The organism is Corallococcus sp. AB032C (assembly GCF_003668935.1).
Classification (GTDB): domain Bacteria; phylum Myxococcota; class Myxococcia; order Myxococcales; family Myxococcaceae; genus Corallococcus; species Corallococcus exiguus.
Genome location: NZ_RAWP01000070.1, coordinates 1 through 53275, shown reverse-complemented (window position 1 = coordinate 53275; position 53275 = coordinate 1). Strand labels below are relative to the sequence as shown.

General features: G+C 69.8%; 45 protein-coding genes. 17 read left to right on the top strand and 28 right to left on the bottom strand.

The window, feature by feature from the left end:
* Positions 1–145 precede the first annotated feature (145 nt).
* The 4 genes from D7X99_RS27055 to rplU all read right to left on the bottom strand — a co-directional run bounded on the left by D7X99_RS27055 (position 146) and on the right by rplU (position 2936).
* Positions 146–826: an RNA methyltransferase gene (locus D7X99_RS27055; protein ID WP_121780308.1), complete on the bottom strand. Its 681-nt coding sequence runs from the start codon at positions 824–826 to the stop codon at positions 146–148.
* A 4-nt stretch (positions 827–830) separates the two neighbouring features.
* Positions 831–2177, bottom strand: coding sequence for a GTPase ObgE (gene obgE, locus D7X99_RS27050; RefSeq protein ID WP_121780307.1), 1347 nt, complete (start codon positions 2175–2177; stop codon positions 831–833).
* A gap of 128 nt (positions 2178–2305) precedes the next feature.
* On the bottom strand, positions 2306–2581 hold the full coding sequence (gene rpmA, locus D7X99_RS27045; protein ID WP_120536731.1) for a 50S ribosomal protein L27: 276 nt from the start codon (positions 2579–2581) through the stop codon (positions 2306–2308).
* 46 nt (positions 2582–2627) lie between these two features.
* Positions 2628–2936: a 50S ribosomal protein L21 gene (gene rplU, locus D7X99_RS27040; protein ID WP_120580525.1), complete on the bottom strand. Its 309-nt coding sequence runs from the start codon at positions 2934–2936 to the stop codon at positions 2628–2630.
* A gap of 279 nt (positions 2937–3215) precedes the next feature.
* On the opposite strand from rplU, the gene D7X99_RS27035 reads away from it, so the two are divergent.
* On the top strand, positions 3216–3590 hold the full coding sequence (locus D7X99_RS27035; RefSeq protein WP_121780306.1) for a hypothetical protein: 375 nt from the start codon (positions 3216–3218) through the stop codon (positions 3588–3590).
* Between the two features lie 31 nt (positions 3591–3621).
* Here the strand turns inward: D7X99_RS27035 and D7X99_RS27030 are convergent, their stop codons facing one another.
* Positions 3622–5661, bottom strand: a complete 2040-nt coding sequence (locus D7X99_RS27030) for a serine/threonine-protein kinase (protein ID WP_121780305.1) — start codon at positions 5659–5661, stop codon at positions 3622–3624.
* 176 nt (positions 5662–5837) lie between these two features.
* On the opposite strand from D7X99_RS27030, the gene D7X99_RS27025 reads away from it, so the two are divergent.
* Positions 5838–6800 carry an isopenicillin N synthase family oxygenase gene (locus D7X99_RS27025; RefSeq protein WP_121780304.1) on the top strand — a complete coding sequence of 321 codons (963 nt, stop codon included), beginning with the start codon at positions 5838–5840 and terminating at the stop codon, positions 6798–6800.
* Here D7X99_RS27025 and D7X99_RS27020 read toward each other — a convergent pair.
* Entirely contained in the window at positions 6793–7731 is a 939-nt protein-coding gene (locus D7X99_RS27020) for a hypothetical protein (protein ID WP_147476278.1), read from the bottom strand. The two genes, D7X99_RS27025 and D7X99_RS27020, sit on opposite strands and share 8 nt — an antisense overlap.
* 109 nt (positions 7732–7840) lie before the next feature.
* On the opposite strand from D7X99_RS27020, the gene D7X99_RS27015 reads away from it, so the two are divergent.
* Positions 7841–8878 (top strand): carbon-nitrogen hydrolase family protein, encoded by a 1038-nt coding sequence (locus D7X99_RS27015; RefSeq protein WP_121780302.1) that lies wholly within the window; start codon positions 7841–7843, stop codon positions 8876–8878.
* Here the strand turns inward: D7X99_RS27015 and D7X99_RS27010 are convergent.
* The 5 genes from D7X99_RS27010 to D7X99_RS26990 are packed head-to-tail and all read right to left on the bottom strand — an operon-like array spanning position 8862 to position 12822.
* Positions 8862–9206 carry a hypothetical protein gene (locus D7X99_RS27010; RefSeq protein WP_121780301.1) on the bottom strand — a complete coding sequence of 115 codons (345 nt, stop codon included), beginning with the start codon at positions 9204–9206 and terminating at the stop codon, positions 8862–8864. The two genes, D7X99_RS27015 and D7X99_RS27010, sit on opposite strands and share 17 nt — an antisense overlap.
* A gap of 7 nt (positions 9207–9213) precedes the next feature.
* Entirely contained in the window at positions 9214–10659 is a 1446-nt protein-coding gene (gatB, locus tag D7X99_RS27005) for an Asp-tRNA(Asn)/Glu-tRNA(Gln) amidotransferase subunit GatB (protein ID WP_121780300.1), read from the bottom strand.
* A 27-nt stretch (positions 10660–10686) separates the two neighbouring features.
* Entirely contained in the window at positions 10687–12150 is a 1464-nt protein-coding gene (gatA, locus tag D7X99_RS27000) for an Asp-tRNA(Asn)/Glu-tRNA(Gln) amidotransferase subunit GatA (protein ID WP_121780299.1), read from the bottom strand.
* Between the two features lie 6 nt (positions 12151–12156).
* Positions 12157–12444, bottom strand: a complete 288-nt coding sequence (gatC, locus tag D7X99_RS26995; RefSeq protein ID WP_120523770.1) for an Asp-tRNA(Asn)/Glu-tRNA(Gln) amidotransferase subunit GatC — start codon at positions 12442–12444, stop codon at positions 12157–12159.
* A 30-nt stretch (positions 12445–12474) separates the two neighbouring features.
* A complete protein-coding gene (locus D7X99_RS26990) occupies positions 12475–12822 on the bottom strand; it encodes a zf-TFIIB domain-containing protein (protein WP_120580517.1) in 348 nt (115 codons plus the stop codon).
* A 201-nt stretch (positions 12823–13023) separates the two neighbouring features.
* Between D7X99_RS26990 and D7X99_RS26985 the strand changes: the two genes are divergently transcribed.
* The 3 genes from D7X99_RS26985 (at position 13024) to D7X99_RS26975 (ending at position 17763) form a co-directional block, all read left to right on the top strand.
* Entirely contained in the window at positions 13024–16110 is a 3087-nt protein-coding gene (locus tag D7X99_RS26985; RefSeq protein WP_169826794.1) for a DNA translocase FtsK 4TM domain-containing protein, read from the top strand.
* Positions 16111–16206: 96 nt separating this feature from the next.
* On the top strand, positions 16207–16491 hold the full coding sequence (locus D7X99_RS26980) for an antibiotic biosynthesis monooxygenase (RefSeq protein ID WP_121780298.1): 285 nt from the start codon (positions 16207–16209) through the stop codon (positions 16489–16491).
* Positions 16492–16533: 42 nt separating this feature from the next.
* On the top strand, positions 16534–17763 hold the full coding sequence (locus D7X99_RS26975; RefSeq protein ID WP_121780297.1) for a class I SAM-dependent RNA methyltransferase: 1230 nt from the start codon (positions 16534–16536) through the stop codon (positions 17761–17763).
* On the opposite strand, the gene plsY is transcribed toward D7X99_RS26975, so the two are convergent.
* On the bottom strand, positions 17689–18267 hold the full coding sequence (gene plsY / locus D7X99_RS26970; RefSeq protein WP_121780296.1) for a glycerol-3-phosphate 1-O-acyltransferase PlsY: 579 nt from the start codon (positions 18265–18267) through the stop codon (positions 17689–17691). The two genes, D7X99_RS26975 and plsY, sit on opposite strands and share 75 nt — an antisense overlap.
* Before the next feature lie 23 nt (positions 18268–18290).
* On the bottom strand, positions 18291–18722 hold the full coding sequence (locus D7X99_RS26965; protein ID WP_121780295.1) for a DUF2752 domain-containing protein: 432 nt from the start codon (positions 18720–18722) through the stop codon (positions 18291–18293).
* 89 nt (positions 18723–18811) lie between these two features.
* Between D7X99_RS26965 and D7X99_RS26960 the strand changes: the two genes are divergently transcribed.
* Together D7X99_RS26960 and D7X99_RS26955 are read left to right on the top strand one after the other, a co-directional pair.
* Positions 18812–19384, top strand: a complete 573-nt coding sequence (locus D7X99_RS26960; RefSeq protein ID WP_169826793.1) for a DUF4920 domain-containing protein — start codon at positions 18812–18814, stop codon at positions 19382–19384.
* Positions 19385–19410: 26 nt separating this feature from the next.
* The gene (locus D7X99_RS26955) at positions 19411–20025 is read left to right on the top strand and encodes a hypothetical protein (protein ID WP_233597393.1); all 615 of its coding nucleotides are present in this window, start codon (positions 19411–19413) and stop codon (positions 20023–20025) included.
* A gap of 11 nt (positions 20026–20036) precedes the next feature.
* Here D7X99_RS26955 and D7X99_RS26950 read toward each other — a convergent pair whose 3' ends face one another.
* The 4 genes from D7X99_RS26950 to D7X99_RS26935 all read right to left on the bottom strand — a co-directional run bounded on the left by D7X99_RS26950 (position 20037) and on the right by D7X99_RS26935 (position 26730).
* A complete protein-coding gene (locus D7X99_RS26950; protein ID WP_169849393.1) occupies positions 20037–20975 on the bottom strand; it encodes a hypothetical protein in 939 nt (312 codons plus the stop codon).
* 98 nt (positions 20976–21073) lie between these two features.
* A complete protein-coding gene (locus tag D7X99_RS26945; RefSeq protein WP_121780292.1) occupies positions 21074–22618 on the bottom strand; it encodes a radical SAM protein in 1545 nt (514 codons plus the stop codon).
* Positions 22619–22734: 116 nt separating this feature from the next.
* A complete protein-coding gene (locus tag D7X99_RS26940) occupies positions 22735–23502 on the bottom strand; it encodes a hypothetical protein (protein ID WP_121780291.1) in 768 nt (255 codons plus the stop codon).
* Positions 23503–23532: 30 nt separating this feature from the next.
* Positions 23533–26730, bottom strand: a complete 3198-nt coding sequence (locus D7X99_RS26935; RefSeq protein WP_121780290.1) for a TonB-dependent receptor — start codon at positions 26728–26730, stop codon at positions 23533–23535.
* Positions 26731–26960: 230 nt separating this feature from the next.
* Here D7X99_RS26935 and D7X99_RS26930 point away from each other — a divergent pair, with 230 nt between their 5' ends.
* The 5 genes from D7X99_RS26930 to D7X99_RS26910 all read left to right on the top strand — a co-directional run bounded on the left by D7X99_RS26930 (position 26961) and on the right by D7X99_RS26910 (position 31352).
* On the top strand, positions 26961–27707 hold the full coding sequence (locus D7X99_RS26930) for an energy transducer TonB (protein ID WP_121780289.1): 747 nt from the start codon (positions 26961–26963) through the stop codon (positions 27705–27707).
* Positions 27708–27782: 75 nt separating this feature from the next.
* On the top strand, positions 27783–28460 hold the full coding sequence (locus D7X99_RS26925) for a MotA/TolQ/ExbB proton channel family protein (RefSeq protein WP_120575935.1): 678 nt from the start codon (positions 27783–27785) through the stop codon (positions 28458–28460).
* Between the two features lie 100 nt (positions 28461–28560).
* Positions 28561–28974, top strand: coding sequence for a biopolymer transporter ExbD (locus D7X99_RS26920; protein ID WP_014394198.1), 414 nt, complete (start codon positions 28561–28563; stop codon positions 28972–28974).
* Positions 28974–29489 (top strand): biopolymer transporter ExbD, encoded by a 516-nt coding sequence (locus tag D7X99_RS26915; RefSeq protein ID WP_120575934.1) that lies wholly within the window; start codon positions 28974–28976, stop codon positions 29487–29489. Before D7X99_RS26920 ends, D7X99_RS26915 begins: the two co-directional genes overlap by 1 nt.
* A 225-nt stretch (positions 29490–29714) precedes the next feature.
* Entirely contained in the window at positions 29715–31352 is a 1638-nt protein-coding gene (locus tag D7X99_RS26910) for a YifB family Mg chelatase-like AAA ATPase (protein ID WP_121780288.1), read from the top strand.
* Here the strand turns inward: D7X99_RS26910 and D7X99_RS26905 are convergent.
* Positions 31275–32654: an NAD(P)/FAD-dependent oxidoreductase gene (locus D7X99_RS26905; protein WP_121780287.1), complete on the bottom strand. Its 1380-nt coding sequence runs from the start codon at positions 32652–32654 to the stop codon at positions 31275–31277. The two genes, D7X99_RS26910 and D7X99_RS26905, sit on opposite strands and share 78 nt — an antisense overlap.
* Positions 32655–32936: 282 nt before the next feature.
* Here D7X99_RS26905 and recA point away from each other — a divergent pair, with 282 nt between their 5' ends.
* Complete coding sequence (gene recA, locus D7X99_RS26900; protein ID WP_121780286.1) at positions 32937–33962, top strand: recombinase RecA; 1026 nt, start codon at positions 32937–32939, stop codon at positions 33960–33962.
* On the opposite strand, the gene D7X99_RS26895 is transcribed toward recA, so the two are convergent.
* From D7X99_RS26895 to pssA, 4 genes are read right to left on the bottom strand one after another with little or no spacing between them, the layout of a single operon-like run.
* Complete coding sequence (locus tag D7X99_RS26895) at positions 33959–34468, bottom strand: DUF1285 domain-containing protein (RefSeq protein WP_121780285.1); 510 nt, start codon at positions 34466–34468, stop codon at positions 33959–33961. The genes recA and D7X99_RS26895 overlap by 4 nt on opposite strands.
* A gap of 57 nt (positions 34469–34525) precedes the next feature.
* Positions 34526–36025 (bottom strand): hypothetical protein, encoded by a 1500-nt coding sequence (locus D7X99_RS26890; protein ID WP_121780284.1) that lies wholly within the window; start codon positions 36023–36025, stop codon positions 34526–34528.
* The gene (locus tag D7X99_RS26885; protein ID WP_121780283.1) at positions 36022–37287 is read right to left on the bottom strand and encodes a CinA family nicotinamide mononucleotide deamidase-related protein; all 1266 of its coding nucleotides are present in this window, start codon (positions 37285–37287) and stop codon (positions 36022–36024) included. The genes D7X99_RS26890 and D7X99_RS26885 overlap by 4 nt, the downstream gene beginning before the upstream one ends.
* Before the next feature lie 57 nt (positions 37288–37344).
* On the bottom strand, positions 37345–38199 hold the full coding sequence (gene pssA / locus D7X99_RS26880) for a CDP-diacylglycerol--serine O-phosphatidyltransferase (RefSeq protein WP_121780282.1): 855 nt from the start codon (positions 38197–38199) through the stop codon (positions 37345–37347).
* Positions 38200–38315: 116 nt separating this feature from the next.
* On the opposite strand from pssA, the gene D7X99_RS26875 reads away from it, so the two are divergent.
* Entirely contained in the window at positions 38316–39434 is a 1119-nt protein-coding gene (locus tag D7X99_RS26875; RefSeq protein WP_121780281.1) for an alpha/beta fold hydrolase, read from the top strand.
* Here D7X99_RS26875 and D7X99_RS26870 read toward each other — a convergent pair.
* The gene (locus tag D7X99_RS26870) at positions 39425–40879 is read right to left on the bottom strand and encodes a hypothetical protein (protein WP_121780280.1); all 1455 of its coding nucleotides are present in this window, start codon (positions 40877–40879) and stop codon (positions 39425–39427) included. The genes D7X99_RS26875 and D7X99_RS26870 overlap by 10 nt on opposite strands.
* A 324-nt stretch (positions 40880–41203) precedes the next feature.
* On the opposite strand from D7X99_RS26870, the gene D7X99_RS26865 reads away from it, so the two are divergent.
* The gene (locus D7X99_RS26865) at positions 41204–41473 is read left to right on the top strand and encodes an HU family DNA-binding protein (protein ID WP_014394187.1); all 270 of its coding nucleotides are present in this window, start codon (positions 41204–41206) and stop codon (positions 41471–41473) included.
* A gap of 30 nt (positions 41474–41503) precedes the next feature.
* Here D7X99_RS26865 and D7X99_RS26860 read toward each other — a convergent pair whose 3' ends face one another.
* On the bottom strand, positions 41504–42523 hold the full coding sequence (locus tag D7X99_RS26860) for a M23 family metallopeptidase (RefSeq protein ID WP_120575924.1): 1020 nt from the start codon (positions 42521–42523) through the stop codon (positions 41504–41506).
* A 239-nt stretch (positions 42524–42762) separates the two neighbouring features.
* Positions 42763–43788 carry a low-specificity L-threonine aldolase gene (gene ltaE, locus D7X99_RS26855; RefSeq protein WP_120575923.1) on the bottom strand — a complete coding sequence of 342 codons (1026 nt, stop codon included), beginning with the start codon at positions 43786–43788 and terminating at the stop codon, positions 42763–42765.
* 35 nt (positions 43789–43823) lie between these two features.
* Between ltaE and nth the strand changes: the two genes are divergently transcribed.
* Positions 43824–44534, top strand: a complete 711-nt coding sequence (nth, locus tag D7X99_RS26850) for an endonuclease III (RefSeq protein WP_121780279.1) — start codon at positions 43824–43826, stop codon at positions 44532–44534.
* On the opposite strand, the gene def is transcribed toward nth, so the two are convergent.
* The 3 genes from def to priA are packed head-to-tail and all read right to left on the bottom strand — an operon-like array spanning position 44531 to position 53128.
* Positions 44531–45058, bottom strand: a complete 528-nt coding sequence (gene def, locus D7X99_RS26845) for a peptide deformylase (protein ID WP_120575921.1) — start codon at positions 45056–45058, stop codon at positions 44531–44533. The two genes, nth and def, sit on opposite strands and share 4 nt — an antisense overlap.
* A 53-nt stretch (positions 45059–45111) precedes the next feature.
* Positions 45112–50718 carry a response regulator gene (locus D7X99_RS26840; RefSeq protein ID WP_121780278.1) on the bottom strand — a complete coding sequence of 1869 codons (5607 nt, stop codon included), beginning with the start codon at positions 50716–50718 and terminating at the stop codon, positions 45112–45114.
* A 16-nt stretch (positions 50719–50734) separates the two neighbouring features.
* Positions 50735–53128 (bottom strand): primosomal protein N', encoded by a 2394-nt coding sequence (gene priA / locus D7X99_RS26835; protein ID WP_121754343.1) that lies wholly within the window; start codon positions 53126–53128, stop codon positions 50735–50737.
* Positions 53129–53275 lie beyond the last annotated feature (147 nt).

Here is a 53275-nt window from a genome sequence, read left to right as displayed (position 1 = left end):
CGGTGGGGGCGGCGGTGGTGGGGGCCTGCGAGAGGAGCGTGAAGAGCAGGGATTCCAGCAACATGGCGTGCGCCTCCGGAGCGGGCACCCGGGGCGCCCGCAGGGTCCATCTATCGCATCCGGACGGACCCCGGGGGACCGGCATTCACCGCTGTGTGGCTTTGACCAGACGCTTCCGCTGCTTCACTCCCAGCAGGTAGAAGCGCTCGCGCAGCTCCTGGGCCTCCTCGGGGGACAGGTCCCCGGAGCTCCCCAGGTGCTCGTCCCGCCAGGCGATCGCCCGGGTGATGCTGGCGGACGCCGCCGCGGAGATGTTCAGGCTCTGGCTGAAGCCCTTCATGGGCACCCAGAAGGTGCCGTCCACGCCGTTGAGCACGTCGTCGCTCACACCGTAGCGCTCGTTGCCGAACACCATGGCGAACTTCGTGTCGAAGCGCAGGCTGTAGAGGTTGGTGGCCCCCTCGCGCAGCGCCGACGCGTAGAGGCTGAAGCCCCGCCCCTTCAGGTGCTCGCGGCACTCCGCGAACGTCTTGTAGAGGTGCACGTCCAACCACTTGTCGCAGCCCTGGGCCACCCGCAGGTTGGGGATGAAGGGCGCTTCCGGGTTGATGACGACGTGCACCTCCTGCACGCCCATGGACTCGCAGGTGCGCAGCACCGCGGCCATGTTGAAGTTGTCCTCCAGCCGGTCGAGCACCACCACGAAGTTGCGCGTGCGCTGGCTGACGACGCGGTCGATCTTCTCCTTCCGCACGTCGAGCAGGAACTGCTCCGGCTCGACGACGTCGCGCTCGAACTTCTCGTAGCGGGGGCCTCCACCAGCCATCGGCTCAGCGCCTCCCGCCGGACTTCTTCGCCGGGGCCTTCCGGGCGGACTTCTTCGCCGGGGCCTTTCTCGCAGGAGCCTTCTTCGCGGCGGCCTTCTTCACCGGCGCCTTGCGCGCGGACTTCTTCGCCACGGGCTTGCGCGAGGACTTCTTGGCCGGAGCCTTCTTCGCGGCGGCCTTCTTGGCCGGGGCCTTCTTCGCGGCGGCCTTCTTGGCCGGGGCCTTCTTGGCCGGGGCCTTCTTCGCGGCGGCCTTCTTCGCGGCGGCCTTCTTGGCCGGAGCCTTCTTCGCCGGAGCCTTGGAGGCGGACCTCGTCGTCGGCATCTCGACGTGGATCTTGTCGGTGCGGCCGGTGAAGAGCACCTCCGCCACCGCGTCCATCAGCGACTGCATGCCCTCGCCCGTGGCGCAGGACACCGGGTATACGCGGATGCCCCGGCGGCGCAGCGCCTCCGTGAAGGGCCCCAGGCGGTCGCGGCCCTCCGTCAGGTCCTGCTTGTTGGCGGCCACCACCTGCGGCTTGCCGGCCAGCTCCGCGCTGTACTTCTTCAACTCCGCGTTGAGGATGTTGAAGTCGGCCAGCGGCTTGCGGCCCTCGCCCTCTGCGCCCATGTCGATGAGGTGCACCAGCACCTTGCAGCGCTCCACGTGGCGCAGGAACTGGTGACCCAGGCCCACGCCCTCGCTGGCGCCCTCGATGATGCCGGGGATGTCCGCCATCACGAAGGACAGGCTGTCCTTGTACTGGACCATGCCCAGGTTCGGCACCAGCGTGGTGAACGGGTAGTCCGCCACCTTCGGCCGAGCCCGGCTCACCCGCGAGATGAACGTGCTCTTGCCCGCGTTGGGGAAGCCCAGCAGGCCCACGTCCGCCAGCAGCTTCAGCTCCAGCCGCAGGGTGATCTCCTCACCCTTTCCGCCGTCCTGCGCGAAGCGCGGCGTCTGGCGCGTGGAGGTGGCGAAGTTCATGTTGCCCAGGCCGCCCCGGCCGCCCTTGGCCGCCACGAACTGCTGGCCCGGGTCGCTCAGGTCCACCAGCAGCTCGCCCGTCTGCTCGTTGCGGATCAGCGTGCCCACCGGCACCTGGAGCACCATGTCCTCGGCGCCATGGCCGTTGCAGTCGCTGCCCATGCCGTGCTCGCCGTTCTTGGCACGGTGGTGCTGCTGGTAGCGGTAGTCCAGGAGCGTGGTCAGCTGCGGGTTCGACACGAACACCACGGAGCCGCCATTGCCGCCGTCCCCGCCGTTGGGGCCGCCGCGCTCGATGAACTTCTCACGCCGGAAGGCCACCGCTCCGTTCCCGCCGTCTCCCGCCTTCACGTAGATGCGTACTTCGTCGACGAACTTCATGGGGCGAACGCCCTCCTGGAAAAACACAAAGCGGGCCGTCCTCGCATCCACCCGTTCCCAACGGGAACAGAAGGACCGGGAACGACCCGCTCGGTAAGCCGTGCCCTGGGTCGCCCCAGGGCCACTGACTAGGCGCTCGCCTGCTCGGCGGCGGCCGGGTACACGGACACCTTCTTCTTGTCGCGGCCGAGGCGCTCGTACTTCACCACGCCGTCCACCGTCGAGAAGAGGGTGAAGTCGCGACCGAGCTTCACGTTCGTGCCCGGGTGGATGACCGTACCGACCTGGCGCACGAGGATGCTGCCCGCCGAGATCGTCTCACCGCCGTACACCTTCACGCCACGGTACTGCGGGTTGGAATCACGCCCGTTGCGCGAAGAACCCTGACCTTTTTTATGGGCCATGACACCTGCTCCTTGAAGTTCGTGTGGGGAATGCCCGGAAAGGCGATTAGCCGGAGATCGAGGTGACCTTCACCTCGGTGTACGACTGGCGGTGACCACGGCGACGGGTCCAGCCTTCCTTCTCCTTCCGGAAGTGCAGGACGCGGCGGTGCTTGTCCTGCGCCAGCACCTTGCCCACGACCTTCGCGCCCGCCACCGTCGGCTGGCCCACCTTCGGGCTCTCAGAGCCGCCCAGCAGGAGGACCTCGGTGAACGAGACCTCAGCGCCGATATCACCGGAGATCTTCTCGATCCGGACAACGTCGCCCTCGGCGACGCGGTACTGCTTTCCGCCCGTGCGAATGACTGCGTACATCGTCGAACCCCTGTCAGCTTCGGGTTGGTTCAACCCATGGAATCCAACGCGCATTTCGGACGGAGGACCGGCCGGCGCGCTAAAAGACGGCGGGACTTACGAGAATCCTGGGGGGTAGTCAAGGCAGTTGGCGGATCAGCCCGCCTCCAGCCCCCCTATTTGCTTTTGAATAGAATTCCCGGAATAAAGTCCACTGGACCGCAACGGAGCGCTCGCTAGGATGCGCGCCGCTTGCTTTCCACCTGTGCCTGTACCTCATCCCTGAGGGGGAGAACCATCATGAAGAAGATCCTGTTCGGTCTGGCCGCCATGGCTTCGCTCACGCTCACCGCCTGCGGTAGCGACTACTGCGATCGCAACGAGGACCTCGCCAAGGACCTGTCCTCCAAGTTCGAGGAGTGTGGCTTCGACACCAGCGCCACCCCGGACGAGCCGACGGACGCGGAGCGCGACGCCTGTAAGGAGGCCCTCGCGGACTGCTCCGACGACGACAAGGACAAGCTGGACGCGGTCCTGGACTGCATCGACAGCGTCAAGAGCTGCTCCGACAAGTCCACCACCGAGCAGACCCGCATCCTCTCGGACCTCGTGGCCTGCTCCACGAAGGGCGGCACCGTGAGCGCGGCCTGCGCGGCCTCCATCAGCGCCGACTGATCGCCTCATCCCGCGGCGCTCGCCGCGGGCTTCAGGGCCCGGTTCCCTCCCCAGGGAATCGGGCTCTTTCATTTCGAGCACCCGGCAGGCGAGCACCCAGCGCCCGGTCCACCACCCGGCGGCGCTGCTGGTACTCCCACTCCAGGGGGTCCAGCTCCAGTCCCCGCTCGTAGGACTCCAGGGCCCGCTGGAGCTGGCCATCGCGCTCCAGCGCGTTGCCGGTGAGGAAGTGCACCCGCGCGGTGCCCACCGCCCGGGGCTGCTCGGCCAGGTACTCCCGGTGAAGCGCGTCCGTCTGGACCGCGGTGAGGCCCGCCTCCAGGCACCGCGCCACGCCCCGGGCATTGCCCAGCCGGGCGTCGTAGCGGGCCCGGCGCAACGGCATGCCCAGGGTGTCGCCCGCGTCCCTCACGCGGATCAGCATGGACTCCAGGCGCGAGCGCTGCCCGCGCGACAGGGGCCGCTGCCGCAGCGCGGACAGGGCGGCCCACAGCTCCCGCGCGCGCTCCCGCGCGGACTCCAGCTCCGCGTCCGGTGAGAGCCCCAGCACCGTGTAGTGGGTGCCCTCCCCCGCCAGCTGTCCGCGCCACATGGCCAGGACGCGCTCGGCCTCTGCGTCGTCCGGGAGCTCCCGGGGCGCGGGGAGCGGAGAGGCCGTGGCGCCCGCGAGGTGCTGCTCCACGCGGGCCTTCAGCGCGGCGGACGGCGCGACGAACTGCACGCCGAAGCCCGGGCGCATGCTCCAGGCCTGGGCCTGCTCGGGCGAGACGTGGCGCACCACCTCGCAGGTGACGGACAGCGGCCCCGTGGACAGCGGCAGCACCACCTGGACCTGGGCGAACAGCGGGGGCAGCTCCCCCGTCGCGTGCAGGAACACGCCACCGCGCGACAGGTCCGACCCCGTGAATGCCCGGGGCTGCGCGCCCGGCTGCAGCACCACCTGCACGGGCACCGGGAGCGTCTTCCCCCCGGACGCGCCCGGCGGGGCCAGCGGAGGGGTGCGCCGGGGGCCGGTGACGGGAGTTCCCGGGGAGGCCCCTCCCTGCACGGGACGGGGACCGCCCACGGCCGCGCGCGGCGACGGGGGCCGCGTGGCGAGGGCCTGCTCCAACGCGGCCCGCAGCGCGAGCGCGTGGGGGAAGCGCTCCTCCGGCGTCTTCGCCAGCGCGCGCAGCACCACCGCCTCCAGCGCGGGTGGCACCGAAGGGCAGATGGAGCGAAGGGCCGGGGGCGTGCGCGTCTGGTGCGCCACGAGCTGGGCGGTGAGCCCCTCGTCGGGGAAGGGCAGCCGCCCGGTGAGCAGCTGGTAGGCGATGACGCCCACCGCGTACAGGTCCGCGCGGCCGTCCAGGCGCCGGCTCAGGGACTGCTCCGGGGCCATGTACTCCGGCGTGCCCACGATGATGCCCGCCACCGTCTCCGGCATGCTCGCGTCCACCAGCTTCGCGATGCCGAAGTCGAGCACCTTCACGAACGGCATCCCCCGCCCGCGCTTCACCAGGAAGATGTTGTCCGGCTTCAGGTCGCGGTGGACGATGCCCCGCGCGTGCGCCGCATGCAGCGCGTCACACACCTGCATCAGCATGGGCACCACCGCCCCGGCCGACAGGGGCGTCCCCACCCACGCCGACAGGGGCGCCCCCTCCAGGAACTCCATGATGAGGTACGGCCGGGGCGCCGAGGCGTTGAGGTCGAAGATGCTGACGATGTTCTCGTGCCCGATGAGGTTCACCGCCCGGGCCTCGGCGTGGAAGCGCTGCACCAGCTCCGGGTAGCGCGTCAGGTGTTCGTGCAGCACCTTCACCGCCACGCGGCTGCCAATGGACACGTGCTCCGCCAGGTAGACGGACCCCATGCCGCCCCGGCCCACCCGGCGCACCAGCCGGAAGCTGCCCATCTGGGTCCCCACCAGCGGGTCCACCTCGTCCGCCGCTGCCACGGCGGCCGGCGGCTCCACGGCCTTGCCCTGGCCGCCCCCCGCCTCCCGGACGAGCGTGTCGCACGACGTCCCCTCGCCATGTCCCCGCCCGCACGCTGAGCACGTGCGCTCGTTCCTCGCGACTTCGGCCATACCGCGCCCCCCTGGCCAATTCCCTGCCCAATCTGCACATCCCGGAAGCCCGGCATCCACTGCCGCCAAGGGTGGGTGTCGCAAAGTGAGGAGGGTCCCCCGCCCTTGGGCCGGGGTGACGGTTGGGCGGCGGACTGCGACGTGTCAGGAAGGTGTCACGCGGATAGGATGCGCGCATGTCCCGCTCGGCCCGACGCATCCCCACCGTGAACCTGTCCCACTACCGCTCCGGCACTCCCGAGGAGCGGGCCCGCTTCGTCCAGGTGTTTGGCGACGCGCTCAAGGAGTTCGGCTTCGTGACCGTGGAGGGCCACGGCGTCGAGGACGCGCTCATCCGCCGCACGTACACGGACGTGGAGCGCTTCTTCCAGCTGCCGGAGTCCACCAAGACGCGCTACGCGGTGCCGGAGCGTCCGGGGCAGCGGGGCTTCATGGCGTTCGGCCAGGAGCACGCGAAGAACCGCAAGGTGGGAGACCTGAAGGAGTTCTGGCACGTGGGCCGCGAGCTGCCCGTGGACCACCCGTACCGCGATGACTACGGCGCCAACGTCTGGCCGGAAGAGGTGCCCAGCTTCCGTGAGCACACGCTGACGCTCTACCGGGAGCTGGACGACGCGGCGACGGTGATGCTCCAAGCGTTGGCGGACTACCTGGGCATCGCGCGCAACACGTTCAGCGACATGACGGTGGACGGCAACTCCGTGCTGCGGCTCATCCACTACCCGCCGCTGAAGGACCGCTTCATCCCGGGCGCGGTGCGCGCCGCGGAGCACGAGGACATCAACTTCATCACGCTCCTGTGCGAGGGCACGGCCGGCGGCCTGGAGCTGCTGACGCGCGACGGCGAGTGGATTCCGGTGGACACGCTGCGCGGACAGATTGTCGTGGACTCGGGCGACATGCTCAGCCGGGTGATGAACGGCGTCATCCCGTCCACGACGCACCGGGTGGTGAACCCGCCCAGCACGGAGCAGGACACCGTGCGCTACTCGCTGCCCTTCTTCGTACACCCGTTCTCTGACTGCATCCTGAAGCCGCTGCCGCAGACGGAGACGCCGGACAACCCCGCGCGCCACCCGCCCATCACCGCGGACGCGTTCCTCAAGCAGCGCCTGCGCGAGCTGGGTTTCCTCAAGTAGCCCCCGCGCGGGCGAGCAGCTCCTCCATGGGCACGCGGAAGTGGCGAGTCCCTTCCGCGCCGTGGAGCCAGGGCCCCCGGCCCTTGAGCCACGACGGCTGCCACGCACGGCCCGTCTCGTCCGTGAGGATGACACGGGTCAGCGGAGCCAGGCGCTGTTCGCCCCGGGAGTACAGCCGGTAGAGCTGGAGCAGCGCCTTGTCGTCGTAACACCCGCCGAACAGCACGTGCGTGTCGTTGACGGCGATGGCGCGCGCGCCATGCACCGGGGAGTCCCAGACCGTGGAGGGCTGTCCGGGCCTCATGCGCACGAGCGGGAAGTGCGTGTAGCTGTAGAACCAGGTCTCCCGCTCCGAAGCGACGTTGAGCGCGTAGCACTCCAAGATGCTCTGCCCCAGGCCGAGCGCCCTCGACACACCGCTCTCCTGCCGCTGCCCCAGCGCATCGAAGCGCTCCAGGCCCTCGGAGCCCAGGGCTCGCCCTGAAGCGTCGCCCCCCCTGACCAGGCTGCCGATGACGCCTTCGTCGAAGTAGCTGACCCAGACCTGTCCATCGGACGTCGTCTGCACGTCCTCGATGCCGTCTCCCAGGGTCAGCTCCCGCAGCAACGTGCCTTCTGACGAGTAGACGTGGGCGTTGCGCTCGTATCCCGTCTCCGTGCGGTAACGGCACCGCCCGTTCACGAGCAGCACCTCTCCATCTGGAAGCGGCTGGACGTAGTGGAAGTCCGGGGCACCGCGAGGCAGCGTGAACCGCTCCCAGGTGTCCCAGGCATCCGCGAAGTGGAGGACCTCGTCGCCCTCACCTCCTGCGTCCGCGAGCCACCACACGGTGTTGTCGGGTGCCACGCCCAGGGCCTTCACGTTCCGTCCCGCGAGCGCCTCCGCCGCGTCGACGAACGGGTGCACTTCGACGTGGAGTGTCCTCGTCATGCGCATCACGGCCTCCGGGCACGGCCTCGACGGTGGCACTCCCGGAACCTGACGCTCCATCGCCGCGAGGCTCGCGCGGCATGGGGGTGGGTGCCATCCTCGGGGCACCGTGACCACCTCCCTTGATCTGTTCGCCATCCAGCCGCGCGTCACGCTCGACGACTATGCCTCGCAGGAGACGTTCGCCTCGCACCACCGGGCGCTCGCTGCACGGGCGGACGCGCTGCGTCCCCGGGACGCCTCGGGCCGGCCGTTGAACCCCGCGCTCGCTGTCTGGCCGGAGATGGTGGGCGCGGCGCTGGGACTGATGGGGCACCTGCCGCGCGTGCGCCGCCGCAAGACGACGAACGGGGCCCTGACGCGCGTGGCGCTCGCGGAGTGGCTCGGCATGTTCCGCACGTGGAGCGCCTTCCATCCACCGACGATGGAGGAGTGCCTCTACGCCACGGTGGCGCCCCGCGTGCACCGCGCCATGTACGAGACCTTCTCCGGCATCGCGCGCGACTTCGGCCTGTGGGTGGTGGCCGGAAGCGCGCTGCTGCCCACGAACCGCCTGGGCCCGGACACCCCCGAGTACGCGCCCGCGGGCGCGCGCACCTTCAACACCAGCTACACGTTCTCACCGGATGGGCACTGCGTGGCCGTCACGCGCAAGGTGAACCTGGTGCCCACGCAGGAGGACGTGCTGCACCTGAGCCCGGGACGTCCGGAGGACCTGCCCGTGCTGGACACGCCGTTCGGGAAGCTGGGGACGCTCGTCTGCTACGACGGCTTCCGCGAACCCCACACGTCCGGCGAACCCTATTTCGTGCCGTGCGCGCAGTACCTGGACGCGCTGGGCGTGGAGGTGCTCGCGCAGCCCTCCGCCAACGCCTGGAGCTGGGACGCGCCCTGGGCCTTCAACGCGCCCGGTGAGACGCAGCTGCGCAGCGAGCAGTGGTTCAACGAGGGCCTCTTCACGCAGCTGCGCACCCTGAAGCGCGTGCGCTACGCGGTGAACCCGCAGCTGACCGGCGGCTTCTTCGACAACACCTTCGAAGCGCCCTCGCTCATCCTGGAGCGCCGGGGGCCGGACGACGTGCACGTGCTCGCCCGGTCCGCGGATCCACGCGGCGAGGACGTGCTCCACGTCACTGTTCCCCGGTAGGCGCCGCGGGAACGAGCCGCGCGTCATCCTCCAGGACGAACTCGAGCGTGGGGCCGCGCTCCTCCGGCTTCCATCCCAGGTCCCGCGCCATCACGATGACCCGCGCCACCAGGTCGGGGCCCACGTCGCGAGTCACGAGTCCGGTCATGTCGCCGTCGTCGGCGTGGAGCCACGGATCATCGTGGCGGACACGGACGTGCAACGCCTGCCGGGTGGACTCGGCCCACACGACCGTGAGCAGCCGCCAGCCCGTTCCCTCCGATGGGTCCCGCCGCCCCCGAAGGCTCCAGCGGTACGAGACACCGTTCACCGTCAGGAGCCGGGCCACGAGCGCCCTACTCGCCCAGCTTCTTCTTGAGCAGCTCGTTGACGAGGCCGGGGTTGCCCTTGCCCTTCATGGCCTTCATCACCTGGCCCACGAAGAAGCCGTACACGCTCTTCTTGCCGGCCTTGTACTTCTCCACCTCGCCCGCGTTCTTCGCGAGGATGTCGTCCACCACCGCCTCCACGGCGCCCACGTCGCTGACCTGCGCGAGGCCCTTCTCCGCGATGATGTCCGCGGGCGGGCGGCCCGTGCGGAACATCTCCCCGAGCACGTCCTTCGCCGCGTTCGCGGACACCGTGCCCTTCTCCACCGTGGCCAGCAGCTCGCCCAGCTGCGCCGGGGTGAAGCGCAGCGCGGAGATGGGCGTGCCCTCCTCCTTGAGCAGGCGGCTCAGCTCACCCAGGAACCAGTTGGAGAGCTTCTTCGCGTCGGAGACGTGCTTCGCGCAGGCCTCGAAGAAGTCCGCCAGCGGGCGCTCGGCGGTGAGGATGCGCGCGTCGTAGGCCGGCAGCCCGTACTCGCCCATGAAGCGCGTGCGCTTGGCGCGCGGCAGCTCCGGCAGTGACTGCCGCTGCGAGTCCCGCAGCGCGTCCGACACGAGGAGCGGCGGCAGGTCCGGCTCCGGGAAGTAGCGGTAGTCGTGCGCGTCCTCCTTGGAGCGCATGGACCGGGTGATGCCCTTGTTCACGTCCCAGAGGCGCGTCTCCTGGTCCACCTTGCCGCCGGACTCGAGGACGTCCACCTGCCGCGCGGCCTCGTACTCGATGGCCTGCTTGAGGAAGCGGAACGAGTTGAGGTTCTTCAGCTCACACCGCTGCCCGTACGTGGTGGAGCCCTTGGGCATCACCGACACGTTGGCGTCGCAGCGGAAGCTGCCCTCCTCCAGGTTGCCGTCGTTGACGCCCAGGTACACCAGCACGTCGCGCAGCACCTTGAGGTACTCCACCGCCTCGTCGGCATCGCGCAGGTCCGGCTCACTGACGATCTCCATCAGCGGCACGCCCGCGCGGTTCAGGTCCACCAGGCTCTGCCCCGCGGACGCGGCCGCGTCGTGCACGCTCTTGCCCGCGTCCTCCTCCAGGTGGATGCGCCGCACGCGCACCGTCTTTTCCCCGGAGGGCGTGTCGATGACCAGCTCGCCCCACTCGCAGATGGGCTGATCATACTGGGTGATTTGATAGCCCTTGGGCAGGTCCGGATAGAAGTAGTTCTTCCGGCTCCACACGCTCGTGGGCTTCACCGCGCACCCGAGCGCCAGGCCCGTGCGCACCGCGTACTCCACCACGCGCTGGTTGAGCACCGGCAGCACGCCGGGCATGCCCAGGCACACCGGGCAGGTGTGGTGGTTTGGCTCGGCGCCGAACGCGGTGGAGCAGCCGCAGAAGATTTTCGACTGCGTGAGCAGCTGCGCGTGGACCTCGAGGCCGATGACCGTCTGGAAGTCGCTCAGGGGCATGGCGGTGTCACCCTTGTGTCGCGCCCGCTAGACGGGGGCGTCGCGGCGGAAGAAGTCGTGCTCGCGCTCGAACGCGCGGGCGATGCGGAGCAGGCGGGCCTCGTCGAAGGGGCGCCCCAGCAGCTGCATGCCGATGGGCAGCCCCGCCTGCGTGAAGCCGCACGGCACGGACAGGCCGGGCAGGCCCGCCAGGTTGCACGGCAGCGTGTAGACGTCCATCAGGTACATGGACAGCGGGTCGTCCACCTTCGCGCCCAGCTTGAACGCCGGCACCGGCGACGTGGGCGACACGATGGCGTCCACCTGCTGGAACACCTTCGTGAAGTCCTCGCGGATGAGCGTGCGGACCTTCTGCGCGCGCAGGTAGTACGCGTCGTAGTAGCCGGCGGACAGCGCGTAGGTGCCCAGCATGATGCGGCGCTTCACCTCCGCGCCGAAGCCCTGCCCACGCGTCTGCGTGTACAGCTCCTTGAGCCCGCGCGCGTCCTTCGCCCGCTGCCCGTAGCGGATGCCGTCGTAGCGGGCCAGGTTGCTGGACGCTTCCGAAGAGGCCAGCAGGTAGTACGTCGCCAGCGCGTACTTCGTGTGAGGCAGCGACACGTCCACCAGCGTCGCGCCCAGCTTCTCCAGCTCCTCCAGCGACGCGCGCAGCGTGCCCGCCACCTCCGGGTCCATGCCCTCCGCAAAGTACTCGCGAGGCACGCCCAGCTTGAGGCCACGCACCCCGTCCTCCAGCCCCGTGAGGCAGTCCGGCGTCTCCACGTCCGCGGAGGTGGAGTCCAGCGGATCATGCCGCGCGATGAGCTGGAAGAGCGCCGCGGTGTCCCCCACCGTGCGCGCCATGGGGCCCGGCTGATCCAACGACGAGGCGAAGGCGATGACGCCGTAGCGAGACACCCGTCCATACGTGGGCTTGAGCCCCACGGTGTTGGTGAGCGCCGCGGGCTGGCGGATGGAGCCGCCCGTGTCGGTGCCCAGCGCGCCGAACACCTCGCGCGCCGCCACCGCCGCCGCCGAGCCACCGGACGAACCGCCCGGCGTGCGCGTCAGGTCCCACGGGTTGTGGGTGGGGAAGTACGCGCTCGACTCGTTGGACGAGCCCATGGCGAACTCGTCCATGTTCAGCTTGCCCACGAGCGGCAGGCCCGCCTCTTTCAGCAGGCGCACCACGGTGGCGTCGTAGGGCGGGACGAAGCCCTCCAGGACGCGCGAGGCGCAGGTGGTCTCCACCCCTTGCGTGAGGAAGATGTCCTTGAGGCCCACGGGCACGCCGTCCAGCGCGCTCAGCGGGCTGCCCGCCTTGCGGCGCGCGTCACTGGCCTCGGCGGACTTCAGCGCCCCGGGCTCGTCCACGCGCAGGAAGGCGCGCACCTTCGGGTCCACCTGGGCGATGCGCTGGAGGCTCGCCTGGGTGGCCTCCACGGAGGACACCTCGCGCGAAGCCAGCTTCGCCGCCAGCTCCAGCATCGACAGGTCGGTGAGCGACGACATGGCGGGCTACTCCAGGATCTTCGGGACCGCGAAGGCAGTGCCCACCTTCGCCGGAGCGTTGGCGAGCCCTGCTTCCGGGGGCAGTGACGGACGCAGCACGTCCTCGCGCAACAGCGAGGACGCGAGCGTCGCGTGGGAGGTGGGCTCCACCTGGCTCACGTCGAGCGCTTCCAGCTCCGCCACCGCGTCCAGGACCGCGGACAGCTGGGTGGCGTAGCGCTCCTCCTCTTGCGGCGTCAGCGACAGCCGCGCCAGGGTGGCCACGTGCCGGACCTGCTCGAGCGTGAGGGCCATGGGGAAGCCTCCTCCTTCTGACCTGCGGTGCTACGGGGACGGCGGCGTGCGCTTGAACAGGTTGAGGACGGCGTTCATCACCTTGCCGCTGCCCTCGTGGCCGTGCTGCTTGATGACCTGCTCCAGCTCGCCCGCGTCCAGCCAGACACCGTGGCAGTTGAAGCAGCTCTCCAGCTCCACGTCGCCCTGCTTCAGCGTCTGCAGGTCCATGCCGCACTTGGGACACTTCATGTAGTGCAGCTGCTTGAGCGACTCGCGCTGCTGGGCGGCCATCTCCTTGGACTGCTCAAGGGCCAGCTTGCGCTTGGCTTCAATCTCCTCGCGCGCGAAGTAGTCGTCTTCGTTGTGGGAGGGCTTGTCGGGGCTCAGGTCGGACATGGTCTCGGGTTCTCCTTGGCGGCAGGCACCATACCCTCTCGCCACGGGGACGCGCCCGAAATGTAGGCCTTGTTCCGCCTCCTCGGAGCCCCCTTGGACGCCTGCCGGAAAATTGACCCCGCCCCCTCCCTCCCTATTCTCGCCGGGCGGATTGCTACAGCTCGCTACGCGGCTGGAATCGGGCAGAGGGAACAGGGGTCCATGACAGCGGCAAAGAAGGGTGGCCGGGCGGAGAAGGCGGTGCTCTCCCGGCAGGAGATCGCGACGCGCCGCAAGGCGCTCAACAACAAGAAGATGAAGGCCCCGGGCGCGGCGAGCCCCGCCAAGCGGGCGCTCATCGGCGTCTTCATCCTGGCCGCCTCGTTGCTGGCCTTGCTGGCGGTCGCCACGTTCGACGCGCATGACCGGGTGGGGCCTGGCTTCCACAACGCGGTGGGCCCCATGGGCCACCTCATCGCGGAGACCCTGCGCGGCGCGCTGGGCGTGTGCGCCTACCTCATCCCCGCGGGTGGCATCTACACCGCCGTGGTGCTCTTCGTGGGCAACCGCGAGCGGCGCCGCATGCCGCAGATCATCTCCCTGGCGCTGCTCACCTGCAGCGTGTCCGTGCTCGCGCAGCTCATGTTCGCCAAGGACAAGGGCTGGGCCCACCCGCCCGGCGGCGCGCTGGGCGCGAGCCTGGGCGGCCTGATGGAGGGGATGTTCTCCACCGTCGGCACCATCATCCTCGTCACCGCCATCAGCGCGGCGGCGCTCATCGTGGGCACCCAGTACACGTTCTTCAAGCTGTGCTCGCTGGTGTGGGCCGGCCTCACCGTCCTGGGCCGCCGCATCTCCGAGAACGCGCACGTCTTCTGGGAGCAGCAGAAGGTCAACTACGCGGCCCGCCAGGAGCGGCTCGCGCAGGAGAAGGAAGAGGAAGCCGCGTTCCTCGCGGAGCTGGAGGCCGAGGAGGAGGAGCTGTCCGAGGCCGAGCGCATTGCCGCCGAGGCCGAGGCCGCCGAGGCGGAGTCCCTGGCGGAAGAAGCCGTGCGCCTGGCCCGGCAGAACGAGAAGGAGCAGATCGCCAACGCGAAGAAGGCGCTCAAGGACCAGAAGGAGCGCGAGAAGCTGGAGAAGAAGCTCGCCCGCGAGGAGCCGTCCGAGGACGAAGAGAACGACGACGCCTCCGACGAGCAGCCCTCGCTGCCGCCCGAGCGCGCCGAGCGCCGCTCCCCGGGCGCCGACCCCGCCTGGGCCGCGTCCTTCCTCGCGCCCCAGCCGCAGCTGCCCGCCAACGCGGACGCGGGCGAGCCGCCCCGCCGCGCGCGCAAGACGCCGCAGATCGTCACCCCGCCCTCCGCACCGTCCACGCCGCCGGTGCCCGCCACGTCGCTCACGCCTCCGGCCGCCGAGCCCGCCGCGAAGCCCGTGGTCGCGGAGAAGCCGGCCGCCGCCGCGCCGGGCAACGCCCTCATCCCCGCGCCGCCCTCCGCGCTGGCGCGCATGCCGCTCATCGTGGAGCCCAAGGCGCCGCCCAAGCCCACCGCCGTGAAGCGGCCTCAGGACCAGTTCGAGTTCGTGGGTGACCGCAAGAGCTTCTCTCTGCCGCCGCTGGACGTGCTGGAGGCGGACAAGAAGGAGCGCTCCGCGCTGGACAAGGACGCGTTCCTCGTCACGGCGGAGAAGCTGCGCGCGAAGCTGGCGGACTTCGGCATCGTGGGCGAGGTCGTGGAGATCCGCCCCGGACCCGTCGTCACCATGTACGAGTTCCTGCCCGGGCCCGGCATCAAGGTCAGCAAGATCGCCGCGCTCCAGGACGACCTGGCCATGGCCATGGAGGCCATGCGCGTGCGCATCGTCGCCCCCATCCCCGGCAAGGGCGTGGTCGGCATTGAAGTCCCCAACCGCGACCGCGAGACGGTGTTCCTCAAGGAGATCGCGGAACAGGACACGTTCCAGAAGAGCAGCAGCAAGCTCACCATGTGCGTGGGCAAGGACATCGAAGGCATGCCGTACGTCTTCGACCTGGTGAAGGCCCCCCACCTGCTCATCGCGGGTACCACCGGCTCCGGCAAGTCCGTGGCGGTGAACTCCATGATCATGAGCATCCTCCTCAAGGCCACGCCCGAGGAGGTCCGCTTCATCATGGTGGACCCGAAGATGCTGGAGCTCTCCGTCTACGAGGGCATCCCGCACCTGCTGCTCCCCGTCGTCACCGACCCCAAGAAGGCCGCGCTCGCGCTGCGCTGGGCGGTGGAGGAGATGGAGCGCCGCTACCAGCTGCTGTCCGAGGCGGGCGTGCGCAACATCGCCGGCTTCAACAAGCTGGTGGAGACACAGGCGTCGGAGGAGAAGCCCGCCCCTGCCCCCGCCGCGAAGAAGAAGACCAAGCCCAAGAAGATGTTCGTCGTGGACGTGGAGGGCAGCACCGTGCCCGCCCCCGCTTCCGCCAGCGACGGTCTGGGCGTGGCCATGCCGCGCGAAGACGACGAGGACCTGCGTGAGGCCATCGTCTCCGAGCCCGCCCCCACCCTGGAGGCCGACGGCGAGGAGGACGCGGAGTTCGAGGAGGACGGTGAGGAGTCCACTCCGGCGGAGGCCGCCTCCCCGGAGAAGAAGGAGCTCAAGAAGCTGCCCTACATCGTGGTCATCATCGACGAGCTCGCGGACCTGATGATGGTCGCCAGCCGCGAGGTGGAGACCTACGTGGCGCGCCTCGCGCAGATGGCGCGCGCGGCCGGCATCCACCTGATGGTCGCGACCCAGCGTCCGTCCACGGACGTCGTCACGGGCATCATCAAGGCCAACTTCCCCACGCGCATCAGCTTCATGCTGCGCTCGAAGCCGGACTCGATGACGATTCTGGGCACGGTGGGCGCGGAGGCCCTCTTGGGCATGGGCGACATGCTCATCATGCCGCCCACGAGCGCCCACCTGCAGCGCGTGCACGGCGCCTACGTCTCCGAGCAGGAAATCAAGAAGGCGGTGGACCACCTCAAGGCCCAGGGCAAGCCCGTCTTCGACGAGTCCATCCTCAAGCCGCGCGATGACGAGAGCGAGGGCGGCGGTGGCGAGGAGGACGAGCTGTCCGACGAGCTCTACGACCAGGCGCTCGCGGCGGTCAGCGAGATGCGCTCCGTCTCCATCTCCATGCTCCAGCGCAAGATGCGCATCGGCTACAACCGCGCGGCGCGCATGATTGAGCGCATGGAGCGCGACGGCGTGGTGGGCCCCGCGGACGGCGCCAAGCCCCGCGAGGTGCTGCTGCGCGGCCTGGGCGACATGCCCGGCGCCGGGGCGATGTAGCCCGGGGAACGGACCTCCGTCCCCCAGCGGTTTTCCCCTCGGGGGCGCCACGGAAAGCTTCCGGGCGCCCCCGCTCTACTTTCTCCGGACGGCCGAATGATCGTCGCCATCTCCCGCTTCCGCGCGTCCCCCGAAGAGGCCGACGGCTGGGTCCAACGGCTCCAGGAGCGCTCGCGGCGCGTGGACGGCCACACGGGCTTCCTGGGCCTGGAGGTGCTGCGGTCGTTCGAGCGCTCGCCTGAAATCCTGCTCGTCACGCGGTGGAAGGACCGGGACGCCATGCGGGCCTACTTCCAGTCCGAGGACTTCCAGCGAGCCAAGGGGGCCAGCGCGTCCCAGGAGGACGCCACCTTCACGATGTACGAGGTCGTGGCCACCTGAGCAGTTCCCAATCGCCCCCGGGTCGTCTAAGGGCGGGGCACCATGGCTGAACGTCTTGCCCTATTCGTCACCGCCGCACGCGGCACCGAGGACCTGCTCGCCGAGGAGCTGAAGGAGCTTGGCGCGAAGCGCATCCGCCAGGACCGCGGCGGCGTGCGCTTCATGGCCTCGCTCGACGAGGCCCTCAACGTCTGCCTCTGGTCCCGCATCGGCATGCGCGTGCTCTATCCACTGGGCGAGTTCGAAGCGAAGGGTGCCCAGGGGCTCTACGACGCCGTCGCCAGCGTCCCGTGGGAGGAGCACCTCACCACGAACGTGACGTTCGCGGTGGACGCGAACCTGAAGGACACCGAGCACGCGCACTCAGGCTTCGTGGCCCTGAAGGTGAAGGACGCCATCGTGGACCGCCTGCGCGACAAGCTGGGCTCGCGGCCGGACGTGGACACGCGCAACCCGGACGTGTCCGTGGTGGCGCACCTGGTGAAGGAGAAGCTGTCCCTCTCCCTGGACCTGTGCGGTGACCCGCTGCACCGGCGCGGCTACCGCGTGCGCCCCACCCCCGCGCCCCTGAAGGAGAACCTGGCCGCGGCCCTGCTGCGCGCGGCGGGCTACACCGGCACGGAGGCGCTGGTGGACCCCATGTGCGGCTCGGGCACCATCGTCATCGAAGGAGCGCTCATCGCGCGCAAGCGGGCCCCGGGCATCAACCGGGGCTTCGCGGTGGAGCGCTGGCCGCACCTGGGCACGCGCGCGAAGGAGCTGCTCGCGGACCTGCGCGCGGACGCGCGACGCAACGAGCGCAAGGTGGAGGTCCCCATCCTCGGCTTCGACAAGAGCGACGAGGCCCTGGAGGCCGCGGACCGCAACGTGAAGGCCGCGCGACTGGGCGAGGAAATCCAGCTCGCGGAGGGCGACGCGACGAAGCTCCCGCCCCTGCCCGAAGGCGGCGGGCTCGTCCTCACCAACCCGCCCTATGGCGACCGGCTCGGCTCCGGCGGCCAGAAGGGCATGAAGACCTTCTACTTCAAGCTGGGCGACTCGCTGCGCGCGCTGCCGGGCTGGCGTGTCTGGGTGCTGTCCGGCAACCCCGCCTTCGAGAGCGCCTTCCACTCGCGCCCCATGGCCCGCCGCGACGTGTGGAACGGCCCCATCCCCTGCACGCTGCTGGGCTACCGCGCCCCGTCGCTGCCCCCCGGCTCAAAGCCGGTGTTCAGTGCGGCGGGCGAGTCGCAGGAGGTTGCTCCGGTGCGTCCAGAGCATCAGGACGAATAGCCCCGCGGTGAGCAGCACGTACTCGCGGGAGGGCGCGGTGAGGAACGCGGTGGCGATGGCGACCACCGCCGCGGACAGCGAGCCCACGGAGCTCACGCGCCACCGGGCCACCACCAGCCCGTAGATGATGGCCCCCGCGAGCGCCGCCTTGGGCACCAGCACCACCAGCACGCCCAGCGCGCTGGCCACGCCCTTGCCGCCCTGGAGCTTGAGCCACACCGGGTACACGTGCCCCAGCACCGCGGCCAGCCCCACCAGCGCGTGCGCTCGCGCGTCCCCGGGCAGGTAGTGCACGGCCAGCGCCACGGGCAGCACGGCCTTGAGCGCGTCCAGCAGCAGCACCACCGCGCCCAGCTTCTTGCCGGCGACGCGCGTGACGTTGGTGGCGCCGATGTTGCCGCTGCCGCTGGCGCGCACGTCCACCCCACGAAACCACCGCGTCAGCAGCACGCCGAAGGGGATGGAGCCGCAGAGGTAGCCCAGCAGGAGGAAGGCGGAGAGCACGGAAGAGGACAGGGTCCCGCCCTTCAGGACAGCAGGTGCGGGAAACGGGTGTGCACCACGACGTAGGCGTAATTGAACAGCAACACCAGCGGGAACGCGATGCGCACCCACCGCCACTCGCGCTCCTCCAGCTCCACCTCCGGGATGGGCAGCGCGAAGAGGAAGTGCAGCACCGTCGCCACCGCGGCCAGCGCGAACAGCAGCGCGCACACGGTGCCCAGGGGGTTGGCCTCCCACGCCCCCGGGATGTTGAAGTGCGCGACGCGGTCCGCCACGCGGGTGAGCCCACAGCCCAGGCAGGGCCAGCCCGTGTGCTCGCGCAGCACACAGCCCCAGAACGGGATGATGCGGGCCACGGGGACGTAGCGCCCCACGAGCAGCCCCCCGAGCCCGACGAGCCCGAGCCATTCGAATGTGCCCAACCGGCGGTTGGGAGCGGGGATGGTGACCTTCATGCGCACCTCGCGCCGAGTGTGCGGGACAAGTCGCGAGGATGGAAGGGGTGCCTTGCCGGGCCCCGGAAACCTGGGCTAAGCGAACGGGCATGCACATGCTCCGCACCGCCCTCGTGTTGCTGGTCGCCGCGCCCCTCGTGGCCCTCGCGGCGGACAAGACGCCCAAGCCCGCCGCCAAGGCCGCGGAAGCGTCCAAGGCCGAAGCCGCGGCGAGCGACTGCCACCACCCCGCCGAGGCGAAGGCGCCCGAGGCCGCGAAGGCCGCCGACACCGGTTGGACGCTCACCCGCGGCGAGCCCCTCAAGGGCGAGAAGACGGTGAAGCTGGCGGAGCTGCTCGCGAAGCCCCAGGCCCACGACGGCAAGGTCGTGCGCGTGGAGGGCCAGGTGCGCAAGGCGTGTGAGAAGAAGGGCTGCTGGATGGAGCTGGCCCAGGACGCCAAGAGCCCCGGCGTGCGCGTGACGTTCAAGGACTACGGCTTCTTCGTCCCGCTGGACTCCGCGGGTTCGCAGGCGCGCGTGGAGGGCGTGGTGAAGGTCGCGGAGCTGAGCGACGCCCACGCGAAGCACTACGAGGCCGAGGGCGCAATCGTCCCCCGCGGCACCGACGGCAAGCCCCGCGAGATTCAGCTCGTGGCCTCGGGCGTCGAGCTGCGCCGCTAGCCGCGATGGGAGGCCGCAGTTTCAGCATGAGGGGCGTGCAGGGCGCGGCCGACCGGGCCGTGCAGCACGCCCGCGCGTGGCTCCTGGAGACGGAGCCCGGGTCGCGCGTGCACGACGTGCAGTTGGACCCGCGCTTCCAGCACCGGGGCGTGGACCTGCTCTGGGAGCTGCCCTCCGGAGAGGTGCGCGGCATCGAAGTGAAGGGCGACCGCCAGGCCACCCGCCGCCGCTACTTCTTCGAGCTCATCTCCAACCTGGAGAAGGACACGCCGGGCTGCTTCCTCTACAGCGGCGCGGACCTGATGCTGTACGTGTTCCTCACGCAGGGGGAGCTGCACGCCCTGCCCCTGCCCCGGGTGCGCGAGTGGTTCCTCCCCCGCGCCCGCGAGTACGCCCTCAAGCACGCCTTCACCCAGACGGGCGCCATCCGCTACACCACCGTGGGCGCGGTCGTGCCCGTGCGGGACGTGGCGGAAGGAGTGCCCGGCGTCACCACCGTGAAGCTCAAGCGCGCGGCGCCAGAGAAGCCTGACGTAAAGCCCGGCACGCCGGACGCGGAAGGCGCGACGCCCGCCGCGGCCAGCGAACCCGCGGCGCCCGAGGCCCCGGAAGCCCGGAGCCCCCGGCGCACGGGGACCTGAAGCCCAGCCGATTAGCGGCGGCGCTGCGGCTGCGCGTGCTGGTGACGGTGCGCCCGGTGGCCCGGGTGCATCTTGTCGTGCAGGGCCTCCAGCCGCTCCTGCGTGCCCATCAGCTCCAGGAGCGCGGACCGGTCGTTCTGCTGCTTGAAGACGTGCTCCAGGCGGGGCACCAGGTCCAGCGCCAGGTGGATGTCGTTGGCCTTCTCCGCCTCCGCCAGCAGGCCGCGGCCCTCGACGGACGCGTCAATCCACGCCTGCAGGTGGATGAGGCCGTCCACCGCCAGCAGGCGCGAGATGGGCGCGCGAGCCATGTCGTGGATGAGGTTCTTGAGGTCCTGGATGGCGGGCTCGCGCTCGCCCTTCGCGGCGCGCACCACCGCCTGGGAGATGCCGCGCCGGTCGGGCAGCAGGAACTCCTCCACGTCGGCGAACGCCGAGGCGTCGTCCAGGTGCCCCTGCGCGGCCAGCGACTCCGCCAGGCTGTCGAACAGCTCCGCGTCCTTCTCCGAGAAGGGCGCCAGCGCCTCCTGGAGGAACGGCTGGGGCAGCGCGCCCTTGTCATCCACCGTCAGCTTCGAGCGCAGGGCCTTCACGTGCTCGAAGGAGGAGGCCACCGGGGCCTCCTTCGCGCCGTTGAGCTTGTGCACGAGCACCTGCATCAGCGTCGCCAGCCCCTGCGTGAAGTCCTGCGGGGACACGCGGTCCGGCATCCACCGGCGCCACAGCTCCACGGCCGCGGCCACGACGTAGTCCTTGAAGGGGCCGGTGCCCTTCCACTTCGCCGCCCACTGCTGGGCGATGCCGAGCGGATAGGCGGACTCCGCCAGCTTGCGGTAGTCCTCTTCACCCACCGGGATGCCGTAGTGCCCCAGCGTGCTCAGCAGGGCCTCCGTCGAGTAGTCCTTGAGGCCCGTCTTCTGCCACGACTTTTCCACCCGCTGCGTGCTCACCAGATGCTCTCCGAGGCCATGCGAGTGCCGGCCATCGGCCCCGCTGCCCATCTTCTAGCGAAAGCGGAGCCCGGCGAATACGGCCTTTGCGGGCCCCGTCAGGCGGCGGACGGCTGGGGCGGCGGGCGGCCCGGCACGATGGGCCACACCGTGGGCTGGCGCCGCCCGTCCTCCACCCGGCGGGCCATGTACGGCTCGCACCCGCGCTCCTTGAAGGCCCTCTTCCACGCGGCGAAGCTGCCCCCCGCGCGCCAGGCGTCCATGGCCGCGAGCCCCGCCTCCGGACCGCACTGGGCCAGCATGTACTCCACCCAGGCCCAGCGCGCGGACGTGGGCCGCACCTCCGCCCGCCCCCGCAGGCCCTTGCGCAGCCGCTCCAGCTTGTTCTCCACCTCGCGCAGCCCCGCGAAGGGCGCCCCGTCCAGCGGCGTGTTGCGCTTGGCCACGAAGGGCGCGACCCCCAGCGCCACCGGCAGGATGCGCGACAGCTCCGTGGTGAAGCGGATCAGCTCGTCGATGTCCGCGTCCTCTTCATGGGGCAGGCCCACCACGTTGTAGACCTTGAGCTGCTTCATGCCCGCCGTGCGCGCGAACCGCGCGGCGCGGACAATCTGTTCCTCGGAGTGCTTGCGGTCCACCAGGTCCCGCATCTTCTGGGACGCCCCGTCCGCGGCCACAGTGAGGCTCATCGCCCCACCCCGCCGGAGCTGATCCACCAACTCCTGCGTGAGCCGGTCCGCTCTCAGGGAGGACACGCCCACCTCACGCCCGGAGTCCACGATGGTGCGCAGGAGCTCCACGATGCGCGGGTGGTCCGTCACCGCCGCGCCCACCAGCCCCACGCGCTTCGCATGTTCCGGGATGAGGGACAGGATGCGCTCTGGAGGCACCGTGCGCATGCCGCCATTCGTGGTGCGGCGCATGACGCAGTAGTGGCAGCCACGGGAACAGCCCCGCTCCGGCTCGATGAGGAACATCGACCGGAGCTCCGTGTGGGGCGTGATGATCTGCGTGCGCGCTGGCAGCCGGGCGTCCGTCGCCTTCGCCACGTGGTAGCGCGTCCCACCCCGCCCGGGCACCCGGAAGCCGGGGACCTTCGCCAGGTGATCCAGCAGCGCCTCGCGCTCCATGGAGGCGGCGGCCTCCAGCAGCACGTGGATCAAGTCCTCCGCCTCCCCCTGGACGAGCACGTCCACGAAGGGCTCCAGCGGATCCGGGTTGGAGAACGTCAGCGGGCCGCCCGCCACCACCAGCGGATGTCTGGCATCCCGTTCCGATGAAAGAACCGGCAAACCAGACAAATCCAACATCGTGAACAACCCTGAAAGCTCCAATTCATAGGCGACTGAAAAGGCAAGCATTTCAAAGCTAGACACGGGTGCCTGGGATTCCCAGGTAAACAATGGCGTCCGTGTTCTCTTGTATGTCTCGACATCATCGGGAAGGAAGACACGCTCGGCGGTCGCGCCCGCGTGCTCATGCACCTCCCGGTAGATGGCCTGGTAGCCCAGCGAGCTCATGCCCACGTGGTAGGGGCTCGGGTAGCAGAGCGCGACCCGGTAGGGCGCCTCCTTGCGGAGCGTCCCTGCTTCGTCCGCCAGCAGTGAGCAGACGTGCTCGATGAGTTCGTAACGGCCCTCCATGGTCCTCCCAACAGTGGATTCCAGACACCTAACAACAGCGCGGCCCCGGACCGCCACTCCCGCGTGGGGGAGGGGCTGCCGGGGCCGCGTTGGCCTTCAGGGTCGGTCAGTGCCGACTACTTGAACGACGGGATGCTCTCCGACGGGACGCAGCGGCCCTCGACGCAGTCCGGATCCTCGTCCGGGTCGCAGAAGTAGCCCAGCAGGAAGCGGTCCGGGACCTGCTCGCACTGCAGCGCGAAGTCCGGGTTGATACCCGAGCCCGAGCCGCAGTTGGCGAAGCCCTCGTCCGGATCCGACTGGTCCGCGCGAGGATCGCACGGGGTCGCCGGCCACACCGCACGCATGACGTACGTGGAGGTGCAGCCATTCCGCACGAACGTCACTTCACCCGACATCTGGGTGCCGGGAGAGCTGGGCGACGAGTACACCTTCACGTTCTTCAGCGTGTAGGAGATGTTCGACGTCACACCGGCCTGCGTGGGGTTCACGGTGGCGGTGTTGAACTCCGGCGCGAGGCAGAAGTCGTCCGTCGTGTCCGCGCTCAGGCCACCGGTGACCTGGAGGCTGTCGAACGTGTTGTTCGCGTCCGACGATCCCAGCCGGGCCATGTACTGCGGCCGAACCACGAGGATGTTGCTCCCCGTCTTCGGGTCCGCGAACTTCCACACGCCCAGGTTGTCACCCACTTCGAGCGCCTCGGCCGCGGTGCAGGCAGTGCCATCCGCACGGGTCGGGCCGCTCACGACGTCATACTTCGCCCACCAGTTCGCGAAGCTCGCGTCCTGGACGATGCACCCGGGACTCGGCTGCTCGACATCGCAGGCGGTCAGGCTGCCCGCGGCCGTCAGCATCACCAGCGTTGAAAGAATGCTCTTGCGCATTTTGCTGATCTTCCTCACGTGGTCGGGTGGTTAGAACGTGTACCGAACACCGAAGCGGATCTGCCGCGGCGCCTGGTAACGGTCCGGGTTCTTGTAGTTCTGGTTCACGTCTTCGTAGGCCAGCTTGCCACCCGCCGCCGCCGGCACGTTGCCCGCGCTGTCAGCAGTGGGCAGGTCCGCCACGGAGCCCGGCGTGTTGGTCTTCGCGTCGTACACCGGGAGCACCTGCTCGAAGGTGTAGGACTCGTCGACGCTCTCCACGCCCTGGAAGTTGAAGAGGTTGAACACGTCCAGGGTGAAGGACACCACGCTGTCCTTGCTCACGCGGTAGTTCACGCCCACGTTGGAGTCGATGCTGTTGATCCACGGGGAGCGACCGCCGCTGCCGCGCGGCAGGATGAACGTCCCATCCTGGCCGTAGCCCGGGTACGCGCCGAGGTAGCTGATGGGCGTACCGGAGTTGCCACGGTAGGACAGACCGATGCTCGCCGACAGCGCGTTGGAGATGTTGAACTCCTTGGCGCCGAACACCTTGATGGCGTGCGTGCGGTCGAAGGGCAGCAGACCCGTGCGGTTGTTCAGGAGGGCCACCAGGTCGAAGTCCGCGAGGATGTTCGGGTCGAGCTGGTTGTTCTCCGGGCGGAACAGACCGGGGTAGTTGCCGTACAGGCGGGACCACGTGTAGCTCGCCTGCGCCAGCCAGCCTTCCGTGAACGTGCGGTTCAGGTAGACGGTGACCGCGTCGTAGTCACGCACGGGCGTCGGGAACTCCTTGGCGAAGCCGCTGCCAGGGTTACCGAGGAAGTACGTGTTGCCGTCATCGCGGCTCATGTCCTCGATGACCTTGCCCATGTTGCGGTGCGTGTACGTCGCGCCCATGCGGGTGTTCGCCAGGAGCTCGTACTCACCGCCGACCACGACTTCGTCGGAAGACTGGGGCTGGATGTCCGGATCGACCGGCTCGCTCTGCACCAGACCACCGCTGAAGTACTGGTTGGAGTTCAGCGTGGCCTCGGCGCGGGGCACGATGTACTGGCGATCCGAGCAGTTGCCGCGCTGGCCTTCCAGCGTGGACGGGTCGCAGCCCGGAACATCCGACCCCGGCTCCGTCAGGTAGCGACGCGCGCTGAAGCGACGCTCACCCGGGAAGGCGCGGTCCATCATGTTGAGCGGAACCTGCTCGTAGTAGCGAGCGAAGTTCACGAACAGCTTCGCGCGGCCGTTGGCGAACGGATCCACCACGGCGCCGATGCGGGGCGACCACTGGTTGGCCAGCTTCAGCGCCAGGTTGCCGTCGCCGCCGTACATGTTCTGCACGTCGTAGCGCACGCCGAGGTTCAGCGTGACGCGGTTGGCGATGGACCAGCTGTCCTGGAGGAAGCCACCGATGGTGGTGCCGCTCGTGGACGACTGCTGCAGGGTCTCGAACACCGGGGTGTCCGGGGCCGTCTGGTAGCCGTAGCGACGGTTGTCCGACCAGATGCGGCGGGTCACGCCGTTGAGCTGCACATCGCTCGCGGCACCAGCCTCCTGGAGGAACACGCTACCGGAGTAGGCCTTCTTCTGATCGAAGGTCAGGAACTCCGTGTCCACGCCCGCCTTGAACACGTGCGTGCCCAGGGCGTTCAGCAGGTACGTGGCCTTGGCGTTGATCTGGTAGCGATCCAGCGTCGCCTCGGACATGAAGCCGGGGCCGCCCACGTAGTAGTTCGTCGCCGGGCAACGAACGGCCTGCTCGGCCGCCGTCGTGCCGCAGTACTCCGCGGCGTTGGGGACGTTCTCGAACGTGGTGATCGGGCGACGACGCGTGTACATGGCCAGCGAGTAGCCCGCCAGGCCGTCCGTCGAGCCGATGGCGCTGCCGTCCGCAGGAGGCGTACCAGCGGTCTGGTGGAACCAACCGAGGTTGGCGTCGACCAGGACCTTCTTGTCCATGAAGGCGCCGGCGTACTTGAGAGCGAGCGCCGTGGTGTTGGCGCGGTTCTCAGTCTGGCCGATGTCCTCAGGGCGCGAGTTCTGCGCCGCCGGCAGACCACCCGAGCGGGGGCTGATCTGCAGCTTGCCCAGACCACCCGACACGGTCGGGGTGCCGTTCAGGGCGAACGACACGTTGTGGTCCTGGTTGATGAGGTACGTCAGCTTGCCCATGAACTGGATCGTGCGGGAGTCCGCGAAGTACGTCCGCTCGGAACCCGGGATCTGCTGGACGACGCTGAAGCCGTTCGCATCCTTCGCCACCGCGCCGTCGTCATCCAGCGTGAAGGCGTTGAGCGCACGGGTGTGCTCGTAGCGCTGGAACGACGGAGCGAAGCCGGCGAAGAACCAGAGCTTGTCCTTGAGGATCGGACCACCGAGGGTGGCGCCGAAGTCGCCCAGGTTGCTCAAGGCGTTCAGGCCGGTGATCGTGGTGCCGTCCTCAATGACCAGCTTGCGGTTGCCTTCCGCGAAGCCCGGCGTCCAGTTGGCGAACACGGAGCCGTGGAACTCGTTGGAACCGGACCGGGTCACCGCGTTGATCACACCGCCCGTGGAGCGACCGAACTCCGGCATGTAACCGCCGGTGATGATGTTCACGTCCTGCACGAACTCGATGCTCAGCGGGCTGGCGTTCACGCCGAAGGCCGGGTCGTTCGTGGACAGACCGTCCACCACGTAGCCGTTCTCAGGCGAGGTCGTGCCGTTGATGGACACGCCGTACTGATCGGACTGGGCGCCCGGGGCGAGCTCGGCCAGGGACTCGAACGAGCGCGTCGCGCCGCCCTTGCCGACCGGACGGGCCACCGCGATGCGCTTGATGAACTCCTGATCAACGTTGACGCCCTGGTTCGTCGAACCGACGTCGATCGTCGGCGGGGCGCCAACGATGGTCTCCGTCGACGAGAAGCTCTCAGGGAGCAGCTCCACGTTCACGCGGATGGTACGGTTGAGCAGCAGCTGGATTTCAGGGCGGGCGAAAGGCTTGAACGACTCCTTTTCGAACCGCAACGTATACGTGCCCGGCGGGAGCTGGGGAATACGGTAGTTACCCTGTGCGTCAGTAACCACGGTCTGCTCGCCCTGCAGGTTGGGCGAGGTGGCGGTCACAACGACATCTGCAGCCGGCTTCTTGTCTTCAGTGTTGATGACAGTGCCGATGATGACGCTGGACTGCGCGAAAGCTGCGGATCCGTACAACAGACCCGCAGCAAGGACGACTCCGGTTTCCCGAAGTACTTGTTTCACTTGCATACCTAACCCCTCCAAGGTGGGCTGCAACCGAAAATGACTTGGGAAAATATCCGAGGTCAAGCAGTTGTCAATAGACCGTTGCTTTTTGGTGACCAGTGGGGCATTGGCCGATCACGATTGCGGCGCCAGACACGGTTGCTTGAACCCGGAACCCTTTTCTGTATGGTGGCCGCCCTTCAATCCGGGCATGGCGGGGACGGGTAGTCCACTGGTGAAGAGGAGTTACGTGCATGTTCGATTCAGTCCTTGACCGCGGCCAAGGACCCAGGTCGCGCTTCGGCGTGGGTGCTGGCGTTTCCACGCTGCTCCACGTTGGCCTGCTGGGTCTTGTGGCCTATCTCTCCACGCGTCCGCCTCCCGTGGAGGAGAAGGAGGTCGAGGTCACGCTGAAGGCCACGATGGCTCCGCCGCCTCCGCCGCCTCCGCCGCCTCCCCCGGCGTCGAAGCCGAAGACGGAGAAGAAGGTCACGCCCAAGAAGCCCAAGGACGTGATCGTGCAGCCGAAGGAGATCCCTCAGCAGAAGCCGCAGGAGACGGAGACCCCGCCCGAGCCTGACGAGCCCGAGGCGAGTGAGTCCGAGGTCGAGGGTGGCGTGGAGGGTGGCGTCGCGGGCGGTGTGGTGGGTGGCGTGGTGGGTGGCGTGATCGGCGGCGTGGTGGGCGGTCAGCTGGGTGGAACGGGCACGGACGTGCTGGCGTTCGGCCAGGGCATGACGCGTCCCGAGAAGATCGCGGGTCCGGAGGTGTCCTATACGCGTGAGGCCCTCGAGGCGCGCGTGCAGGGTCTGATGATCGTGAAGTGCGTGATCACGACCGAGGGAAAGGTCGAGCGCTGCCGCACGATCAAGCCGCTCCCTCACATGGAGCAGGCCGTGATGGACGTGCTCACCGCCTCACGCTACAAGCCGGTCACGTTCCAGGGCAGGCCGGTCGAAGTGCAGTACACGTTCAACTTCAACCTGAAGCTGCCGCGCTGATCAAAAGCAGGCAGCCCCGCTTGAGCAGTCCGCCGAACATCACCTCGCGCTCGTGAGGAGGAGCGCTCCACAGCCATGCAATTTACCCTGCTTGATATCTGGCACCACACGGGCCTCTTCGCCCGCATGATCATCTTCACCCTCGCCATCATGTCGGTGGCGTCGCTGGTCGTCATGGCGGAGCGGGTCATCGTCTTCCGCAAGACCCGCTCGGACAGCCGCAACTTCGCCGCCAAGATGGGCGCGATCCTCGCGAAGGGCGACCTGACCACCGCGGCGAACACCAACCTGGGCAAGGACGTGGGCCACCTGGGCCGCGTGATCAACTCCGGCCTGACGGCGTACCGGATCACCCCTGGGAACAAGGACCTGGCGGTGGAGTCCGTGGCCCGCGCGCTGGAGCGCCAGGCGCAGCGCGAGGTGCAGAGCCTCAAGCGCGGCCTGGGCCTGCTGGCCACGGTCGGTTCCACGGCGCCGTTCGTCGGTCTGCTGGGCACCACGATGGGTATCGTGAACGCCTTCCAGCTGATGGCGGCGGCGGGCTCCGGCGGTCTGGCGACGATCTCCGCCGGTATCTCCGAGGCGCTCATCACCACGGCGTTCGGTCTGCTCGTGGCGATCCCCGCGGTCATGGCCTACAACTTCCTGCAGGGCTGGGTGGATGCCCGCTCCGTGGACATCTCCGAGTCCTCCAACGAGTTCCTGGACGTGGTGGCTCGGCACGTGGGCGGCGGTTCGTCGCACGCGGCCTAGTCGTAGCCCCACCCTGGGACGTCCCCACCCATGAGGGCGGTCCGGCTGAGAAGCCGCGCTGCCCCGGGGTGGGCGTTCCTTCCCGGAAACAGGTGCACGCATGGGAATGTCAGCAGGCCCCAAAGGGGGCATCAAGAGCGAGATCAACGTCACGCCGCTGGTGGACGTGGTGCTGGTGCTCCTCATCATCTTCATGGTCGTGACGCCCATGCTCCAGCGCGGCAAGTCCGTGGAGCTGCCCAAGGCCACGGAGATTGAAAAAGAAGGCAAGACGGACGCCGATCCGCTGATCCTCTCCATCACCCCGGACAAGAAGATGTTCGTGGAGAACGATGAGGTCGACGAGAAGGGTCTCCAGGAGAAGATCGCCGCGGAGCTGGTGAAGGATCCAGGCAAGAAGATCCTCCTGAAGGGCGACAACGCCCTGAACGTGGGCGACGTGCGCAAGGTGCTGGACACCGCCCGCAAGGCGAAGGCGAAGCAGATCGCCCTGGGTGTGGAGGAGAAGAAGTAATGTCCCGAGGACACAAGCAGCGTCAGTGGGTCAAGCCCGCGTCCGCGCCGAACTCGGAGATCAACGTCACGCCCCTGGTGGACGTGGTGCTGGTGCTCCTCATCATCTTCATGGTGGTGACGCCCCTCCTGGAGAAGGACATCCTCGTCCGCGTCCCGGAGACGGAGGTGGAGGAGAACCAGCCGCCGCCGGAGCCCGATGATCAGCAGATCGTCGTGCAGGTGGACAAGAGCGGCGCCTACTCCATCAACACGGAGCAGATCCCCGCTTCGGACTACATCGCCCGCCTCAAGCGGATGCTGAACGCCAAGAAGCCGGACGAGAAGGTCGTCTTCTTCATGGCGGACGACGCGGCGAACTACGGCAAGCTGGTGGTGGCGCTGGATGGCGCCCGTGCCGCGGGAGCGAAGATCCTGGGCATGGCCACCGAGCTTCCCCAGAACGCGGTCATCCAGGGCACGCTGAACTCGCCGGACGGTGCACCGCCCGCGCCCCCTGCCCCGCCGACTCCCTGATCCACTTCTTCCGTCAGGGCTGACGCGCGGACACGCCGTCACCGATTCCATCCGAAGCCCGCTGGCGTTCCGACGCCAGCGGGCTTCTTCTTTTCAGGCCCCCATGTCCCTGCTTGGGACCCGACGTCTGCCGCGTGGGATGGCCGCGGCGGGCTGTCTGTGAGGAGAGCGCGCCGGTACGGGCATTGCTCTCCCCTCCTCCGTACGGGTTGGAAGGGGGAGACGATGCTGGCAAGGGTGCGGTCGGGGGCATTGATGGGCATCGACGCGGTGGTGGTGGAGTGCGAGGTCGACATGGCCCTCGGGCTGCCCTACTTCAACGTCGTGGGACTGCCGGAGGGAGCAGCCCGGGAGTCGAAGGTCCGGGTGGTCTCCGCGCTGAAGAACGCGGGCTTCGACCTTCCGCAGAAGCGGATCACGGTCAACCTGGCGCCCGCGGAGATCCGCAAGGAAGGGGCGGCCTTCGAGCTGCCCATCGCGTTGGGCGTCCTCGCGGCGGCGCGGTTGATGGAGGAAGAACCGCTGGAGCGGTACCTCTTTGGCGGAGAGCTGTCGTTGGATGGCTCCATCAAGGCCATCAAAGGGGTGCTTCCGCTTGCCGTGGCTGCCCGGAATGGCGGCTTCCAGGGCGTCATGGTGCCGGCAGCCAACGCGGCGGAGGCAGCACTGGTGGAGGGCATCCAGGTGCTGTCCGTGGCCCACCTGAAGGAGGCCGTGGGGCACCTCACCGGCAAGGCCCCGCTGACGCCGCTGACGCGCACGGGGACCTCGGTGAGCGGTACTCGCACCGCTACCGCGGACATGGCCGATGTGCGGGGGCAGCCGGAGCTGAAGCTGGCTTTGGAGCTGGCGGCGGCGGGTGGCCACAACATCCTGATGGCCGGGCCTCCAGGGTCGGGCAAGACGATGTTGGCGCGACGGCTGCCAGGCATCCTGCCCGAGCTGTCCTTCGACGAGGCGCTGGAGGTCACGAAGGTCTACTCCATCCAGGGCCTGCTGGGAGACGAGCAGGCGTTGATCCGCGAGCGTCCGTTTCGCGCGCCCCACCACACGCTGTCCGATGCGGGACTCGTGGGAGGTGGCCCCATGGCCCGTCCCGGCGAGCTGTCCCTGGCCCATCACGGCGTGCTGTTCCTCGATGAGCTACCGGAGTTCCGCAAGAACGTGCTGGAGGTGCTGCGCCAGCCTCTGGAGGAAGGCGCCATCCACCTGGCACGGGCCACCCAGCACATCACCTATCCCTGCCGGGTCATGTTGGTGGCGGCGATGAACCCCTGCCCGTGCGGCTACTTCAACGTCCCCGGGCACACGTGCACCTGCCTCGAGCACCGCATCTTCGGCTACCACTCGCGCATCAGCGGGCCGCTGCTGGACCGCATCGACATCACCGTGCAGACGCGGCCGGTGGAGTACCACCATCTCGCCGAGAAGAGTCAGGAACTGCCCAGCCAGTACTACCGGCAGCGAGTCGAGGCCGCGCGCGAACGGCAGCGCGCCCGATTCCACGAGATGCCAGGGGTGCACTGCAATGCCCAGATGCCTTCGCATCTGCTGCGCCGCTACTGCGTGCTGACACCGAAGGCGGAGGCTGAGCTGAAGCGCGCGGTCACTCAATTCGGCCTGTCCGCCCGAGCACATGACCGCATCCTCAAGCTCGCGCTGACGCGCGCGGACCTGGAGGGACACGCACGCATCGAGAACGAGGACATGCGGCTCGCCGTCGACTGCCGGATGCTGGACCGCCGGGGCTGGCTCCACGCCAATACCCGGGGCGCGGTGAATGCGTTACCCCGCGCCTCTCCTGTCAGGCACCAGGCTTCCGAGAACGGCGGGAGCCGGGGGTTCTCCGCCGACAACGGCTGACTCTGCACTCGGGAGCAGCGGCTGCACGCTCCGCTCCTCCAGACGGGGAGCGGGGCCGGTGATGATGCGCGCGGACCTGCCGAAGGTCAGGTACGCGTATGCCCAATTGAGCAGCACGGCCAGCTTGCTTCGGAAGCCAATGAGGAAGGTGATGTGGATGAAGAGCCAGGCCAACCAGGCGACGAAGCCGGATTGCTTCACACGGCGGAAGGCCACGCCCACGGCATGGCCTCTGCCGATGACCGCGTAGGTTCCCCGGTCCCAGTAGCGGAAGGGCTGCATGGGCTGGCCCGCGAGCTGGCGGCGGAGGTTGAGCACCGCGTGCTTGCCCTCCTGCATCGCCGCGGGCGCCACTCCCGGGACCGCGCTTCCGTCCTCCTGATTCACGAGCGCCAGGTCGCCGACGACGAAGATGTCGGGATGCCCGGGCACGGTGAGCTCCGGCGTCACCGGCACGCGCCCTGCCCTGTCCAGCGTCACGCCGAGCGAACGGGCCACGGGCGAGGCCTCCACCCCCGCGGCCCATAGCACCGTGCGGGCCGCCAGATGTTCAGGCCCCATGTCCACGCCCACTGCGTCGATGTTCGTGACCCGGGTGCCCGTACGGACCTCGACGCCGAGCCCCTCCAGCACCCTGCGGGCCTCCGCCGAGAGGTTCTCGGGATAGGTGGGGAGCACGCGGTCCATTCCCTCGATGAGGATGACGCGCGCATCCCGAGGGTCGATGTTCTGGAAGTCACCCGACAATGAATTGCGGCTGATCTCCGCCAGCGCCCCCGCCAGCTCCACGCCCGTGGGACCCGCGCCAATGATGGCGAAGGTGAGCAGCGCGCGGCGGCGCTCGGGGTCCGGTTCGCGCTCGGCCTGCTCGAAGGCGAGCAACACTCGGCGGCGGATCTCCAGCGCGTCCTCGACGGTCTTCAATCCCATCGAGTGTCGCGACCAGGCGTCATTGCCGAAGTACGAGTGCGTCGCTCCGGTGGCGACGATGAGGAAGTCGTATGCCAGCTCACCGTCCGCCAGGAGGACGTGCTTGCGCGCGGTGTCCACGCCAGTGACTTCCACGAGCAGCACCTGGACGTGATTGCGTCCGAGCATCGCTCGCAGTGGCGCGGCGATGTCGCTGGGACTCAGTGTCGCCGTGGCCACCTGGTACAGCAGCGGCTGGAAGAGGTGGTGGTTGTGACGGTCCACCATCGTGACGCGAACCCCTGCCTTTCGCAGGTACCGGGCCGCGTAGAGGCCGCCGAAGCCGCCTCCCAGGATGACCACATGGGGAAGGTTCTCACGGGTCGTATTCACGAGAGGAGATGTCACGCCGACGCGCCAGGGTTTCAACGCAAAGCCTTCCATCCCATCAAGCCGGACTGTCACGTCCCCTTGTGTCTGCTTATGCGGAGATGCCCGCACCTTTGCGCCTTCTCAGCGCATGGGAGACAGCCACGCCGCTCCGCCAGTTCGGACGGCTCTGGCGAACCTGGACGCCCTTGCAGGCCCTTCCGCCTGGAAGCCCGCACGGCATGCGCGTTGCTCTACCCACCGCCAAGGCATCCAGCCCGCAGGGCGGCGAGGGAGGCAGACGAGATGAGCAGGCTGACGGAGAAGTTGAAGGCAGTGGCGGCGGCGGTGGCGTCCATCGAGAAGCAGTTCGGCAAGGGCGCGGTGATGACGCTCGGCGCGGACGCACCTGAGCAGAAAGTGGCGGTCATTCCCACGGGCTCGGTGGGGTTGGACCGGGCGCTGGGCGTGGGGGGCTATCCGCGAGGGCGCGTGGTGGAGCTGTTCGGCAACGAGTCCTCCGGCAAGACGACCCTCACCCTGCATGCCATCGCGCAGGTGCAGGCCGTGGGAGGCGTCGCGGCCTTCATCGACGCGGAGCACGCGCTGGACCTGTCCTACGCGCGCAAGCTGGGGGTGCGTACGGAGGAACTGCTCGTGGCACAGCCGGACACCGGGGAGCAGGCGCTCGAAATCACCGAGCACCTCGTGCGCTCGGGCGCCGTGGACCTCATCGTGGTGGATTCGGTGGCGGCGCTGGTCCCCCGCGCGGAAATCGAAGGGGAGATGGGTGACGCGCACATGGGCGTCCAGGCGCGGCTGATGAGTCAGGCGCTGCGGAAGCTCACGGGCGCGGTGAGCCGCTCCGGCACCTGCATCATCTTCATCAACCAGATCCGCATGAAGATTGGCGTGATGTTCGGCAACCCGGAGACGACGACGGGCGGCAACGCGCTGAAGTTCTATTCGTCGGTGCGGATGGAGATCCGCCGCACGGGCAACCTCAAGGAGGGCGACGCGGTGGTGGGCTCACGGGCCCGCGTGAAGGTGGTGAAGAACAAGCTGGCGCCTCCGTTCCAGGAGGCGGAGTTCGACGTGCTCTACGGCACGGGCATCCACCGCGCCGCCGAGGTGCTGGACCTGGCCGTGAGCGCGGGCGTGGTGGAGAAGTCGGGCAGCCACTTCAGCCTGCGGGGTGAGCGCATCGGCCAGGGCCGCGAGCGGGCATGCGAGTGGCTGCGCGAGCACCCGGACGTCCTGGAGGCCCTTGCTCGCGACCTGGTGGGAGCCACCGCGCCCACCGTGCCGTCCGCGGACTCCGCGGCGGCCTAGGTCGCGGACTGGAGTGCATCCAGCGAGAGGGGGACCTCCCAATGGCGTTGGCCCGCGCGCAGCACCAGATGCCCTTCGGGGCTCTCTTCCAGCATCTCGCCGAACTGGTACTGCGCATCACGAGAGAAGCGGGCCTTCGCCCTGCCCTGCTTCACGCGGCAGGTGAGGACTCCGTCCGGCGTGAGCTGGAGCGACCCCAGGTCCAGGGCTTCGGCCGTCCGGTCGCTCAGACGCAGGGACACACGCTCGTCCGGGGTGATGTCCACGGTGCGGACCTCGTAGGCCGCGTCCTCCACCTGGACGTAGCACCAGTCCGGGGCGATGCGGAGCTGGTAGCGCCCGTCGTCATCCAGGACAAGCGAGGCGTTGAAGAGTTCGATGATCTTCGGGTGCTCGATGGGCTCGTCGTCGTGCCACCAGCGCAACGCCGCATCCAGACGGATGCCGCTGTCCTCACGGGTGTGCCAACGCTTGCCTGGAGGGGGCTGGCCAGTGGGAGGTTGCATGTCGCCCTTGAGGTGCGGGTGAGGCCCTGCGGATTCAAGCCGCCGGAGCCTGGAGGCCTACCAGTTCCGCACGAACTCCGTGTAGCCACGAAAGGCCACGGCGCCCCAGAAGTTCACCAGCACGCCAAGCGCCAGCACGGCGATCACCGCGCGGTTTCGCAGCGACCAGCCGCCAATGGCGAAGAGCAACAGCAGATAAGGCGTGTAGTCCAGGCTGAACCGGAAGCCGAACTGCATGTAACCGGTGTTCTGGTAGAAGAGGCCCGGCAGCGCGCACACCGCCACGGTCAGCCACAGGGACCAGTGCAGACGGGGACGCGTGCGGGGGACCAGCAGGAACACCAACAGGGGCAGCGTGAGCAGCAGCGTCAGCCCATGCGGGTCGTACGACAGCCGCGGCGGAGACAGCGACACCTGGGGCAGCTTGAGGAACGCGGCCTGGAGGTTGCGCGACAGGTACTCGATGTTGAAGAGCCCGAAGCGGTCGATGTCGACGTTCACCCGGTTGTTGAAGAGGTACGAGTGGCCGAACTCGCCGGGCTTGCCGAAGCGGTAGACGTTGTACGCGGCAGCGAGCGCGGCGAGGGGCGCGGCCCCCGCGCCGAAGAGGACGAGCTTGCGGAGGGCGGGCTTCCACGCGGTCGGAAGGGCCTTCAGTTGGGCCAGCCGGTCCGGCCCGGGGCAGAGCGCCTCCAGGACGAAGAAGAGGCCCGCGAACACCAGCGGCGTGCGGGTGAGCACTGCCATGGAGAAGAAGAGCCCCGCGAGCACGGGGCGCCGCGCCTTGACGGCGTTGCGCACGTACAGACACGTGAGCGCCACGCCCATCACCTGCGCTCCGAACCAGACCTCGCCCCGGATGGCGCAGTAGAAGAACAGCGTGCCGAAGGCGAGCACCAGCGACAACACCACGTTGTCGTCGCGGTTGCGCTCCGTCTCCCCTTCCTGCGCGAGGAAGCGCAGCAGCGAATAGAAGAGTGCCACCGCGAGCGCGCCCACGAAGACGCCGAAGGACGTGTCGTTGAACTGGTAGCCGTGCAGCGCGACGAAGGGAAGCATCACGACCGCGGGGAAGGACGGAAAGCTGACGAACCAGCGGTCATCGCGGAGCGGGCGTCCCTCGCACCGCACCTTCTGTCCGTCCACCAGCCGCACGCAGGCCCAGTCCTCCAGGTTGGGCAACACCTGCGGATCCACGTCGAGCCGTCCCTCCAGCCAGGACTGCGCCTGGTAGATGAAGTGCGGCGCGGCGCTCTGCCGGAGGAAGCGCTGCGAGCTGAAGCTGGACAGCACCGCGAACGCGACGAGGAACAGCACCACCTCCACCCGGTAGGCGGACAGCCACAGGCGCACCGCGCTCCGCACCGGATGCACTCCTGCTCCGGCCGGCGACGTGGGGGGGCTGGTGGATTCCGTCGCCGCCGTGGGGCTGGCGAGCGGCGCGGAGGACTCGGGCGTGGCCGGGACGGGTTCGCCCGCGGTGGCGGGGGCCGGGGGCACCGTGGACGGCGCTTCCAGGGCGGAAGGACGGGGACGCTTTGATTTGGAGCGACTCATGGCGACACAGGGGCGGCGAGCAGGTGCAACCTCAACATTTCCAGCACGTGGGATGCGGCGAACATGCGGACCCGGTCCCGGTCACCCGCGAGCGAGATCCGCTCACAGCGGGGCTCCATTCCAGGGCCGGACAGGCCGCAGTACACGGTGCCCACGGGGTCCTCGGGCGTGCCTCCACCGGGGCCTGCGTAGCCCGTGACGGACAGGCCGAACGTGGCGCCGCAGGCGGCGCGGACTCCCTCCGCCATGGCGAGCGCAGTCTGGGACGACACGGCGCTGTGCTTCGCGAGGATGTCCGGGGGGACGCCCACCCAGGCGGACTTCATCTTCTCCGAGTAGGCGACCGCCCCGCCGATGAAGACCTGGCTGGAGCCCGGCACGGCCGTGAGTTCCTGCGCGACGAGGCCGCCCGTGCAGCTCTCCGCCACCGCCAGCGTGTGACCGCCGCGCGCCAGCATGTCGAGGAGCACGGGCGCGTATTCGCTGCCATCCGCGCCGTAGACGTGCGTGCCCAGCACCTGCCGGCATGCGGCCTCCGCGGCCGCGAGCGCGGCGTCGGCCTCCGCCTGCGTGGGGGCTTCCGCCATCAGCTTCAGGTGGTTCTCCGGTGCGTGCGTCCGGAAGCCGAACACCACCCTGGGGTGGCTGGGGGCCAGGGGCATCACCCGCTCGTTCAGCACGGACTCGGGCAGGCGCACGGTTCGCAGCAGGCGGAAGGCCCGGAACGTGCGACCCGATTCGGCGGCGAGCCAGGTCCGCACGCGCGGCAACACCTCTCCGTCCACCAGGGCGCGGTATTCGCGCGGAACGCCTGGCAGGAAGAACAGGTGGGCTCGGCCCAATTGCTGGATGACCAGTGGTGCCGAGCCCTGGGGATTGCGCACCGGCTCGGTGCCCGTGGGGATGCGCGCCATGCGCAGGGCGCCCGGATTCATCATCATGCCCCGTGCGGCGTAGCGCTCCTTCAGCCAGCCGAGCACTCGCGCGTCCTCTTCCATGGACACGCCCGCGGCGGCGGCGGCGCACTCCAACGTGAAGTCGTCCGCAGTGGGCCCCAGGCCTCCGGAGACGATGACCACGTCCGCTCGCGCCGAGGCCTCCAGCAGCGTGCCCGTGATGTCCGGGCGCACGTCGCCCACCACCGTCACCCGTGCGACCTTCACGCCCAGGTCGAAGAGGCGGGCTTCCAGGTACGTGCTGTTGGTGTCCGTGATGAGGCCGGTGACGAGCTCGTCACCGGTGCACAGCAGCTCGACGCGCATGGGCCGGGCATCCTAGCGGCCGGCACGGTCCGCGTCCCGGCTCCCGCGCTTGACTGCTCAGAGGAACGCGGGACCGTCGTCCGTGGCGTTGGCCTCGGAGTCCTCGTCGTCGTCCTCGTCGAGCCCGGCCGCCACCGCCACCGCCGCGACGGAGCCGACCTTGCGGGACGCCAGCCGGCTGCGCACGGAGACCGCGGACTCCACCAGCCCCATGACCAGGTACGCGGCGAAGTACGTCACCAGCACCCAGGCCGGGTGGAACTGCTGGGCGATGAACGCGCCCGTGAGCGCCATGACCATGAAGACGAGCGCCGTCTTGCGGCTGGGACGCGCGTCCTTGAAGGTGCGGTAGCGCACCGTGGACACCATCAGCAGCGACAGGGCGCCCACCGCCACCGCCACCGGCAGTCGCGCGCCGTCACCGAGCGCCTCGCCCTGGCTGGCCACGTGGTGGGAGATGATGAGGGAGACGAGCACGCCAGCCGCCAGCGGGATGGGAAGCCCCACGAAGAAGCCGCCGCCACCGCCGTGCGGGTTGCGCATGGCGAGCACGTTGAAGCGCGCCAGCCGCATGGCGCCGCAGGCCATGAACGAGAAGGAGATGAACAGGCCCCAGAAGCCCATGGGGGCCAACGCCCACTTGTAGACGAGGAGCGCCGGCGCCGCGCCAAAGGACATGACGTCCGCGAGGCTGTCGAGTTGCATGCCGAAGTCGCTCTGCGTCTTCGTCAGGCGGGCCACCCGTCCGTCGAACCCGTCGAAGAACATGGCGAAGAGGATGGCCAGGGCCGCCTGGTACAGCTGCACCGGTTCTGCCTCACCCGAACACAAGGTGATGGCGTAGAAGCCACAGAAGATGGAAGTGACGGTGAAGAGGTTCGGGAGCACGAACATCAGTTTCCGCAGCTTCATCGTTCCCTCGACTTCCCCAGGTGGTCGGCTGCCCATGTGGCAGAAACGGCGAGGGAACGGACCTTAGCAGGGTTTTATTCGCGCTGGAGTCAGTCCCGGGTCGCATGGGAGGAGAAATGCCGTACGGGCAGTGGGCCCTGTGGGGATTGACCGCGGCGGCCGTCCTGCTGCTGGTGAACGTGGTGTGGGTCCTGCTCGTGCGGCGGTGGTACCGCCTCAAGGGGCCCCTTCCCGACCTGCTGCGCGTGCGCTGCGCGGATGGGTGGGAGTTGACCGTGCACGCCCGCCGGGCCCCGGTGCGCCGCTTCGCCGAGCCCGTCCTGCTGTGCCACGGGCTGGCGGCCAACCGCTTCACCTTCGACTTCGAGCCGCCCTACTCCGTGGCCCACTACCTCACCGAGGCCGGCTTCGACTGCTTCAGCGTGGAGTGGCGCGGCACCGGGCACTCGCAACGTCCGCCCAGGGGCCGGCGGCCCACGGACTTCACCGTGGACGACCACATCAACCACGACGGGCCGGCCCTGCTGGAGCTGGCGCTGAAGGAGACCGGCGCGAAGCAGGCCTTCTGGTTGGGTCACTCGCTGGGAGGCCTGGTGGGGTACGGCGTGGCGCAGGGGCACGATGGCGGGAAGCTGGCGGGCCTGCTCGAGTTGGGCGCGCCGGTGTATCTCAAGTCGGAACCGTTCCTGCGGACGCTCATCTCGCTGGGCGTGCGCGCGGCGTGGCCCGGGAGCATCCGTCAGTCGTGGGTGAGCGCCAGCATGGCGCCCTTCCTGGGCTACCTCGCGCTGCCCCTGTCGGACATCGTCGTGAATCCCCGGCACGTCCCGCCGCGCGTCCTGCGGCAGCTGTCCGTCAACATGATGGCGGCGATGAGCCGCAAGGTGCTGCTGCAGTTCCAGGACTGGATCTCCCACGACGCGTTCCGCTCCTACGACCGCAAGACGGATTGGCGCGCGGGCATCGCGAAGCTCCAGTTGCCCGTGCTGGTGATGGGCGGCAGCGCGGACCGACTGGCCACCGCGGCCAACGTGGAGGCACAGTACGCGCTGCTCACGTCACCGGATCGCGCACTGCATGTCTTTGGCCGGGACCGCGGGGACAAGATGGACTACGGCCACGGCGACCTCATCTTCGGCACCGGCGCGCCCATGGAGGTCTACCCCGTCATTCGCGAGTGGATCGAACAGCGCGCCACACCCCTGCCCCCCACGTCCGCTCCCGCTCAGGGCTGAGGCGAGCGGGCGTCGAGCTGGACGCACGGGGAGCGCAGGCCTCGCGTGGTGCTCGCGTCGATGTGGCGGAGCTGGACGCGCGTCTGGCCCTCGCAGTCGGTGGAGACCAGTTCGCCCCGTGCGTCCTTCGCGGTGAGGTCCTCCACCTGCAACTGGCCTTCTTCGATGGCCACCAGGATGGAGCCCGGCGTGTCGCGCACGTCGACGGTCCGGGACTCCAGGGTGGCCTTCGTATCCACCGCCAACGCGGCCAGCCCACAGCCCGAGAGCCGGGCGTTGCGGAGCGTCACGCGGGCCCGCTGCGTCGCCAGCACGCAGGTTCCCTTTGCCCCCTCGACGGTCACGGTGTCGACGTCCGCTTCCACCTGGCGCAGGTGGAGCCCGTCTCCCGTGATGCCATCCGCGGTGCTCACTCCCTTGATGACTCCGTCCCGCAGGCGCACGCGGCCCTGGAGCGCCACCACGCCGTACTCCCTTGAGCCCTCCAGGCGGAAGCGCCGCACCTCCAGGTCCGACGCGGTGAGCTGGAGCGCCCCATAGTTGCCCGCGTCCTTCACGGTCACGTCCTCCAGCAGGCCGTTCGTCGCGGTGAGCCCCATCCCCGCGCGCGTGGCGTGCTCCGAGCTGAAGCCCCGCACCGACAGCCGGGCCTGGTTGGCCGTCACGCCGTACTCGTGGCCCTGGACCCGGACGTCCACCAGCGTCAGCGCGCCCTCCACCGTGGAGAACGCAGTGCCCGTGCCGCCCGAGACCCGCGCCCGTTCGACCTCCGCCACGCCACCCTCCTGGCTGAGCGCCGTCCGGGAGCCCTGGAAGTCCACCCCCTCCAGGCGCACCGTGGCTCCACCCCGGGCCCGAACCGCGCGGTCGTAGGCCCCCACGAACGCACTGTCCCTGAGGATCAGGGACGGCGCGGAAGCCCCTGCGGTTCCTGCCTCCACGAGCACGCCTACCGTGGTCGGTGCCTGGCTGCTCGCCCCTGCCTCGAAGCGCAGCCCCCTGCCCTCCAGCGGACCCGCGCCCAGCCGGATGGCGCCCCGGGTCTGATTGCGGAAGGTCACCGTGTGGACCTTTACGGGGCCCCGGGCCTCCAGGCCCCAGCCTCCTCCCTCGACCACCAGGGACTCCAGGGCGGTGTCCCCTGGCGCCTCCACCACGGTGGTGCCGGGCTCCGCCGCCAGGATCGTGGAAGGGCCCTCCCCCAGGAGCCGGGTGCCCTCCGGCAGTTGGAAGGGGCCTTCGTAGCGGCCGGAGGCCAGGTGCACGCGCTTCGGGCCGGGGCGGGCCAGGGCCGCGATCAGAGAGCGCAGGGGGCGCTCCCGGGTGCCGTCGCCGCCGGAGGCCGCCCCGTCCACCCAGAGCTCGCCCGTCGCCTGGGGCCGGGGGGACGGCCCCGAGCAGGCGCACATCAGGACGAGGAGCCATGGAAGCAGTCGGGTGGGCACGCGGGCAGGCACTCTAGCCCCCTGATGGCACCCTGCTGGAGCTGGATCAGCGGCGACTGCTAAGTGATCGATTTTCCAATGCCTTTCACGCAAAAGCGATCACCAGGCGATCACTTCCCCTGATGTGGAAAGCAGGAGTGTGAGGATGTATCAAAAGATGCGATCCTCCAGACTCTCTACAGGGTGTATTTTCAGAGGCCAGTTTTCATCCGGAGGCCGATTTTCCGGCCCGGGAGCAGGTGGCGCATTGACAGTCGAAAGCTCGATTTGTTACCTCCGCCATCCGCTCGATCAACGCCAGACAACGCAAGAGGGAGGGGTGTCATGACCAAGGCAGAGCTCGTGGAGGTGGTGGCTGCGCAGTCGAAGCTCACGAAGAAGCAGGCCGCCCAGATCCTCGACAGCGTCTTCACCAACATCGGCAAGGCGGTGAAGAAGGACACCCGCTTCAGCTACCCCGGGTTCGGCACGTGGTCGCTGCGCTCGCGCAAGGCGCGGAAGATCCGCAACCCTCAGACCAACGAGATGATGAAGCTCAAGGCGTCGAAGACGGTCGGTTTCCGTCCCGCGAAGGAGCTGAAGAACTCGCTGTAGTCGCAGGGCCGTTGTGAAGGCCCGTCCCCCTCAGGGGCGCGAACCCGCGGCCGGGTGGCGCCCCTGGGACGTGAGGACGGGGGACTCCGTGGGCATGCGGGCCACGGGACGCTCTTCGGACGCGTCCGGGGCCGCCTCGGGGGCGACGAGCGCCTCCAGCGGATCCAGTGAACTGCCGTCGTGCCAGAGCTCGAAGTGGACGTGGACGCCGGTCGCAAGGCCTGTGTCCCCCGCGAGCCCCACCACGTCGCTCCTCGCCAGCACCTCGCCGGTCGTCACCAGGACCTCGGACAGGTGGCTGTAGCGCGTCACCCACTGGCCGTCGTGCTGGACCTCCACCATCTTGCCGTGGTCGCCGTTCCAGCCGGCGCGCAGGACGACGCCCCGGTCCGCGACGCCCACGGGCTGTCCCCGGCGGGCCGCCAGGTCCACGCCCGAGTGGCGGCGCAGCTGGCCGGTGATGGGGTGCCAGCGGTCGCCGTAGAGGCTGGTGATGGTGACCGGCTCCACGGGCCAGGCGAGGCGCGGCGGGCCGGAGGGCTCCGGCGGCTGCTCCCAGCGGCGCAGCGTGGACGCGCGCACGATGAGGCGGCCCACGCGCACCACCACGGCCTCCGCGAGCGAGCCCGGCATGTCGCCGTAGAGGCGCGCGTCCTGCTCCAGCTCCGCCTCCATCACGCCTCGGGCGCGCGTCAGGTCGCGGGTGTCGGTGTGCTCCACCGGCCGGGCCAGGAAGGCGTCCATGGCCGCGTTCATCGCCTCCCAGTTGCGCACCTGTGCGGCGGGCATGGCGCTGCCGCGCTGGACCTTCTCGCGGTAGGCCTGGGCCTGTTGCACGAACGCGGTGAGGGCGGCTTCCAGCTCCGTGGAGCGTTCGGGCGCCAGCGGCCCGCGGGCGCGCTCCGGTTCGTGGGGGAGGAAGGGCGTGCCGGAGCTGACGAAGCCGCTGTCGCCCGAGGTCGCGTACAGCTCCTCAAAGCTCATCTTCCCCGGCCGCGGCGTCGCGCAGGCGGAGAGGGCCAGCAGGGCAAGGACGGCGGGTCGGCGCACGGCGGGGTGAGCCTACCACCGCGCCGGGCCGTCCACCTGTTCCGGGCCGTGGATCATCCCCTGGCGCACAGGTGCGTGTGGTCCGCACCCAGCGCGTGGACGGGGCTCGTCCCCGGGTGCCGGAGGACCGTCATTCCGCTGACAGCCGCGCCTGGCCACGGCGCCCCGCACGAACCTGTCCGACAGTCGGACAGATTTCAGGACACCGCGGCCGGCCCGCGAGCCCGGTGCCGCTCGTGTCAGGCAGCGAGAGCCTGACGGATGCGCGCCAGGGCGTCGTCGATGTCCGCGGTGGACACGTCCAGGTGGCACACGAGGCGGATGGAGTGCGGACCCGTGGGGTTGGCGAGCACGCCCTGCTTCAGGAGCAGCGCGGAGGCCTCCGCCGCCGGACGCACCAGGTCCGCGAACACCATGTTCGTCTCCACCCTCGCCAGGTCCACCTTCACGCCCGGCACCTGGGCCAGGCCTTCCGCCAGCCGGCGCGCGTTGGCGTGGTCCTCGGCCAGGCGCTCCACGTGGTGCTCCAGCGCGTACAGCGCCGCCGCCGCGAGGATGCCCGCCTGCCGCATGCCGCCGCCCAGCCGCTTGCGCAGCCGCCGCGCCTCGCGGATGACATCCTTCTTGCCCGCGAGCGCCGAGCCCACCGGCGCGCCCAGGCCCTTGGAGAAGCACACCGACGTCGAGTCCGTCAGCGACGCCCACGCGGACGCGGGCTGGCCCGCCGCCACCTCCGCGTTGAACAGCCGCGCGCCGTCCAGGTGCACCGCGAGCCCGGCCTTGCGCCCCGCCTCCACCACCGCCTTGAAGCGCTCCACCGGCCACACCGTGCCGCCGCCGCGGTTGTGCGTGTTCTCCAGCGACAGCAGGCGCGTGCGCGGGTTGTGGATGTTGTCCTCGCGCACCGCCGCCGTGACGGTCTCCGGCTTCAGCAGGCCGCGCTCGCCCGGCAGGGGCCCCGGCTGCACGCCCCACAGCGCCGGCACCGCGCCGCCTTCGTACTGGAGGATGTGGCTGCCCTCCTCCGTGAGCACCTCGTCGCCAGGACGGCAGTACGCGCCGATGGCGATCTGGTTCGCCTGCGTCCCGGAGGGGACGAAGACGGCGGCCTCCAGTCCGAGCCGCTCGGCGACGCGCTCCTCCAGGCGCCGCACGGTGGGGTCCTCGCCGTAGACGTCGTCGCCGACCTCCGCGTCGGCGATGAGCCTGCGCATGGCGGGCGTGGGCTTCGTCACGGTGTCGGAGCGGAAGTCGATGGGCTTCATGGTTCTCCTCGCTGCGTGAAAAGGGATGCCCCGCCATGGCGCTTGGGCGGGGCCTCCCCGTGACATACAACGCCCGCGTGGCCCGGCGAGAGACAGTGGCGGAGAAGCGGCAGCGTGCGGTGTCGATCCTGGACGGTCTGGAGGCGGCCATGCCGGACGCCCGCATCGAGCTGGACTTCCGCACGCCACTGGAGCTGCTGGTCGCCGTCATCCTGTCCGCGCAGTGCACCGACAAGCGCGTCAACCTGGTGACCCCTGCCCTGTTCGCCCGCTTCCCGGATGCCCAGGCCTACGCGCGCGTCGAGCCCACCGACGTCGAGCCCTTCATCCGCACCTGCGGGCTGTACCGCGCGAAGGCGAAGAACATCGTCGCCACGGCGCGCACGCTCGTCACCGAGCATGGCGGGCAGGTGCCGCTGGTGCGCGACACGCTGGCGGAGCTGCCGGGCGTGGGGCTGAAGACCGCGGGCGTGGTGTGCATCCACCTGGGCGGCGACGCGGCCTTCCCCGTGGACACGCACGTGAAGCGGCTGGCGTACCGGATGGGCTTCACCACGCACGAAGACCCGGACAAGGTGGAGAAGGACCTGCAGGCGCTGCTGCCTCGCGAGCGGTGGACGCTGGGGCATCAGCTGCTGGTGTGGCACGGGCGGCGCACGTGCTTCGCGCGCTCGCCCGATTGCGGCTCCTGCGTGGTGGCGGCCCGGTGCCCGAAGAAGGGCGTGCGCGCCACCTCGAAGGCTTAAGCGGACGCCGGAGCGCCCTGCTCGCGCGAGGCCTTGAGCTTCTTCATGCGCTTGCGGATGAACTCGCGCTTGAGCGTGGAGACGTGGTCCACGAAGACGGTGCCGTCCAGGTGGTCCGTCTCGTGCTGCACGGCGATGGCCAGCAGGCCGTCACAGCGCAGCGTCTGCTCCTGGCCTTCCTCGTCCAGGTAGCGCACCGTGGCGAAGGCGGCGCGGTCCACGTCCTCGGCTTCACCGGGGATGGAGAGGCAGCCTTCCGTGTAGGTCGTCTCCCCTTCGAGCGAGACGAACTCCGGGTTGATCATCGCCAGGGGCCTGGCGTCCGGCTGCTGCGACCGGGTGTCCAGGACGATGATGCGCTGGAGGATGCCCACCTGCGGGGCGGCGAGACCGACACCCTCGGCGTCGTACATGGTCTCGAACATGTCCTTGATGAGCGCGCGGACCTTGTCGTCCACCTTCGCCACCGGCTTGGCCTTCTGCTTCAGGATGGGGTCGGGCCAGATGAGAATCTCGCGAACCATGGAGGGGACTCTTAACTCCTCCGGACCGCGACGGGCAACCGTTCCACCGGGCATCAGTCGAGCAGATTACGGGCGTACTCGCCCCGCAGCCGGTCGTCTCCCAACGCCCGGGCGGCCTCCGTCAACACCGCGCGGATCTGCTGCGCGCGGTGCTGGAGCGCGGGGTCCGGATGGCCGGCGAAGCGCAGCGGGTGGAACTCGGCGGCGAGCAGCGCGTAGGCCCTCTTGACCTCTTCACTGCCGGCCGAGCGCGCGAGCCCCAACACGGTGAAGTAGTCCGCGTCCTGGATCTCCTCGAACTTGGCCTCCAGACGGTGCACGTCCAGCTCCGGCGGCAGGTGGCCGTGCGCGTCCTCCGACGGCGGATGCAGCGCGATGAGGCCCAGCGTCCGCGCCACCGCGAGCGCCTTGAGCGCTCCGTCCTGTGGCAGGCCCGCGCCCAGGAGCAGTGACTCCAGCGTGCGTTCGCCGTCCACGGCCTGCAGGAGCTGGAGCTCGCGAGCGGAGAGGCCGAAGTCCGCGGGGGGCATGTGCGCGTCGCCTCGGGAGACCTGGGCGCGCAGGGAGCCCGCCGCGTCCAGGAGCGATTCGGCGGTGAGCGTGTTGCGCAGCCCTTCCGCGAGCAGGTGCAGCGGCGGGCGCGTGGCGGCGGCGAGCGCCACCTCGTGGGGCGCGGGCTCCGGCACCAGGCGGTAGAGCGTGGAGGGCTCCGCGAGCGCGTCCAGGAAGACCTGTTCGGTGTAGCGCTGGACCAGCGGGACGGATTCGGCTTCGCGCACGTAGCCGCGCCCGCGCAGGGCTTCCAGCAGCGTGCCGGTGGTGGCGCTGCGCACGAGCCGCAGCTCGGCTTCCTGGCGCGCGTCGATGAGGCCGTCCGCGCGGGCGCGGTCCACGAGGGACTCGCCCTGCGCGGAGGACGCGGCGCCGACCAGGGCTCCGTCGCGCAGCCAGAGGACGCGCAAGGCGTTCATCACCTTGAGCTCCAGGCGCACCTCCATGCGCGCGTCGCAGAGCCGCAGGATGAGGCGCGAGAGGCCCTCCTGCGTGAGGCTGCCGCTGCGGGCCACCGCCATCTCCGGGCGGCCGGGCGAGTCGAGGGGGATGATGGTGGCGCGGGCCTGGGCCGCGGCTTCTTCCGCGTCCCGCTGCGCTCGGGCTTCGAGTTGTTCGCGCTCGCGCTCGGCCTGGAGGCGCTGTTCGACGGCTTCGACTTCGAGCCGGGTGCGCGTCTCGCGCTCGCGGGTGAGCTCCTCTCGGAGCTGATCAAGCTGCGCTTGCAGGGTGTCTCGGGCCTGCGTGAGGTCCGTGGATTCGGAGCGGGCGCGGGCTTCGGCTTCGGTGCGCGCGTGGGTTTCCGCGGCGAGGCGGGACTCCGCGGTTGTGCGGGCCTGGGACTCGGTTTCGAGGCGGGCTTCGAGGTCCTGGCGTGCACGGCCCTCGGAGTCGAGGCGGACTTCCAGCACAGTGCGCAGCCGTCCTTCGGACGTGGCCTTGGCGGTGGCTTCGGCGGCCTTCTGCTCGGACTGGAGGGCGCGGGCTTCCGCGGCGGTGCGGGCCTGGAGTTGCTGCTCGGCCGTGGCTTCCGCTTCGGCGCGGGCCTGTTCGGCCTGGGCCAGGAGGGTCCGTGCGAGTTCGTCCGCGTCGGTCCGGGCGTGCGTGGACTGCTCCGCGCGGGACTCCGACTGGGAGAGGGACTGCGTGAGTTGCTCCGCCCGGGCCTGGGCCTGGGTCAGCGCCTGCGTGAGCTGCTCGATGCGCGCCTGGGCCTCGGTGCTCGCGTGGGTGGATTGCTCCGCGCGCGCTTCGACTTCGGTGCGTGCCTGCGCGAGATGATCAGCGCGGGCTTCCGCTTCCGTGCGTGCCTGCGTGAGTCGCTCGATGCGCGACTCGGCTTCAGTGCCTGCCTGCGTGAGCTGCTCGATGCGCGACTCGGCTTCGGTGCTTGCTTGCGTGAGCTGCTCGATGCGGGCTTCGGCTTCGGTGCGTGCTTGCGTGAGCTGCTCGATGCGGGCTTCGGCTTCGGTGCGTGCTTGCGCGAGCTGATCAGCGCGGGCTTCCGCTTCAGTGTGGGCCTGCGTGAGCTGCTCGATGCGAGCCTGGGCCTGCGTGAGCTGGTCCTCGCGGCTCCCCGAGTTGGCCTGGAGCTGCTGGAGTTGCTCCGCTCGGGCCTCTGCTTCGGCCCGTGCCTGCTTCAGCTGCTCGGTGTTGGCGTCGCGGGCCTTTTCGGCTTCGGTGGCTCGCGCTTCGGCCTGCTTCAGGGCCTGCGTCAGTTGCTCCACGCGGGCTTCCGCCTGGAGCAGGGCTTCGGCGGGCTGCGCGGCCTTCGCTTCGGCTCGCTGGCGAGCCTGCTTGAGCTGCTCCATCCGGGCGTTGACCTGGCTCAAGGTCTCCGCGAAGCGCGCCTCGTTCTGCAGCCTCGCCGCATCGGCGTCTTCCACTCGGGCCTGGGCTTCGGCCAGGGCTTCTTCGGCCTTCGCGGCCCGGGCTTCCGCCTGGGCCAGGGCTTCGGCGTTCTGTTCCGCGGTGGCTTCCGCGGCGGCTCGGGCCTCCTCGGCTTGCGTGGCGCGGCTTTCGGCCTGGCTCACCGCCTGGGCGGACTGCCTTGCCTTGGCTTCGCCCTGGAGCAGCACCTGCGCCAGTTGCTGCGCCCGGGCCTCCACCTGCGCCAAGGCCTGCGCGGACTGCTTCGCCTTCGCCTCGGATTGCGCCAGCGCCTGCGTGGCCTGCTGCACCCGCGTCTCCGCCTGGGCCAGCGCCTGCGCGGAGTGCTTCGACTTCGCTTCGGACTCGGCCAGCGACTGGGCCAGCTGGTGCGCACGCACCTCCACTAGGGACAGCGCCTGCGCGGAGTGCTTCACCTTCGCTTCGGCGGTCGTGCGGGCCTTCGCCTCCGCTTCGGCACGGGCTTCCGCCTCGGCACGCCGCGCATCCAGGTTCGCACGGAGCGCGGCGTCCTCGGTGTCGCGGCTCTCCGCCTGGTCGGAGTCGGATTGCGCTCGCTGACGCGCATCCTCGCGCGCCCTGGATTCGGCTTCCGCCCGGGCTTCGGCCGCGATTCTTGCTTCGGTCTCGGCTTCGAGCCGCGCTTCCACGTCCGTGCGTGCGGCCTGCTCCAGCTCGGCGCGGGCTTCGGCCTCCTCGCGCGTCTGCGCTTCCTGATGGGCTCGGAGCTCGGCCTCCTCGCGCGCCTGGACCTCCGTGGCGAGCCGCTTCTCGAGTTCGACGAGCTCGAGCCGGGCCATCTCCGCGAGGGCTTCGGCTTCGCGGCGGTCGCGCGCCTCGGCTTCCGCGCGAGCTTCGGCCTCCACCCGGCCTCCGGCTTCGGACGCGAGCCGCGCTTCGACCTCCGCGAGGGCCTCCGTCGCCGACTCGGCCCGGACTTCCGAGGCCTCATGCGCCGCCGAGGCCTGCTTCAACAGGGACTCGGCTCGGGCGCGGGCGTGGACCTCCGCTTCGGCCCTCACCTCCACGGCGCTCCGGGCCTCTACCTCCGCGTCCGCTTCGAGCCGCGCGTCTTCGCGTGCTCGCTCTTCGCTCGCGATGCGATCTTCCAGCTCCACGCGGAGCGACTGCTCCGATTCGGCCAGGGCTTCCGCGTCCGCGGCCCGGGCCTCCGCCTCCTCGATGGCGGCGTGGGCCAGCGCCAGCTCTTCACGCAGCGATTCCAGCTCCGCGGCGAGATCCGCTGACGGCTCGGCTGCGCCCGTGCGCGCGGGTGAGGGGGCTTCCTGCTCCTGGGTGCGCGTCTTGTTCGCCCGTTGCAGGCCTCCGGGTACCTGCAGCGGCGACGACGGCGCCTGGGCTTCCGCGCTCTCCGCGCGCGACGACGCACCGACGGCATCCGCGGCACCGGCGCGCGGATTCGCGGAGGAGCCGGCTGGCGTCGCCGCATCCCCTGCTCTTGCCGCGACAACAGGACCGGACTCATTGCCCGGACGCGTGGACGTGCCACCTGTCGCCGCACCGGACTTGTCGCTCAGGCCCGCGGCGCTGCCACCCGCGCCTGTTGCATCGCCCGGGTTCGCGGACGAGACGCTCACGCTCGCCACGACGCCCGCGCTGCTCTTGCCCGATGAGCGCAGCGGGACACGGGCCGCGACACGCAGCGGCCTCTCGGTGTTCACGCGAGGCGAGGTGCTGTCCGCCGTTCCTCCATCGCGCGACTCCGTGGCCTCATCCGGACGCGAGGCCGCCTTGCCCGACTTCGCGTCATCAATCTTCGCGCGTGCCGCAGCCGCCGGGCTCGCGGGGCCCGAAGGCTCCGCCCACTGGAGGGGCCTGGCCCCCTCCGTCTTCGCCTCCTCGACGGTCTCGGAATCGAACCAGTCCGACCCCACCGGCTTCGCGTCGTCCGAGGAGGACTCATCCCCCCGCTCTCGCGCATCGGCGGAGGCCTTGAGCTCCGCCTCCAGTACGTCCCAGTTCGACAGGCCCGCCGCCGCCAACTCCTCCGCGGTCGGCTCCGAGGGCGCGTCCTCCTGCGACTCACCCGCCGCCGCGGCCCGCTCCTCCGCCGCCACGTCGTCCGCGACCGAACCGAAGTCCGTCTCGTCGGAGTCGTCCACGCCGCCCGGAGGCGCACGCGTCTCCAGCTCCGGATCCGGCTCCAGTTCCTTCCACGCCAGCGGCGCGGAGCCCTCCGGATCCGACGCCTTCGCCGCCCCGCCGTCCTCGTCCGAGTCGACGTCGAAGAACCCCTCGTCCCCCAGCTTCGGCGCGGACTTCACCGGCTTCAGCCCCGGAGGGGTGAGTGGCTCCTCACGGAACGCGAGCCGCCCCTCCGCGAGCGCCTCTTCCTCACCCTCCTCGTTCGGGAACGGGAAGCGCAACGTGGTGCGCGCTTCCGGTGGACGGCCCTCGAGCGCATCCTCGGCGTTCGGCGGCTCCGCGTCCCACTCGGAGCCGATGCTCGCGTCCGGATCCTCCTCGCCCCACGCTTCGCCGGAGTCACCCTCCTCCGCCGACCCCGTCCACTGCGACTTCGTGCCCACCGACAGCGCGGAGTCGATGGAGGCGATCGCCTCCGTCTCCACTTCCAGGTGCGCCTGCTCCAGCGCGGCGTTCATCGCCAGGTGCGTGCTGCGCTCACGCTGCTGGTGCACGGCGTGCGCGCTGCGCTCCTCGCGCGTCATCGCCGCCACTTCCCAGTCCGTCTGGTTCAGCGGCGCCAGGTCCCCGAACAGCGCGTTCGCCAGCGCGGGGTCCCCGCCCACCGAGCGCGGCGACGTCACGTGCCAGGCTTCGTCCACCGGGGCGCTCCCCTTCGGCGGCTCGCTCAGCGTCCGGTTCTCCACCACGCGCCAACCATCCGCCTCCGCCGGCGCGCGGATCAACGTGTCCACCAGCGTCACGAAGCTCGGCCCGTCCAGGGGCAGCGGCGCCACCGGCGCGCTGAAGCCTTCGATGGGCTCACTCAGCAGCAGCACCCGCGCCTTGTGGCCATCCGGGTGCTGCACCAGCTCTTCCAACACCACGCGCCCGCGGTCGCTCTCCACGCTCGGCGCGAGCACGATGAGCTCCGGCAGGTGATGCCCGAAAGCAATGAGCGCGTCCGCGGCGGAAGTCGCGAGGATGACCTCGTGCCCTTCGCGGGACAGCAGTCGCCGGACGGCGGCGATGGTGGCGATGTCGTCGTGTACGAGGAGGACCGAGGCGCCCATGGGGGAGCCAGGGAGTCTACAGCATGGCCCCGGGATCCACGTCGATCACGACCTTCACTCCGTTGGGCACATCCGCCAACGCCGCCTCCAACCGGGCGAGCAATGGGGCGAGCGCCGCATGCGTCGGCGCCTTCAGGAGCAGCTGCCAGCGCGTCTTGCCCCGGATGCGGGCGATGGGCGCCAGGGCCGGCCCCAGCAGGCGCACCCCCGCCGACGCCGGTGGCATGTGCCGTCCCACCAGGTTCCCCAGGAACCGAGCCACACCCGCGGTCTGCTCCGGGTGCTCGCCCTCCAGCCGGACGGACGCCATGCGCGCGAAGGGCGGATAGGCCAGCGCCTTGCGCCACTCCAGCTCCTGCTTGGAGAACCCGTCGAAGTCGTGCGCCAGCATCCGCTTCACCGGCTCCGCGTCCGGGTTGTAGGTCTGCACCAACACCCGCCCCGGGTCCTTCCCGCGTCCCGCGCGCCCCGCCACCTGGGTCAACAGGTGGAAGGTCCGCTCAGCCGCTCGGAAATCGGGAATCGCCAGGGAGGTGTCCGCCATCACCACGCACACCAGCGTCACGCCCGGGAAGTCGTGCCCCTTGGCCACCATCTGGGTGCCCACCAGCACGTCGAGCTCCCGCCGCGCGAAGGACGCCAGCAGCTCCGTCAGCTTCTCCGCGCTCGTCGCGGAGTCGCGGTCCAGCCGCGCTACGCGTGCGTGTGGCATCCGCTCCAGGACCTCCGCTTCCACGCGCTCCGTGCCGATGCCGAGCTTGAGCAGCGGGCCGGTGCACTCGCGGCAGCTGTCCGGGACCGGGAAGGCCACGCCGCAGTAGTGGCACACCACCCGGTTCTGCGAGCGGTGGTGCGTCATGCACACGTCGCAGTCCTGGCACTTGAGCGACAGGCCGCACACCTCGCACAGGAGGATGGTGCTGTGGCCGCGGCGGTTGAGGAACAGGATGACCTGCTGCCCCTTGGCCACCGTCTCCTCCATGGCCTGGAGCATCTGCGGGCTGAGGATGGGCGCCTCTTCCGTCACCTGGCCCTCGCGCGGACGCTCCACGCGCAGGTCCACCAGGCTGATGGTGGGCATGGGCCGGTCGTCCACGCGGTTCTTCAGCTCGATGAGCTTGTAGCGGCCGGAGCGCGTGTTCTGGAGCGTCTCCAGTGAAGGCGTCGCCGAGCCCAGCACCACCACCGCGCTGGCCTGCTTGCCGCGCACCACCGCCAGGTCGCGCGCCTGGTAGCGCAGCTTCTCGTCCTGCTTGAAGGACGGGTCGTGCTCCTCGTCCACGACGATGAGCCCCAGGTTCTCCACCGGCGCGAACACCGCCGAGCGCACGCCCACGGCGATCTTCACCGTGCCCTTGCGCAACGCCTGCCAGTGGAACAGCCGCTCGCGGTCCTTCAGCCCCGAGTGCAGCACCGCCACGTCGCCGCCGAAGCGGCTGCGGAAGCGCCCCACCAGCTGCGGCGTCAGCGCGATTTCCGGCACCAGCACCAGGCTGCCCAGGCCACGCGCGAGCGTGTGCTCCACCGCGCGCAGGTACACCTCCGTCTTGCCGCTGCCGGTGACGCCGTGCAGGAGGTACGGCTGGAAGCCGCCCGCGTCGACGGCGCCCTGCAGTTCCTTCACCGCCAGGGCCTGCTCCGGGGTGAGGCGGTCCGGGCGGTTCTGCACCAGGCCCTCGCGCACGCCGGGCTGCAGCGTCACCTCCACCCACTTCACGAACTTGCGCGTCGCCAGCTTCTTCAGCGTCTCGCGCGCGCCGGGGATGGCGTGCGTCACCTCGTCCAGCGGCGCGCGCCCGCCCACCGCCAGGAGGTACTGGAGCACGGCGGCCTGCGCCGGAGCGCGGGCCAGTTGGGGCGGCACCTCCTCGACGAGAGCCTCCACGAAGAACTGGATGTCCGGCCTGGCTTCCTTCTCATCCACCGCGGTGGAGAGGCCCGGCGGCAGCGCGCCGCGAATGACCTCGCCCAGCGGATAGCGGTAGTGCTCCGCGGTGAAGCGCAGGAGCGCGATGAGGTCCTTGGGCAGGGACGGCGAGTCCTCCAGCACGCGCTGGATGGGCTTGAGCCGCACGCCGCCTTCCACCGGTGCGTTGGCGGGCCCCAGGTAGAAGCCCAGCGCCATGCCCCGGCCGAAGGGCACGAGCACGCGCTGGCCCGGGGCGAGGTTGCCCGCGAGCGCCTCCGGCACCAGGTAGGTGAACTCCCCGCGCACGGGACGGCCCACGGCGACAGAGGCAAGTTGGGCGGGAGTGGCGCTCACGACGGGGCGCACTGTAGCGGCGTGCTCCCGCTCCGACACTTCCCTTCCCACATCCGTACGCCGCGTCCGCAACGGAATGGAACCGCGAGAGGGGGCCTCTGCCTGTGCCCGAGGAAAACCACCCAGCGCGAAGTGCTCTTGCTCCATGACCGACCTCTTGCCGCCAGCGTCCCCGGCCCGCCCGTCCTGCACCCGGGATCCACTGTGCCCCGGGCGTCTGACATCCCCGGTGCCCTGGAAGCACGAAGGGCCCCTCCCGACCCTGGAAGACAGGGTGCGGAAGAGGCCCGGTGG

Excerpts from the sequence above, each read along its gene's own strand:
- D7X99_RS27055 (WP_121780308.1), bottom strand. The coding sequence starts at position 826 with ATGGCTGGTGGAGGCCCCCGCTACGAGAAGTTCGAGCGCGACGTCGTC.
- obgE (WP_121780307.1), bottom strand. The coding sequence starts at position 2,177 with ATGAAGTTCGTCGACGAAGTACGCATCTACGTGAAGGCGGGAGACGGC.
- rpmA (WP_120536731.1), bottom strand. The coding sequence starts at position 2,581 with ATGGCCCATAAAAAAGGTCAGGGTTCTTCGCGCAACGGGCGTGATTCC.
- rplU (WP_120580525.1), bottom strand. The coding sequence starts at position 2,936 with ATGTACGCAGTCATTCGCACGGGCGGAAAGCAGTACCGCGTCGCCGAG.
- D7X99_RS27035 (WP_121780306.1), top strand. The coding sequence starts at position 3,216 with ATGAAGAAGATCCTGTTCGGTCTGGCCGCCATGGCTTCGCTCACGCTC.
- D7X99_RS27030 (WP_121780305.1), bottom strand. The coding sequence starts at position 5,661 with ATGGCCGAAGTCGCGAGGAACGAGCGCACGTGCTCAGCGTGCGGGCGG.
- D7X99_RS27025 (WP_121780304.1), top strand. The coding sequence starts at position 5,838 with ATGTCCCGCTCGGCCCGACGCATCCCCACCGTGAACCTGTCCCACTAC.
- D7X99_RS27020 (WP_147476278.1), bottom strand. The coding sequence starts at position 7,731 with ATGACGAGGACACTCCACGTCGAAGTGCACCCGTTCGTCGACGCGGCG.
- gatB (WP_121780300.1), bottom strand. The coding sequence starts at position 10,659 with ATGCCCCTGAGCGACTTCCAGACGGTCATCGGCCTCGAGGTCCACGCG.
- gatA (WP_121780299.1), bottom strand. The coding sequence starts at position 12,150 with ATGTCGTCGCTCACCGACCTGTCGATGCTGGAGCTGGCGGCGAAGCTG.
- gatC (WP_120523770.1), bottom strand. The coding sequence starts at position 12,444 with ATGGCCCTCACGCTCGAGCAGGTCCGGCACGTGGCCACCCTGGCGCGG.
- D7X99_RS26990 (WP_120580517.1), bottom strand. The coding sequence starts at position 12,822 with ATGTCCGACCTGAGCCCCGACAAGCCCTCCCACAACGAAGACGACTAC.
- D7X99_RS26985 (WP_169826794.1), top strand. The coding sequence starts at position 13,024 with ATGACAGCGGCAAAGAAGGGTGGCCGGGCGGAGAAGGCGGTGCTCTCC.
- D7X99_RS26980 (WP_121780298.1), top strand. The coding sequence starts at position 16,207 with ATGATCGTCGCCATCTCCCGCTTCCGCGCGTCCCCCGAAGAGGCCGAC.
- D7X99_RS26975 (WP_121780297.1), top strand. The coding sequence starts at position 16,534 with ATGGCTGAACGTCTTGCCCTATTCGTCACCGCCGCACGCGGCACCGAG.
- D7X99_RS26965 (WP_121780295.1), bottom strand. The coding sequence starts at position 18,722 with ATGAAGGTCACCATCCCCGCTCCCAACCGCCGGTTGGGCACATTCGAA.
- D7X99_RS26960 (WP_169826793.1), top strand. The coding sequence starts at position 18,812 with ATGCACATGCTCCGCACCGCCCTCGTGTTGCTGGTCGCCGCGCCCCTC.
- D7X99_RS26955 (WP_233597393.1), top strand. The coding sequence starts at position 19,411 with ATGAGGGGCGTGCAGGGCGCGGCCGACCGGGCCGTGCAGCACGCCCGC.
- D7X99_RS26945 (WP_121780292.1), bottom strand. The coding sequence starts at position 22,618 with ATGGAGGGCCGTTACGAACTCATCGAGCACGTCTGCTCACTGCTGGCG.
- D7X99_RS26940 (WP_121780291.1), bottom strand. The coding sequence starts at position 23,502 with ATGCGCAAGAGCATTCTTTCAACGCTGGTGATGCTGACGGCCGCGGGC.
- D7X99_RS26935 (WP_121780290.1), bottom strand. The coding sequence starts at position 26,730 with ATGCAAGTGAAACAAGTACTTCGGGAAACCGGAGTCGTCCTTGCTGCG.
- D7X99_RS26930 (WP_121780289.1), top strand. The coding sequence starts at position 26,961 with ATGTTCGATTCAGTCCTTGACCGCGGCCAAGGACCCAGGTCGCGCTTC.
- D7X99_RS26925 (WP_120575935.1), top strand. The coding sequence starts at position 27,783 with ATGCAATTTACCCTGCTTGATATCTGGCACCACACGGGCCTCTTCGCC.
- D7X99_RS26920 (WP_014394198.1), top strand. The coding sequence starts at position 28,561 with ATGGGAATGTCAGCAGGCCCCAAAGGGGGCATCAAGAGCGAGATCAAC.
- D7X99_RS26915 (WP_120575934.1), top strand. The coding sequence starts at position 28,974 with ATGTCCCGAGGACACAAGCAGCGTCAGTGGGTCAAGCCCGCGTCCGCG.
- D7X99_RS26910 (WP_121780288.1), top strand. The coding sequence starts at position 29,715 with ATGCTGGCAAGGGTGCGGTCGGGGGCATTGATGGGCATCGACGCGGTG.
- recA (WP_121780286.1), top strand. The coding sequence starts at position 32,937 with ATGAGCAGGCTGACGGAGAAGTTGAAGGCAGTGGCGGCGGCGGTGGCG.
- D7X99_RS26895 (WP_121780285.1), bottom strand. The coding sequence starts at position 34,468 with ATGCAACCTCCCACTGGCCAGCCCCCTCCAGGCAAGCGTTGGCACACC.
- D7X99_RS26890 (WP_121780284.1), bottom strand. The coding sequence starts at position 36,025 with ATGAGTCGCTCCAAATCAAAGCGTCCCCGTCCTTCCGCCCTGGAAGCG.
- D7X99_RS26885 (WP_121780283.1), bottom strand. The coding sequence starts at position 37,287 with ATGCGCGTCGAGCTGCTGTGCACCGGTGACGAGCTCGTCACCGGCCTC.
- pssA (WP_121780282.1), bottom strand. The coding sequence starts at position 38,199 with ATGAAGCTGCGGAAACTGATGTTCGTGCTCCCGAACCTCTTCACCGTC.
- D7X99_RS26875 (WP_121780281.1), top strand. The coding sequence starts at position 38,316 with ATGCCGTACGGGCAGTGGGCCCTGTGGGGATTGACCGCGGCGGCCGTC.
- D7X99_RS26865 (WP_014394187.1), top strand. The coding sequence starts at position 41,204 with ATGACCAAGGCAGAGCTCGTGGAGGTGGTGGCTGCGCAGTCGAAGCTC.
- ltaE (WP_120575923.1), bottom strand. The coding sequence starts at position 43,788 with ATGAAGCCCATCGACTTCCGCTCCGACACCGTGACGAAGCCCACGCCC.
- nth (WP_121780279.1), top strand. The coding sequence starts at position 43,824 with ATGGCGCTTGGGCGGGGCCTCCCCGTGACATACAACGCCCGCGTGGCC.
- def (WP_120575921.1), bottom strand. The coding sequence starts at position 45,058 with ATGGTTCGCGAGATTCTCATCTGGCCCGACCCCATCCTGAAGCAGAAG.
- D7X99_RS26840 (WP_121780278.1), bottom strand. The coding sequence starts at position 50,718 with ATGGGCGCCTCGGTCCTCCTCGTACACGACGACATCGCCACCATCGCC.
- priA (WP_121754343.1), bottom strand. The coding sequence starts at position 53,128 with ATGGAGCAAGAGCACTTCGCGCTGGGTGGTTTTCCTCGGGCACAGGCA.